The 56,902-nt window shown below is 63.7% G+C and carries 57 protein-coding genes, 1 tRNA gene and 2 pseudogenes (1 of these 60 running past the window's edge); 19 read left to right on the plus strand and 41 right to left on the minus strand.

The annotated features are described in order from the left end of the window. Together WP12_RS05715 and WP12_RS05720 are read left to right on the plus strand one after the other, a co-directional pair. Window positions 1-43, plus strand: the end of a protein-coding gene (locus WP12_RS05715) for a sulfotransferase domain-containing protein (protein ID WP_046192793.1). Its footprint begins 758 nt before the window's first position; only the last 43 of its 801 coding nucleotides appear in the window; its start codon lies off the left edge, out of view; its stop codon occupies window positions 41-43. A gap of 361 nt (window positions 44-404) precedes the next feature. Further along, the gene (locus tag WP12_RS05720) at window positions 405-1,703 is read left to right on the plus strand and encodes a calcium-binding protein (protein ID WP_046192794.1); all 1,299 of its coding nucleotides are present in this window, start codon (window positions 405-407) and stop codon (window positions 1,701-1,703) included. Between the two features lie 233 nt (window positions 1,704-1,936). Here WP12_RS05720 and WP12_RS05725 read toward each other — a convergent pair whose 3' ends face one another. The 16 genes from WP12_RS05725 to rpmH form a co-directional block, all read right to left on the minus strand. Next, a complete protein-coding gene (locus tag WP12_RS05725) occupies window positions 1,937-3,166 on the minus strand; it encodes a glycosyltransferase (protein ID WP_046192795.1) in 1,230 nt (409 codons plus the stop codon). Continuing rightward, a complete protein-coding gene (locus tag WP12_RS05730; RefSeq protein WP_084690985.1) occupies window positions 3,163-3,789 on the minus strand; it encodes a class I SAM-dependent methyltransferase in 627 nt (208 codons plus the stop codon). Before WP12_RS05730 ends, WP12_RS05725 begins: the two co-directional genes overlap by 4 nt. Window positions 3,790-3,850: 61 nt before the next feature. After that, window positions 3,851-4,840: a M23 family metallopeptidase gene (locus WP12_RS05735; protein WP_046192796.1), complete on the minus strand. Its 990-nt coding sequence runs from the start codon at window positions 4,838-4,840 to the stop codon at window positions 3,851-3,853. A 9-nt stretch (window positions 4,841-4,849) separates the two neighbouring features. After that, complete coding sequence (locus tag WP12_RS05740; RefSeq protein WP_046192797.1) at window positions 4,850-8,755, minus strand: glycosyltransferase; 3,906 nt, start codon at window positions 8,753-8,755, stop codon at window positions 4,850-4,852. Continuing rightward, complete coding sequence (locus tag WP12_RS05745; RefSeq protein WP_235398984.1) at window positions 8,752-9,942, minus strand: sulfotransferase family protein; 1,191 nt, start codon at window positions 9,940-9,942, stop codon at window positions 8,752-8,754. Before WP12_RS05745 ends, WP12_RS05740 begins: the two co-directional genes overlap by 4 nt. A 73-nt stretch (window positions 9,943-10,015) precedes the next feature. After that, window positions 10,016-11,083, minus strand: a complete 1,068-nt coding sequence (locus tag WP12_RS05750) for a GSCFA domain-containing protein (RefSeq protein WP_046192799.1) — start codon at window positions 11,081-11,083, stop codon at window positions 10,016-10,018. After that, window positions 11,083-11,823, minus strand: a complete 741-nt coding sequence (locus WP12_RS05755; RefSeq protein WP_046192800.1) for a hypothetical protein — start codon at window positions 11,821-11,823, stop codon at window positions 11,083-11,085. Before WP12_RS05755 ends, WP12_RS05750 begins: the two co-directional genes overlap by 1 nt. Continuing rightward, the gene (locus tag WP12_RS05760; protein ID WP_152663907.1) at window positions 11,820-13,991 is read right to left on the minus strand and encodes a hypothetical protein; all 2,172 of its coding nucleotides are present in this window, start codon (window positions 13,989-13,991) and stop codon (window positions 11,820-11,822) included. The genes WP12_RS05755 and WP12_RS05760 overlap by 4 nt, the downstream gene beginning before the upstream one ends. Window positions 13,992-14,290: 299 nt before the next feature. Next, window positions 14,291-14,375, minus strand: a tRNA-Leu gene (locus WP12_RS05765). Window positions 14,376-14,417: 42 nt separating this feature from the next. Next, complete coding sequence (gene dapE / locus WP12_RS05770) at window positions 14,418-15,551, minus strand: succinyl-diaminopimelate desuccinylase (protein ID WP_046192802.1); 1,134 nt, start codon at window positions 15,549-15,551, stop codon at window positions 14,418-14,420. A 136-nt stretch (window positions 15,552-15,687) separates the two neighbouring features. Further along, complete coding sequence (locus tag WP12_RS05775; RefSeq protein WP_046192803.1) at window positions 15,688-16,362, minus strand: glutathione S-transferase family protein; 675 nt, start codon at window positions 16,360-16,362, stop codon at window positions 15,688-15,690. Window positions 16,363-16,423: 61 nt separating this feature from the next. Beyond that, entirely contained in the window at window positions 16,424-17,062 is a 639-nt protein-coding gene (gene yihA, locus WP12_RS05780; RefSeq protein WP_235398988.1) for a ribosome biogenesis GTP-binding protein YihA/YsxC, read from the minus strand. Between the two features lie 53 nt (window positions 17,063-17,115). Further along, window positions 17,116-18,852, minus strand: a complete 1,737-nt coding sequence (gene yidC, locus WP12_RS05785) for a membrane protein insertase YidC (RefSeq protein ID WP_046192805.1) — start codon at window positions 18,850-18,852, stop codon at window positions 17,116-17,118. A gap of 86 nt (window positions 18,853-18,938) precedes the next feature. Further along, a complete protein-coding gene (yidD, locus tag WP12_RS05790; RefSeq protein ID WP_046192806.1) occupies window positions 18,939-19,151 on the minus strand; it encodes a membrane protein insertion efficiency factor YidD in 213 nt (70 codons plus the stop codon). Continuing rightward, the gene (gene rnpA, locus WP12_RS05795; protein ID WP_084690986.1) at window positions 19,148-19,468 is read right to left on the minus strand and encodes a ribonuclease P protein component; all 321 of its coding nucleotides are present in this window, start codon (window positions 19,466-19,468) and stop codon (window positions 19,148-19,150) included. Before rnpA ends, yidD begins: the two co-directional genes overlap by 4 nt. 17 nt (window positions 19,469-19,485) lie before the next feature. Continuing rightward, window positions 19,486-19,620, minus strand: coding sequence for a 50S ribosomal protein L34 (gene rpmH / locus WP12_RS05800; protein ID WP_046192808.1), 135 nt, complete (start codon window positions 19,618-19,620; stop codon window positions 19,486-19,488). A 253-nt stretch (window positions 19,621-19,873) separates the two neighbouring features. On the opposite strand from rpmH, the gene WP12_RS05805 reads away from it, so the two are divergent. From WP12_RS05805 to WP12_RS05830, 5 genes and pseudogenes are all read left to right on the plus strand, one after another. Beyond that, a complete protein-coding gene (locus tag WP12_RS05805; RefSeq protein WP_046192809.1) occupies window positions 19,874-20,374 on the plus strand; it encodes a DUF3251 domain-containing protein in 501 nt (166 codons plus the stop codon). 61 nt (window positions 20,375-20,435) lie between these two features. After that, window positions 20,436-21,161, plus strand: a pseudogene (locus tag WP12_RS05810) (magnesium chelatase domain-containing protein); the annotation flags it as partial. A 67-nt stretch (window positions 21,162-21,228) separates the two neighbouring features. Beyond that, window positions 21,229-21,663: a hypothetical protein gene (locus WP12_RS05815; RefSeq protein ID WP_046192810.1), complete on the plus strand. Its 435-nt coding sequence runs from the start codon at window positions 21,229-21,231 to the stop codon at window positions 21,661-21,663. A 131-nt stretch (window positions 21,664-21,794) separates the two neighbouring features. Beyond that, window positions 21,795-22,193, plus strand: a complete 399-nt coding sequence (locus tag WP12_RS23380) for an ImmA/IrrE family metallo-endopeptidase (protein WP_160299164.1) — start codon at window positions 21,795-21,797, stop codon at window positions 22,191-22,193. Further along, the gene (locus tag WP12_RS05830) at window positions 22,186-22,584 is read left to right on the plus strand and encodes a hypothetical protein (protein WP_046192811.1); all 399 of its coding nucleotides are present in this window, start codon (window positions 22,186-22,188) and stop codon (window positions 22,582-22,584) included. Before WP12_RS23380 ends, WP12_RS05830 begins: the two co-directional genes overlap by 8 nt. Here the strand turns inward: WP12_RS05830 and WP12_RS05835 are convergent, their stop codons facing one another. Continuing rightward, window positions 22,585-23,541: an IS1595 family transposase gene (locus WP12_RS05835; RefSeq protein ID WP_046192870.1), complete on the minus strand. Its 957-nt coding sequence runs from the start codon at window positions 23,539-23,541 to the stop codon at window positions 22,585-22,587. Window positions 23,542-23,644: 103 nt separating this feature from the next. Between WP12_RS05835 and WP12_RS26430 the strand changes: the two genes are divergently transcribed. Then, window positions 23,645-23,884, plus strand: coding sequence for a DUF6471 domain-containing protein (locus tag WP12_RS26430; RefSeq protein WP_084690987.1), 240 nt, complete (start codon window positions 23,645-23,647; stop codon window positions 23,882-23,884). A gap of 53 nt (window positions 23,885-23,937) precedes the next feature. On the opposite strand, the gene WP12_RS24740 is transcribed toward WP12_RS26430, so the two are convergent. Then, the gene (locus WP12_RS24740; RefSeq protein WP_152663908.1) at window positions 23,938-24,699 is read right to left on the minus strand and encodes a hypothetical protein; all 762 of its coding nucleotides are present in this window, start codon (window positions 24,697-24,699) and stop codon (window positions 23,938-23,940) included. 73 nt (window positions 24,700-24,772) lie between these two features. Here WP12_RS24740 and WP12_RS05850 point away from each other — a divergent pair. Then, window positions 24,773-25,564: pseudogene (locus WP12_RS05850) on the plus strand (YifB family Mg chelatase-like AAA ATPase); the annotation flags it as partial. 55 nt (window positions 25,565-25,619) lie between these two features. After that, on the plus strand, window positions 25,620-25,868 hold the full coding sequence (locus WP12_RS05855; protein WP_046192814.1) for a hypothetical protein: 249 nt from the start codon (window positions 25,620-25,622) through the stop codon (window positions 25,866-25,868). On the opposite strand, the gene WP12_RS05860 is transcribed toward WP12_RS05855, so the two are convergent. From WP12_RS05860 to WP12_RS05875, 4 genes are all read right to left on the minus strand, one after another. After that, window positions 25,857-27,245, minus strand: a complete 1,389-nt coding sequence (locus WP12_RS05860) for an alpha,alpha-trehalose-phosphate synthase (UDP-forming) (protein WP_200894464.1) — start codon at window positions 27,243-27,245, stop codon at window positions 25,857-25,859. The two genes, WP12_RS05855 and WP12_RS05860, sit on opposite strands and share 12 nt — an antisense overlap. Continuing rightward, on the minus strand, window positions 27,242-29,038 hold the full coding sequence (locus WP12_RS05865; protein WP_046192872.1) for a glycoside hydrolase family 15 protein: 1,797 nt from the start codon (window positions 29,036-29,038) through the stop codon (window positions 27,242-27,244). Before WP12_RS05865 ends, WP12_RS05860 begins: the two co-directional genes overlap by 4 nt. Then, the gene (gene otsB, locus WP12_RS05870) at window positions 29,035-29,790 is read right to left on the minus strand and encodes a trehalose-phosphatase (RefSeq protein WP_046192816.1); all 756 of its coding nucleotides are present in this window, start codon (window positions 29,788-29,790) and stop codon (window positions 29,035-29,037) included. Before otsB ends, WP12_RS05865 begins: the two co-directional genes overlap by 4 nt. A 352-nt stretch (window positions 29,791-30,142) precedes the next feature. Continuing rightward, a complete protein-coding gene (locus WP12_RS05875) occupies window positions 30,143-30,490 on the minus strand; it encodes a UrcA family protein (protein WP_046192817.1) in 348 nt (115 codons plus the stop codon). 317 nt (window positions 30,491-30,807) lie between these two features. Here WP12_RS05875 and WP12_RS05880 point away from each other — a divergent pair, with 317 nt between their 5' ends. The 6 genes from WP12_RS05880 to WP12_RS05905 all read left to right on the plus strand — a co-directional run bounded on the left by WP12_RS05880 (window position 30,808) and on the right by WP12_RS05905 (window position 36,968). Next, window positions 30,808-31,923, plus strand: a complete 1,116-nt coding sequence (locus tag WP12_RS05880; RefSeq protein WP_046192818.1) for a DUF47 family protein — start codon at window positions 30,808-30,810, stop codon at window positions 31,921-31,923. After that, on the plus strand, window positions 31,923-32,924 hold the full coding sequence (locus tag WP12_RS05885) for an inorganic phosphate transporter (protein WP_046192819.1): 1,002 nt from the start codon (window positions 31,923-31,925) through the stop codon (window positions 32,922-32,924). Before WP12_RS05880 ends, WP12_RS05885 begins: the two co-directional genes overlap by 1 nt. 160 nt (window positions 32,925-33,084) lie before the next feature. Further along, on the plus strand, window positions 33,085-34,209 hold the full coding sequence (locus WP12_RS05890; protein WP_046192820.1) for an acyl-CoA dehydrogenase family protein: 1,125 nt from the start codon (window positions 33,085-33,087) through the stop codon (window positions 34,207-34,209). Window positions 34,210-34,219: 10 nt separating this feature from the next. Beyond that, entirely contained in the window at window positions 34,220-35,404 is a 1,185-nt protein-coding gene (locus tag WP12_RS05895) for an acetyl-CoA C-acyltransferase (protein WP_046192821.1), read from the plus strand. A 14-nt stretch (window positions 35,405-35,418) separates the two neighbouring features. Then, the gene (locus WP12_RS05900) at window positions 35,419-36,180 is read left to right on the plus strand and encodes an SDR family NAD(P)-dependent oxidoreductase (protein WP_046192822.1); all 762 of its coding nucleotides are present in this window, start codon (window positions 35,419-35,421) and stop codon (window positions 36,178-36,180) included. Next, window positions 36,177-36,968 carry an enoyl-CoA hydratase/isomerase family protein gene (locus tag WP12_RS05905; protein WP_046192823.1) on the plus strand — a complete coding sequence of 264 codons (792 nt, stop codon included), beginning with the start codon at window positions 36,177-36,179 and terminating at the stop codon, window positions 36,966-36,968. The genes WP12_RS05900 and WP12_RS05905 overlap by 4 nt, the downstream gene beginning before the upstream one ends. A 52-nt stretch (window positions 36,969-37,020) precedes the next feature. On the opposite strand, the gene WP12_RS05910 is transcribed toward WP12_RS05905, so the two are convergent. From WP12_RS05910 to WP12_RS05950, 9 genes are all read right to left on the minus strand, one after another. Next, window positions 37,021-37,665, minus strand: coding sequence for a TetR/AcrR family transcriptional regulator (locus tag WP12_RS05910; protein WP_046192824.1), 645 nt, complete (start codon window positions 37,663-37,665; stop codon window positions 37,021-37,023). Between the two features lie 5 nt (window positions 37,666-37,670). After that, window positions 37,671-38,882, minus strand: coding sequence for a cytochrome P450 (locus tag WP12_RS05915; protein WP_046192825.1), 1,212 nt, complete (start codon window positions 38,880-38,882; stop codon window positions 37,671-37,673). A gap of 373 nt (window positions 38,883-39,255) precedes the next feature. Then, on the minus strand, window positions 39,256-39,711 hold the full coding sequence (locus tag WP12_RS05920; RefSeq protein ID WP_052730240.1) for a MarR family winged helix-turn-helix transcriptional regulator: 456 nt from the start codon (window positions 39,709-39,711) through the stop codon (window positions 39,256-39,258). Window positions 39,712-39,783: 72 nt separating this feature from the next. Further along, entirely contained in the window at window positions 39,784-40,533 is a 750-nt protein-coding gene (locus WP12_RS05925) for a 2-keto-4-pentenoate hydratase (protein WP_443027855.1), read from the minus strand. Between the two features lie 51 nt (window positions 40,534-40,584). Then, window positions 40,585-41,400, minus strand: a complete 816-nt coding sequence (locus WP12_RS05930; RefSeq protein WP_084690991.1) for a 2-keto-4-pentenoate hydratase — start codon at window positions 41,398-41,400, stop codon at window positions 40,585-40,587. After that, window positions 41,382-42,068, minus strand: a complete 687-nt coding sequence (locus WP12_RS05935; RefSeq protein WP_200894465.1) for a class II aldolase/adducin family protein — start codon at window positions 42,066-42,068, stop codon at window positions 41,382-41,384. The genes WP12_RS05930 and WP12_RS05935 overlap by 19 nt, the downstream gene beginning before the upstream one ends. Beyond that, window positions 42,058-42,957, minus strand: coding sequence for a VOC family protein (locus WP12_RS05940; RefSeq protein WP_046192828.1), 900 nt, complete (start codon window positions 42,955-42,957; stop codon window positions 42,058-42,060). The genes WP12_RS05935 and WP12_RS05940 overlap by 11 nt, the downstream gene beginning before the upstream one ends. A gap of 2 nt (window positions 42,958-42,959) precedes the next feature. After that, complete coding sequence (locus WP12_RS05945; RefSeq protein WP_046192829.1) at window positions 42,960-43,487, minus strand: VOC family protein; 528 nt, start codon at window positions 43,485-43,487, stop codon at window positions 42,960-42,962. A 17-nt stretch (window positions 43,488-43,504) separates the two neighbouring features. Then, the gene (locus WP12_RS05950; RefSeq protein ID WP_046192830.1) at window positions 43,505-45,013 is read right to left on the minus strand and encodes a 2-hydroxymuconic semialdehyde dehydrogenase; all 1,509 of its coding nucleotides are present in this window, start codon (window positions 45,011-45,013) and stop codon (window positions 43,505-43,507) included. 262 nt (window positions 45,014-45,275) lie between these two features. Between WP12_RS05950 and WP12_RS05955 the strand changes: the two genes are divergently transcribed. Then, window positions 45,276-45,806, plus strand: coding sequence for a VOC family protein (locus WP12_RS05955; RefSeq protein ID WP_046192831.1), 531 nt, complete (start codon window positions 45,276-45,278; stop codon window positions 45,804-45,806). Between the two features lie 140 nt (window positions 45,807-45,946). Here WP12_RS05955 and WP12_RS05960 read toward each other — a convergent pair whose 3' ends face one another. From WP12_RS05960 to WP12_RS06000, 10 genes are all read right to left on the minus strand, one after another. Then, window positions 45,947-46,693, minus strand: coding sequence for a GntR family transcriptional regulator (locus tag WP12_RS05960; RefSeq protein WP_046192832.1), 747 nt, complete (start codon window positions 46,691-46,693; stop codon window positions 45,947-45,949). A 163-nt stretch (window positions 46,694-46,856) separates the two neighbouring features. Beyond that, window positions 46,857-47,342 carry an HtaA domain-containing protein gene (locus tag WP12_RS05965; RefSeq protein ID WP_046192833.1) on the minus strand — a complete coding sequence of 162 codons (486 nt, stop codon included), beginning with the start codon at window positions 47,340-47,342 and terminating at the stop codon, window positions 46,857-46,859. Window positions 47,343-47,360: 18 nt separating this feature from the next. Then, window positions 47,361-48,266 (minus strand): intradiol ring-cleavage dioxygenase, encoded by a 906-nt coding sequence (locus WP12_RS05970; RefSeq protein ID WP_152663909.1) that lies wholly within the window; start codon window positions 48,264-48,266, stop codon window positions 47,361-47,363. Window positions 48,267-48,282: 16 nt separating this feature from the next. Continuing rightward, complete coding sequence (locus tag WP12_RS26205) at window positions 48,283-48,414, minus strand: hypothetical protein (protein WP_268794725.1); 132 nt, start codon at window positions 48,412-48,414, stop codon at window positions 48,283-48,285. 19 nt (window positions 48,415-48,433) lie between these two features. Next, window positions 48,434-49,456 carry an amidohydrolase family protein gene (locus WP12_RS05975; protein WP_046192835.1) on the minus strand — a complete coding sequence of 341 codons (1,023 nt, stop codon included), beginning with the start codon at window positions 49,454-49,456 and terminating at the stop codon, window positions 48,434-48,436. Between the two features lie 25 nt (window positions 49,457-49,481). Then, window positions 49,482-50,381 carry a fumarylacetoacetate hydrolase family protein gene (locus WP12_RS05980; protein ID WP_052730241.1) on the minus strand — a complete coding sequence of 300 codons (900 nt, stop codon included), beginning with the start codon at window positions 50,379-50,381 and terminating at the stop codon, window positions 49,482-49,484. Then, complete coding sequence (locus WP12_RS05985; RefSeq protein WP_046192836.1) at window positions 50,378-50,578, minus strand: 2-hydroxymuconate tautomerase; 201 nt, start codon at window positions 50,576-50,578, stop codon at window positions 50,378-50,380. The genes WP12_RS05980 and WP12_RS05985 overlap by 4 nt, the downstream gene beginning before the upstream one ends. A 104-nt stretch (window positions 50,579-50,682) precedes the next feature. Continuing rightward, the gene (locus tag WP12_RS05990) at window positions 50,683-51,360 is read right to left on the minus strand and encodes a glutathione S-transferase family protein (protein ID WP_046192837.1); all 678 of its coding nucleotides are present in this window, start codon (window positions 51,358-51,360) and stop codon (window positions 50,683-50,685) included. 131 nt (window positions 51,361-51,491) lie between these two features. Then, window positions 51,492-52,091 carry an NAD(P)H:quinone oxidoreductase gene (gene wrbA / locus WP12_RS05995; protein WP_046192876.1) on the minus strand — a complete coding sequence of 200 codons (600 nt, stop codon included), beginning with the start codon at window positions 52,089-52,091 and terminating at the stop codon, window positions 51,492-51,494. An 80-nt stretch (window positions 52,092-52,171) separates the two neighbouring features. Next, on the minus strand, window positions 52,172-53,116 hold the full coding sequence (locus WP12_RS06000; protein WP_046192838.1) for a LysR family transcriptional regulator: 945 nt from the start codon (window positions 53,114-53,116) through the stop codon (window positions 52,172-52,174). Window positions 53,117-53,267: 151 nt separating this feature from the next. Here WP12_RS06000 and WP12_RS06005 point away from each other — a divergent pair, with 151 nt between their 5' ends. After that, window positions 53,268-54,497: an acyl-CoA dehydrogenase family protein gene (locus WP12_RS06005; protein ID WP_046192839.1), complete on the plus strand. Its 1,230-nt coding sequence runs from the start codon at window positions 53,268-53,270 to the stop codon at window positions 54,495-54,497. 251 nt (window positions 54,498-54,748) lie between these two features. Continuing rightward, a complete protein-coding gene (locus tag WP12_RS06010; RefSeq protein WP_046192840.1) occupies window positions 54,749-56,884 on the plus strand; it encodes a TonB-dependent receptor in 2,136 nt (711 codons plus the stop codon). Window positions 56,885-56,902 lie beyond the last annotated feature (18 nt).

Below are 56,902 nucleotides of genomic sequence, written 5' to 3' on the forward strand. Positions count from 1 at the left end.
TCGTTGGAAGGCAGAAATGAACAGCATAAAGCCGGTTGATTGACGGTGCAATCTTCGAACGGCGGCAATTCATCGCATAAATCCGTAACTTGTGCGCACATTGCGATTTCTGGAAATGGGCCGTCACCGCATCGCAGCATCGACTTTCCTTGGATTTCGCGGTAAATTGGCGCGTCCGGGCGGCTCCTATAGTCGTTTCGGAGAGTGTAAGGCCGGAACACGATGCTGCGGCGCGCTTTTTGCCTGTTGCGCGGTTGAGAAAGCTTAGCTAAGCAGCGTTCTGGGCTTGCTCGTCGAACCATGCCACGGGGGATCGGTTCACGAGCGGCAAGTGGTGTCTCCTCCTCGTGAGGATGAGGAGGCGCGCTGCTTGCCCGGGTTAAAGGTTCAACTGGAGGTTACTAATGGCAAGTTTCATTTTTGAGAATGGCACTCAGGCTGACGCCAGCGCTTTCGAAGCTGGCAACACGCTCGTTTTCCGCGAAGCAACTCCGGCGGAGTTGACCGTTGTCTACACTCCGCAGGCTGGTCTGACTGCAGCTCTGGTCACAATCACCTATGCCGAGCAGGAACTCACCTTCGCGGCTTCCGAGCTGGCAGGTGGCACCCTCACGTTCGATGTTGGTGGCGAGCTGATCATCGGCAACGATGGCGTTGAGACTCTCGCAGCCGACGGTGCTGACGCCGATGCGGTATATGGTTTCGGTGGCATTGACACGATCAGTGTCGAAGGCGCGGGCGATCACCTCGTCTATGGTGGCGCGGCGGCCGACGTTATCACTGTGGTCGTTGACGATCCCCTCGTGGATACCGGCAATTACACCATCTCCGGCGAAGCCGGAGATGACACGCTCGTCGGTACGGCTGGCCTTGGCAGCCTGACGCTTAACGGCGGCGCTGGTAAGGACACCATCAATGGCGGCACGATCGCAGATCGCCTTTATGGCAATGCCGAAACTACGGTCGCTGGTGCTGTCGATGGCGACGACCTGATCAACGGTAACGGCGGAAACGATTACATCCAGGGCAATGCTGGCGAGGATACCCTCAACGGCGGCGCTGGTCGTGATCGGATCTTCGGCGGCGCTGACGACGACACGATCGATGGCGGTTCCGAGAACGACACCGTCAATGGTAACAAGGGCAACGACACCATCACCGAAACCGGTGCTGGCGATGACAGCCTGCGTGGCGGCCAGGGCAACGACACGATTGACGCTGGCGACGGCGAAGATTTCGTTGGCGGCGATCTGGGCGATGACGATCTGACCGGCGGCCTCGGCACCGACTATCTGTCGGGCGGCGAAGGCGCGGACACGTTCAACATCGCCGCAGGCGATGCGACTCTGTTCTCTGTTCCTGAGGAAGACGACGTCTATGAGACGATCAGCGACTTCGGCGCTGGTGACAAGATCGTGTTCGAAGATGGCCTGGCTCCGCTCGACGAAGACTCGACCGTTATTCTTCAGGAAGATGGCGTTGCCTTCACGCTCGCCGAGGCCGCGCTTACCTATGCGGTAGAGCGCTTCGCCGATGCTGATGAAGACAATGCAGTTGTTGCGCTTCAGGTCGGTGCGGATACCTATCTGTACTATGCTTCGGACTTCGATGAGGCTTCGTCGCTCGACTCGTACGTTCGTTTGATCGGCGTCACTGCCGCAGACCTGGAATTCAACGACGACGGCGATCTCGTCCTCGGCTGAACCACAGCATGAAGGGGCCGGTTCGCCGGCTCCGAAGAGGGGCCGGCGAAAGCCGGCCCTTTTTTGTTCTTTTTTGTTAGATGTCGATGCGACGCACGAAAATTGGGCGTGCATACCTTGCGCGCAGGCGATCTTCAGAACCAAGCGAACACGCCCACACACCGTCGACGCAAGCAGCTACAGTCAATTTACGAAATCATGCCGTGCGTTGGCTCAAGAGCTATGCGCCCCGATCAACCCCTTGCGGCGACCTCATCAATCAGCGCCAGCCATCCGGGCACCCCCACAGTGGCGCGATCGAAGCGGTCTAACGCGGTCTGACGCGCCTGCTTGCGCATCGGCTCGAAACGTTCGGGGAAGTGCACCGCATCGATCATCGCTTGCGACAGCGCGTGCACATCGAAGAAGTCGTTCAATATCCCGTCCTCCCCATCGGTGATCGCGTCGCGCACCGGCGGCGTATCCGATGCCAACAGCAGGCATTCGCAGGCCATCGCCTCCACCAGCGACCAGGAGAGGACGAACGGGTAGGTGTAGTAAATGTGGGCCGCACCGATCGAGAGAATATCGACCATCTGCTGATGATCGACCTGCCCCGCGAAGTGGAGCCGGCTTTGGTCCAGCCGATCGCCAAGCTCGTCGAGCATCGCGCGCCGCCAGCTCTTGCCATCTGAGCGCGTCTCGCCATAGCCCTCGCCATCGGCGCCGATCGCGATCACATGGGCTTCGGGCACGGCGTCGAGAAATTCCGGCAGCGCCCTCATGAAGATGTGAAAACCCCGCAGGCGTTCGAAATTCCGATTGATGAAGGTGATCACCGGCGTCGAGCGATCGAGCACGGTCCCGTCACGTAATGTAACGCGGACATCCGGGCGGCGCTTGGCCTTGGAGAGATCGATCCCTTCGTGCAGCACCCGAATAATCGGCTGAAATGCCGGCGGAAAAGTCCAGGCCTGAAAGCGCGTAGGGCTGACGATCATATCGGCCATGGTATAGGCCAGCGCCTGGGTCGCATTCTTGCCATTGGTCCGCATCGCGCTGGCTAGCGCGGGAGTTTCGAACTCTTTGTCGAAATTCACATCGGCGCCGCTGTCCCGATAATAAAACTCACCGAACAATATCAGTTTCGCCTGCGGGAAGACGTTCTTGAGGTGAATGGTCTCGCCCCAGCCAGGATGACCGATGATGACATCGGGCTCGAATCCGCTTCGCTTCAGTTCGACCGCGGCCGATGCCGCAGCCTCGGCACGGATAAGATCGGCCTCCGCTCGCGTCGCGGCAGGGAAAATGCCTTTCGTGCTGCCCCGGGGATACTTCCACCGGCTGAACCGAACACCGGGCTTCGCCTTCGCGGTCGTGTTCGCTATCGCAGCGACCTGATCACCCCTCGCCATCAGAGCGTCCGCTATATGCGCGAATTGCCCGAGGGCGTTCTGATGAACGATGAGGATGCGCTTGCTCATCGGCTATTTTCCGGTGCGCCGGCAGGCATATCCCTTGGCGGCAGATACTCGTTCATCAGTCGGCGAGCCACATCCGAATGAACGGCGGTCTTGGTAGCTATCGCCCAAAGGTCGAGACGATGTTTCCGGACACCGATTGTTGCAAAGCGCGCCGCATTCAATCCCTTCTTAAGCGTCGAGTCGGTGAATGCGGTGCGGTGCGCCATATATTCTTCGCCGTTTTCGATCGCCTTGCCATGTCCGTAGAGAATATCGAGAGCGCTAATTGGGCCTGCTGAAGAGGTATATAGCGGCTCGTCCAACTGTCCTTTTGCGATGAACTCCGCCACATATTGAATGTTCGGGCAGGTGACGACCAGGAAGCCATCGGACTTAAGCACGCGCCAGAATTCACTCAGCACCTTACCAATCTGGTGCGCGTAGACATGCTCTATGTTGTGCGAGGAATAGACGGCATCGACGCTTTCACTGGCGACACCCGTCATATCCACTGTCGTACCGACAATATCGGGATTCACGTTGGGATTGATGTCGAACCGTACTTCGCGCCAACCCTGTTGGAACCCGGCGGTCATCTTCTTGATGGTGGCCTTGCCGCAGCCAACGTGGAGAACTTCTTTCACTTCGCGCCCCTTTTTCGCCGGAAAACATCCATAGGCGGTGGGCGCGCGTGGGGGAAGGTTGCTAGTCCAACATGATGTGGAAACGCCGGTCGATCACCGCCTGATCCCCCCGCATCACCCTATAGCGCGCTGAATAACGGCCGGCCGGCCATCCCGCTGCCTGCCGCTTCTTGCCCGTGAATATGATTGTCTGCGCCTTATCTCGATCAAGGGCCGGCAGCTTGCCTTCCGCCAGCGTCGCGCCACCGGGGCCCGTGACGACGAGCCTCTGCACATCGCCGCGCTGCAGACCGATCGATTGGACGAAGGCGACGAGCGCGGGTGCGCTGCGTGATGGGCGCGGACGCTGGTTCTCGCCATATTCCTGCGCCGCCGCCATCGTCATCGGTCCGGTCGCGAAGCCGGCGTTAAGCACCTGCCCCGACTGATAGCCCCTGGTCAGCCCTGATGAGGCGGCCCAGATGTTGCGCCCGCCGTCGCATTGTCCCGGCTTCGCGCCCAGCGCGAAGGGGTCGGCGTCCCGGCCGTCCTTGCGCACACTGATGTGGAGATGCGGATATTCGGTATTGCCCGACAGGCCGACCTTGCCGATCGGCGCCCCCGCCGCGATCCGCTGGCCGGGCTTCACCGTGATGCTGCCCTTCGCCATATGGCAATATTGGGTTTCCAGCCCGCCGGCATGTCCGATCACGACACCGTTGCCGCACTCGATCTTGTCGACCGCCGCTTTGCCGGTCTCCTTAACCGAGATATCGGCAACCCCGTCTCTCGCGCGCAGCACAGTGCCCGCCGCCGCCGCGAGCACCGCGACGCCCTGCCGCTGCTGCGCCATGCTCTGCAGCCGGATGTCGGTCCCGCGATGCTTGTCATAGGTGCGCTGACCACAATGGAAGTCCTTCGCCCCCGGCGACGGATCGATATCGACATAGTTCTGGACCGCGCAATCTACGCCAAGTTTGCAAGCGATCGGCAGAACGAGCTCGGGCATATCACCCGCTGCACCGAGCAGCAGCGGCAGCGCCGCGACGAGGAGCAGGCCGCGCTTCGTCATCAATCTCTCCTAACCGCGAAGCGCCTCCAGGCGTTCGACCAGCATGGCTGCAATGCCGGAGACCGTACGTCGGTTCCAGACATGGGCCGCCGCCGCCTCCGCGCGACGAGCCGCATCCTGGCGATCGTCGAGCACGGCACGCAAAGCATCGAGCCAACCCTCGGCGCCAGCGAACAGCGCATGCCGCCCCAACTCCGCATCGGTGCGATAGGCCGGGCCATCGCTGAGCAGTGGCAGGATCGCAAGCGCCGCATAGTCGAGCGCCTTAATATCCGATTTGCACCGGTTGAACGCGTTGTCGGTGAGCGGAGCCAGTCCCAGGTCGAACGGCCCCTGCTCGCGCAACCAGCGCACGAAGCGCGGATAGCTGACCGCTTCGGCGGGTGGCGCGAGCCGATGCAGCCACGGGGCGGGCTCCAGATCTGGGTCGATCCCGATCACCGTCAGGTCGAACAGATCGCCGCGCTCGGTATATAGCGCGTCGAGCGCCGGGCGGATCATCGCCAGGTCCGGACCATGAGTGTGCGTGCCCATATACACCATCCGCACCTTGTCGCCGGCGAACGGTGCAGGCCGACCATGCCGCCAGTCGCGCCACAGCCGCGGCTCGATCGCATTGGGAATGATAGCGCTGCGCGGCCCGAGCGCCGCATAGGCTTCGGAGAGGTCGGCGGTCGAGAACCAGACTTCCGCCGCCGCCGCAACCACCCGGTCCAGCGCGGCATTGAGCGGGCGGTAGAGATCATATTCGGGATGATCGGCCCCGATCAGCGTGAAGGCGTCATCGACATCGGCCACCAGTGCCGCACCGATCTCGCCCAGTCGCCGCACCAGCGCATCGACCGCGTTGACCGAAGGCAAGGCGGTGCGCTGGACGATACAGATATCGCAATCCGGCACCGGATCATCGGGCGCGCCAAGCGTGAGCCGCACGCGGCTCGCGACGCTTTCGTCGGTCAGCGGCGCAACGAGCCGGATATAGGCCGAGCTTTGCGGGCCTATCGCGCTGTGCCGGGCGACGATGTGGACTGCGATGCGGTTGTCGAAATCAGGCTCGGGCGCGGCGAAGGGTGACGGCAAGCCGAGGACGGCGAAGGCGTCCGTTATAAATGTCTGCGCCCGCGCGTCGAAACTGTGTTCGGCATGGACATAATCGGCGGCGAGCTTCGCGACGGGTCCGCCGCGCGGTTTGGCGAGAATCGCCTCGACCGCCGCCGCAAGCTCCGCCGGACCCGACACCTGTGCCACAGCGTCGCCGAACACGGACGCCATCGATGGCACCCGATCGGAGATCGCCCTGCCCCCGCTGCCGACCACATCGAACAGCCGATTCGACAGCAGGCCGAAGGCGCGCATCGACGGCCAGTGATCGTTGAGCACCGCGCCAGCCCCGGCATAGAGTGCGCCGAGATCGCGATTATCGATATTGGCCGCCACGATCAGATCAGGCGGCACGCGGCCTTCCCAGCCATCGCCATAGATAACCGGCGGCCGTTCCGCATCGATCGCCCAGGTGACGATATCGCGATCGACTCCGCGCGAATTACCGACGAACAAGACATCGGGCCCGCTCGCGCCGTCCATGGGGTGAAAGCGCGTGGGATCGGTCGCCTGCAGCATCGCCGCGACCGGCGGCCGCACAATATGCTCCAGCATGGCGGCGTGCGAGGCGGACGCCGCATAGACCCGGCTGTACCGGTCATATTCGTCGAAGCCGACCTGATCGGGATGGCTGATGTTCCACAGGAAGCACATCTGTCCGGCCCGCGGCTCATAGGGGATCAGCCCACGCAGGACGATGACGAGATCCTCGCTGGCAATGGCATGGCCATGCCATTGGCCTCGGAAATCGATGCGCGCCGTATGGCCCAGTTTTTCGATCGCCGTGGCGAGGCTCTCTGCAAAATGGAAGTCGCCCCACGCCGCCTTCTCTTCCTCGGGCGCGGCGATCTTGATCGCGACGTTCAGCTTCAGCTTCGCTGCAAGCTCATGCGCATCGTGGCCGGTGGGCAGGCCCAGCATGTTCTTGGCGCGAACCAGCGCCTGAAAGGCGGCGGGCTCGCTGACCGTGATCCGCCCGGCGTCACTCTTTGCATCATGATATTCGCAGCCGACGAAGGGCGCATAGCCGACCGGTCGGCCCTTGGCGTAACGCAGGATCAGGTCCCAATCGACCATCCGCCGCAGATTGCGGTCGAACATGCCAAGCTGATCGATGAGCGTGCGGCGATGGCAGAAGGCGTTCAGGTCGACATAATTTTCGGCGAGACAGGCGTCCCAGTCAAAATCGTCGCCGCGATAGCCGGTCAACTGGTTGAGTTCGTCGCGCAGCGCGATCCCCGAATAGGCGGCGTCGATCCGCTGCGAGGTCATGAACAGCGCCATCACGTCCAGGAACCAGCTCTTCCAGCTATTGTCGCTGTCGAGATAGGCGACGATCTCCCCGGCCGCGGCCGCGAGGCCCAGGTTGCGCGCCGCGCTCACCCCGCCATGCGCGCCTCGGATCACCCGGACACGCGGGTCGCTGGTAAAGGCCGCGGCGATCTCGGCCGTGCCATCGGTCGATCCATCGTCGACGACCAGCAGCTCGAACTTCTTGTGGCTCTGCGCCAGCACCGATCGGATCGCGGCGGCGATACGGTCGCGCCGGTTCCAGGCGGGCATGACTACAGTGATCAGCGTGTCATCCGCCTCGCGATGCGCCGCCTCGGGAAGTTCGGCGAGGCCGCGCAGAAAGGCTTCCTCCCGGGCGATATCGAAATGCCGGTAGAAACGGCGCGGCCGCTCGTCCGATGTCTCGTAGCGTGGCCGGCTGATCGGGATCGCCACCCGCCCCTCCGCGGCGCCGACCTCCAGGAAGTGGCGCAGCGGATCGCCCGTCACATCGTCATGACTTTTGCGGTAATAGGCCCCGTCGAACAACGGCCCGGTCGAACGCCCTTCCACCGCGCCATGGTGGATATAATGGTGGAGCGGGTGCATCCCCGCCGCATGCACATCGGCATGGACGCTGTTGTACCAGCTGCTCGAAAAATAGAGATTGGGATCGAGCGCGTCGGCCTCACGGCCATGGCGGATATAGTCGATCAGCGGATTGTGGCTGGCGATCAGAGCAGCCAGTTCATCGTCGACCGGCCCAATGCCCAGCCCGGCCGCATCGACCAGCGTCTGGATCACCGGCTCGTGCGACGGGTTCCCGGGCGCCTGAACGATCTCGATCCCGCCATCCCCAACCAGTCCGATCTTGCCGCCCAGCGCCAGCGGCGCGAGCCCGAACAGCCGTTCGATCGCATGGCCGAGCGCGCCATCGCGTTCCTGGCTGATCGTTCCCGTTTCGCCGAAATCGGCGAGCGCGGCGACCTTTTCCAGCAGCGTGCGCCGCGCCCAGAAGAAGGTGCCCGTGAAGAAACCCCAGTCGGCAGGCGGATAAGCGGGTGCGACAAGACGCGGCGCGAGATCGGACAGCAGTTCGGCGTTGCGGAAGAGATGGCTCGCCACCGACTTGTAGAGCGGCGCGGGACCAAGCAGCGACAGGTCAGGATGCTCGTCGAAGGCGCCAACGATGTCGCCGACCAGCTTGTCGGACGCGATCATCCCTTGATAGGCGAGCTCGCGCCATTCGGGCGCATAACCCGATCCGCCTTTCTTCGTATGAAGCTTGCCGATCAGGTCATAGCCCCGCTCGGCGAGCAGCGGCAGCAGTTCGAACAGCGGCCCGATGTCCCAACCTCGATTGGCGACCCGGACGATTTCAGTCTGGCGCGGCAAGCGTTGCAGCGCATCGAGCACGTCCGCGTCGAGCACGACACTGTGCGTCACGAATATGTCCACTGGCGCGCCGATGGCCGCGATCCGGTCGATCAGCTCGACCGCGACTTCGGGGTAGAAAAGATGAAGAACCAGCGCGGCCTTCACTGCCCGCCGCCTCCCGCTGCGATCCGCCGCGCCATCTGCCGCGCGTAGAAGCCGGTGTCGAACAATGGATGGGGATTATAGCCCCGCGCCGCGCCGATCGTCAGATAATGTTCGACAGGATCGAGCCCACTGCCCGCCACATCCGCATAGGCGCCGAGATACCAGGCCTCGTCGAATAGCCCGCTGTCGCGGATCATCGTCACCGCCTCGGCATAAGGCGGGGTGGGTGCGGGCATCGACTGATGCGGCCGTGGGGATGCCGCTTCGCCCTCGGCAGCCACGTCCTGAGCCTCGACGGCGATGCCCATGCGGCGATGGCGCAATTCATCATGGATGATGTCGTCGGCAAGCCAGGGCACGGCATCGAGCCGGGCATAGGCTGTGTCGAGCGCGGCGCGCGCGGCTGCATCGTCATGGACGACCAGCACTTCAAGGCCCTGCCGCACGGCCTCGACGATCCCGGCGAGCGGTTGTTCGAGGCCTGCCGACGCAGCGTCCGCATGATGGCGCAATGCGGGATCGAGGAAGCCGCCGATCGCCGTTGCGGCGTCCCCATCGGGCATTGTTCCGCCAGTTAGCGGCAGGAGGCGGCGCGCGGCATCGCGCCAGTCGGCCAACATCGCGTCGAAACCTATTACGGCGCGGATCAGCCCACGGGTCGCACGTTCGGCGTCGATCATGTGGCGCAGCCAGAGGAGATGGGCGAAGGCGGACGTCGTGCCGTCGCGGCTGGCGACCGAGCGCGCGACCGCCTGCGGACTGCGCAGCATCAGCACCGCGCGGGCCGCAACACCATGTTCGGCGAGCGTCTCGACGATGGTCGGCACGAAGCGGCATTGGCGCGGATCCTTGATCGTCATCAGCGGCGCATCGCCAAATGCCGCCGTGACCGCTTCCCAGATCCGGTCCTTGCGCGATCGCAGCGCCGAAGCATCCAGGCGCGACAGATCGAGCGGGCGCGGATCGAACCAGCTCGACCGCGCGACGCGCAGCAGCTGGTCGTCGGCCTTCACGATCGCTGCAGATTCCCAATAGCCACGCGCATTATCGGCATGCGCATCGATCGCATCGACAGGCAGCGCCGCACCGAGATAACCGATCAGCCGGGCAAGCGCCGAAGTTCCGCTCCGGTGCATACCGAGCACCAGAATCGCGGTGCGCGCTTGGCTATTGTCGGGCCGCCCCAAAATTCACTCCGCTTCGCTTCGCGGCTGACGGTTAGCGGCTCGTAGACGAAAAGGACAGCCTTGGCGAAAGGCCTCAATCCTCGGCGTCGAGCATCGCCTCATCGCACATCACCTCGACCCATGCCTTCGTCGCTGCGATCGTGGCGTCGGGGTCCTGCGTGGCCATAGCTGGCGTCGCGTCCGCCTCGATCCCCGCCGCGTGGCGCAGGAAGACCGACATCACATGGCCGACGCCTTCCTCGGTCACGTTGCGCATGTCCTCGGCGAAATAGCGCGCGCCGGCGGGGGCGCCCATGATCATCTCATAGGAGGGAAAATAATAGGTGCCGTCATGCGTCTCGACCACCTCCTGCGCCGCGGCGCGCAGCACCGACTTGGAGTAGGTGGTAGCGGCGAGCACATGATTGCCGCTCATCGTCGCGGCGAGCGGTACCGGCGAGACGGTGAAGATGATCCGTGCGCCGGGATTGACCCCGCGTAGCCGCGCGATGAAGGCGTTTAGATCGGCGATGACCTCGCTCACCCGGAAATTGTGGAAAGCATGCGCGGCGGCGTCGAACACCCCGCCCGATACGCCCGGACATAGCGGAAAAACCGCGCCATCGACGGTCGACTCCCAGCCTTCGGTCAGGCCCAACGTGAAGACGAAGATGTCGAGCGTCTCGAACATCTCGCGCACTCGGGCGAGGTGATGGGCGCGGGCCGCGCACAGTTCGGCCTCGCTCGCGAAGCCATCGGGCTCGATGGTTGGGCGGAAGGGGTCGACGACCCGCGATCCTTCGGGCGCGATCCACATATCCTCGGCCGGGCTGAACACCCCATAAGCGCGGTCGAACAGCTGAAGCAGCTGCCGCGCGGTGTAGATATTGCCGTACCGCGCGCTGTACTGCCCATAGCCGTGACGCTCGGCCGCGGCGGCGGGTATGATCGGGTGCGCGCTTTCGGTGACGAGGAAGTTGAACCCGCTCTTCTTCAGGTGCCTCGCGATATTCTGCGCGAAGCAGCTCCCCGCGGTCGCGACCTTGTCGTCTCGGCCAAGCATCAGGAATCCGCCAGCGAGCGGATCGATCACCGGCCCCTGGCCGACGACCGATCGCCGCCAATAGGCACTATCAGGCAGATCGCGATAAGGATGCGGCATCAGAGCGCCTCCAGCTGGCGGATTACGGCTTCGCCATAATCCCGATTGCCATGGGTCGCATCCCCGCCAAATTGCGGCAGAAGGAAGCCCTTCTCATCCTGCGTTTCGCGCGGGACAGGAAGGAAGCGCATGCCAAGTTCCGCGCAATAGCCCGCGACGATGCGCGAATGCAGCCGCCAGATCTTGTAGCGCAGCCCCGGCGAGGCGACGCCGAGATTGCCGATCCCGCGATCCTTGAAATAGGCTTCCGCCTGGGCGGCGATAGCCTCGCTGTCGGCAAGCGGGGGTGGTGATTCGAGCTGGTTGACCTCGCCGGCCACTCGCCGGATCTCGCGCAGCCGGATGCGGTCCCGCGCCAGACCTTCCTCGAGGACCGCGCGCACCAGCATCTCGGAGATCGGCTCGGCCTCCGGATCGAGCGGCGGACCATCCTCTTCGGACAGCAGGAAATCATAGGGGCGCGGATGGCGGATCAGCGCGAAGCCATTGTGGACATTGCCCCCGCTCGCCGACGCAACGAGCGGCGCATGGCGATCGATCTGGTCGCGGATCGTCTCGGCCAATGCGCCTGTGAAGACAGCGTCGTTGCCCTCCCCTACCAGTTCGGGCGCATATTGCGATTCGAGCGTGTGGATAACCCGGGTGCGCAGCCGATCGGGATCGGCCTCACGCCGCGCCTTTGCCGCCGATCGGATCGCGGCGATATGGCTTTGGCCGATGACAAGGATCGAGCGGCTCATGGTTTCACTACCGGCGTGGCGATCACATCGCCGCTGTCGAACGGCGCTATCACCAAACTGAGTTCCGCGGCACCGCCGGCCGCCGCGCGGAGCCGATCGCGCGGGACCGCCAGCGAGAAGCCATGCCGCCCGTCGCCCATGCCGTGCGCAACCAGATCGGGCCGGTTCGCATCGGCAACGGCAATGCCCAGCGAGACATCCCCTAGCCGCGCTTCGATCGCCACCTGCGCTGCCGGAAAGGCACGGGCATGCGCCCAACCGTCGAAGATGAAGACGTCTCCCTCCACGCGCACGGCATCGAGATGGCCTTCGATCACGACTGGCGGATGATCGGCGCAGGCCGCGACCGGACGCGCGACAGGCGATAGCCCGCCCACGCCACCGATCTTCACCGGCCGGATCAATCCGCTTTCCTGGAACATCGCCACCACCAGGCCGAGCATGCTGATCCCGTCGAAATAGTCCAGCCGCCGGTTGCGCAGCCGATCGAGCAGCACGCCGCGATCGATCGACCGCCACAATGTCAGCTCAGGCCGCGCCTCGATCTCGGCGACAAGCGCCGCGCGGATCGATGGATTGTGGTTGAGCGAGAATTGCCAGTTACCGAACACCGGGGGCGCGTCCGCGCCAGGCATGACGGGGTCGGTCTGCGGCGCTCCATCAAGCCGCGCATCCCAGCGCTGCATCGCAAAGGGCGGCGCCAGCAATTCGGGCGCGCAGCGTTCGATGATCTTATAATGAAGCAACTCCGCCTTGCGCTCTTGGGGGGTGAGGCGAAAGGCCAGCCGCAGGAGTGCCGGAGCGCCCAGCGGGACGACCGGCTGCCGCTCGAACGACTTGATCGCGCGAATCGCGCCCAGCCAGTTGGGGATGCGATTGCGATAATAGAAGATATCGGGGAGATCCGCCTCACAAGCCCCCTCGCCCCGCGCCTGCTCCATCTGTTCATGCAGTTGCCCGCGCAGCCGGTCATGGGCCTCGGGCAGCAGCAACCCCATCGGATCGAACGGCGCCTGAAGCCGGACCATCGCCACCGGATCAAGCCCATCCTGTGGCATCGGCTTTTTCGAATAGGCTTTGAGCACCTCGCCCATATGGCCAGTGATCAAGGTTTCCGTTGCGATCCGCTCCCCGAGAATGAGGTCCCAGCCGCCGACCATCCCGTCGCTCTGATAGACCTGCGCCATCAACTTCTCGAAGAAGCGCGCCCGCGTCCAATGAGCGGGTTCGTCGCTGCCATGCGGCGGCTCGCGCCGGTGCGGCAGGCCAAGTGCGGAAGCGATGCCTGCCCCGGCGATCACATCGGGATGCCCGGCATAGCCGCGCGTGAACAGGTTCAGCCGGTCGCCCAGGCCCGCCGCCAGGCACAGGGCGAGAATCACGCGGCTGTCCTTGCCGCCGGTGATCGGCAGATCGATCGGCCCCCGGACGCCGACGCCCAGGCGTATGGCCGCCTGTGCCTGCGCAATTCCTTCATCGAGCAACGGATCGAGCGCCGGCGAATAGCCACGTTCGCCCGCGAAGGCGATCATTGGCGACGGCAGCGGCCGGATCGCGTGCCCTTCCCGGCCGATCGTCAGGACATGCTCCTGGGCAAGCTGCGTGACCGCGCGATAGGAAGTGGCTGTTCCAACCCGATAGCCGATCGCGGGCAACCAGCTCAGCCCCGCCGGATCGGGTGCCCGGTCATCAAGCACGGTCGCGACGAGCCCCGCGCGATTGGCGACGACCGAGGCCCCCGAGGGGCCATGGAATATCTGGTGGAGGCCTGCGCGATCAGAAAAGGCGACGATCGTGCCATCGGCATGAAGGCGCGCAACGGCATATTCGCCGGCAATGTCGTCGGGCAGTCTCGCGCCCGGCCGATCGAGCAGCGCGGCGACGTCGCGGGCATCTAGAAGCTGCGGCCCGCTCGCCTCGATCCGCCAGATCAGCCCGTGAATGATACATGCGCCCTCTTCGGGGCTCTGCCAGACCTGCCGATCGGCGGTGTAGAAATGCGTTGCGGTTGCGCAGGCGTGGAAATGCCACCTTCCGGCAGGCGTATCGAAGCTCCCGCGACTCACCCTTTCGGGAACGAGATGGGATTCGTCGAGCAGGGGCGCATCGAGTCGCTCGACCGTGCGCGACCCCACCCCCATTTCCCCCCAGAAGACAAATAAGGCCATCGCCAATGCCTTAGCATCGCGATTCCGGGGTGGCGAGCGGTGGAAGGGAGATCAGTAGTCCCCAGAATCGAATAACCCGGCCTTTTGGGCCGGGTTATTCTCTGGAGGATTCTTAACTAATGACCTTTTCGGTTTAGCCGTTTGCCCCGACAAAGCAAGCCGAAAGCGCACTTACCGACAAACTTTCGTCTAATCCGGCGCCGCCGACGCGGCCCGTAGCGGAAAGGCCGGCCGCGGTAAAAAATACCAAAATCTAGACAGGGCCAGCGCCGGTGCGCGGCGGGCGATCATGCGGAAGTTGGTGCGGGCGGTCGGAATCGAACCGACACTCCTTGCGGAACCGGATTTTGAGTCCGGCGCGTCTACCAGTTTCACCACGCCCGCACGGCGCGCAGCTATAACGCCTTGCACGGCCCGTGCAACCGCTCAGCAGCCGAGCGCCTTACGGGTGATCTCTTCATAGATATCGGCAAGCTGGTAGAGGTCGGCAATCGCCACCGCCTCGTCAAGCTTGTGCATCGTCGCGTTGCACAGGCCGAACTCGACAACCGGGCATATGCGCGACAGGAACCGGGCGTCGGAGGTGCCGCCCGTCGTCGACAACTGGGGCTCGAGCCCGGTCACTTTCCCGATCGCCGCTGCGATCATGCCGGAAAATTCACCGGGCGGGGTGATGAAGCTCTCACCGGAGATAACCGAGCGCAGTGTGGCGACGGGTGCATGGGCGGCTACGGTCGCGCGCACCAGTTCGACCAGGTCCGCGCCCTTATGTTCGTCGTTGAAACGGATATTGATCCGCGCGCGCGCCGTCGCCGGGATGACGTTGGTGGCGGCGTTCCCGACATCGATGCTGGTGATCTCAAGGTTGGACGGCTGGAACCAGTCATTTCCCTCGTCGAGATGGAGCGCCGCCAGCGCATCGAGCGCCTTGACCAGCGCCGGGATCGGATTGTCGGCGAGATGCGGATAGGCGACATGGCCCTGCGCGCCTTCATTGTCGATCCAGATATTGACCGAGCCACGCCGGCCGATCTTGATCATATCGCCGAGGCGGTGGGTCGAGGTCGGCTCACCAACCAGGCAGAGGTCGGGCCGGATGCCACGCTGGTTCATCCAGTCGATCAGCGCCACGGTCCCGTAGGTGGCGGGCCCCTCCTCATCGCCGGTGATGATCAGACTCAGTGTGCCCTTCTGAACGGTGATCCGCGCCGCCGCCGCGATGAAGGCGCCGATCGCCCCCTTCATGTCGACGGCGCCCCGGCCATAGAGCAGATCGCCGCGCACCGCAGGGATGAAGGGGTCGCCCTGCCAGCCTTCGCCCGGCGGCACCACGTCGCTATGCCCGGCAAAGGCGAAATGCGGCCCGCCCTCCCCGCGCGTCGCGAACAGATTCTCGACCGGCCCGTCGGGGGCTTCTCCCGCCACGAAGCGGTGGACGGTAAAACCGATCTCCTCCAACACCTCGGCGATAACAGCCATTGCCCCGGCGTCGGCCGGGGTCACGCTGGGACAGGCGATCAGGCGCTTGGTCAGCGCGACGGGGTCGATTGCATCGGTCACTCTGCCCGCCTAGCCTCCCCTGCACTTCCTGCAAAGGGCCGTAACGCCCCATGCCGAAGATCGGGATCTCACTTTCCTTCAGGGGTGGAGAGATACAGTGAGACTGCGCCTCTCGCTGGAATGACGAGAGATGTTTTCAGGCCTGCTCCGCCGCGCGTTCGAACTTGTCGATCACCCAGCTTTCGCCCGCCGCGCCCGCGCTCCATTCGACCATGAAGGGATGATTCCACACCGCCTGGCAATAGTCGGACGCCAGCGAGGGCAACGGGATCGAATAGGTGCGGAAGCGGGTGACCACCGGCGCGAACATGATGTCGACCGCGCCGAAACGTCCGAACAAATAGTCACCGCCTGTTCCGAACTCGCGCTTGGCCTGATCCCATAGCGAGGTGATACGCTGCACATCGGCGGAAACCTCCGGGGTCAGCGGCTCGGGCGCATAGACATGGCGAATGTTCATGGTGTGCTGCGAGCGCAGCGCGGTGTAGCCGGCGTGCATCTCGGACGCCATCGAGCGGGCCAGCGCGCGCGCCTTGTCATCCGCCGGCCAGAAACGGTCGCGCCCGACCTTGTCGGCGAGATAGTCGATGATCGCGAGGCTTTCCCATATCGCGGCATCGCCATCCCACAATATCGGCACCTTGCCGTTCGATGGGACGAGTTCGGGGTCCTGGCGGCGGCTTTCCCATGTATCGTCATAGAGCGACACGACCTCTTCCCCGAACGGCAGCCCCGACTGTTTGACCGCCAGCCAGCCGCGCAGCGACCAGCTCGAATAGACCTTGTTGCCGATATAGAGCTTGAGGGTCATCTGCGCCTCCCAGGTTGGATCGGAGGCGTTTAGCGAAGGTTCGCGCTACCTTCCACACCCATCAGTTGGACTGGATCGCTTCCAGCACCGCCGCGCGCAGCTCGGCGATGCCGAAATCCTTCTCGCTCGATGTCACCAGCAGCTTAGGATGAGCGGCGACATGCTTGCGTCCCTCGGCCTCGGTTGCGGCGCTGACTGCGGCGAGTTCGCTCGCCTTGATCTTGTCGGCCTTGGTGATGACGAGGTGATAGGTGACGGCCGCCTTGTCGAGCATGGTCATCACCTCACGGTCGACATCCTTGACGCCGTGACGCGCATCGATCAGCACCAGCGCGCGCTTGAGCACCACGCGGCCGCGCAGGTAATCGTTCACCAGATGCCGCCATTTGCGAACGACATCCTTCGGGGCCTTGGCAAAGCCATAGCCCGGCATGTCGACCAGCCGCATCACCGGCAACGCACCTTCCTCCGGCGCGCCGACATCGAAGAAGTTCAGTTCCTGCGTGCGTCCCGGAGTATTCGAGGTGCGCGCCAGCGCATTGCGGTTGGTCAGCCGGTTGAGCAGCGACGACTTGCCGACATTCGATCGGCCGGCAAAGGCGACCTCGGGCACGTCCGGATCGGGCAGGAATTTCAGATCGGGGGCGGACTTCAGGAACGTGACCGGGCCCGCGAACAGCTTGCGCGCCGGCTCGGTCAGGTCGGCTTCGGGCCGATCGCCATCAGGCTGTCCGCCTTCATGTTCGTTCCCGCTCACTTCTTCTTTGTCACGGTCACGGTTGCCGCCGAGGCGGGAATCTCCATCACCGGATATTGGCGATAGAGCCAGGCCTGCTGCGCGATGGTCAGGAAGTTGGACGTGATCCAGTAGATCAGCAGGCCGGCCGCGAAGGGGGCCATGATGAACATCATGATCCACGGCATCAGCGCCATCACCTGCTGCTGGGCGGGCTCCATCGGCGTCGGATTTAACCGGAACTGCAGCCACATCGACACGCCGAGCAGCAGCGCGAGGATGCCAAGACCCAGAAATGCGGGTGGGGTGAAGTCGAGCAAGCCGAACAGGTTGAGGAAATGCAGCGGATCGGGGGCCGACAGATCGCGGATCCACAGGATGAACGGCTGGTGGCGCATCTCGATCGTCACCATCAGCACCTTGTACAGCGCGTAGAAGACCGGGATCTGGACGAGGATCGGCAGACAGCCCGCGAGCGGATTGACCTTCTCTTCCTGATAGAGCTTGAGCAGCTCCTGCTGGAGCTTGGCCTTGTCGCCCTTGTGGCGCTCCTGCAGCTCCTTCATCTTCGGCTGGACGCGGCGCATGCCCGCCATCGAGCGGAACTGCTTTTGCGCGATCGGGAACATCAGCCCGCGCACCAGGAAGGTGAGGATGATGATCGCCACGCCGAAATTGCCCACCAGCTTAAACACCTGATCGAGCACCCAGAAGATCGGCTTCTCGATGACCCGGAACCAGCCCCAGTCGATCGCGCGGCTGAACATCGGCACGCCGAGCTCGGTCTCATAACGATCGAGCAGCGCGACTTCCTTGGCGCCCGCGAAGAAGCGCTGCGTAACCGCGCTGCTCTTGCCAGGACCGATCAGCACCGGCTTGCCGGTCTGCACCGCCTGATAGACCTTGGGAGCGGTTGACAGGAACCCGGCATCGACCGCCGACTTGCTATCGGGAACGAGCGCGGTCAGCCAATATTTGTCGCCGAAGCCCAGCCAGCCGCCGGTGCTGGCGAAACGGGTCCCGGCCTGGCCGGCCTCGTCGAGCTTTTCGAAGCTGAGATCGTAATTGGCGGTATCGTTGAACACGCCGATCGGGCCGGTGTGCAGCGTCCAGCTCGACGGATCCTTCGACACGCCGTCGCGCGCCACGAGGCCGTAGGGCCGCGCCGCGACCGCACCGACGCCGCTGTTCGCCAGCTTCTGCGTGACGGTGAACATATAGTCGGCGTCGACGGCGATCACCGTGTCGAACCGCTGTCCGCGCTGGTTGGTCCAGCTGAGCGTGACAGGCGTGCTCGGGGTCAGTTTCGTCCCCATAGCGGTCCAAATCGTGTTCGGGCCGGGCGCATCGACGCCGTCGCCGGTCCAGCCGAAGCCGGCATAATAGGCTTCGGGCGAGCCGCTGGGCGACAGCAGGCGGATCGGCGGCGAGTCCTTCGCCAGCGTTTCCTTGTAGGTCTTGAGCACCAGATCGTCGATCCGCGCTCCCTGCAGGTTGATCGAACCCGCCAGCTTCGGCGTATCGATCGCGATGCGCGGGGTCTCACCCAGCACCACGCCCCGCGCACGAATCGCGACCGGGCTGTCGGCGGCGGGATCTGCGCCGGGCTGGGGCAGGACCTGCTCCTTGCCGCCCTCGATCTTCGTGACGGGGGGCTTGGCGACCGGGAAGAATCGGTCGCTGAGCGCCTGCCATCCGAACAGGACGATCGCCGACAGGACGATCGCGAGGATCATGTTGCGCTGGTTATCCACCAAAAACTCCCGGAAATCCTAAGAGCGATTTCGAGCCGGAGGTAAATATCCGGCGACTCGGAAATCGCGCCAACCAATAACGCATGTCAGGGCACCGGATCGTAGCCGGAGCCACCCCAGGGGTGACAACGGCAAATCCGGCGGAGCCCGAGCCACCCGCCTTTGAGGGCGCCATAGCGCGAGACGGCCTCGATCGTATAGGCCGAACAGCTCGGCATGTATCGGCAGGTCGGTGGCAGGATCAGCGAAGGGCCCTTCTGCCACGCTTTCGCCAGCAGGATAATCGCCCGGCCGATCATTTGACGACCTTGCCCAGCGCCTTCACAAGATGCCCGCGAAGCTCGGCAAAATCCTGCTCGATTCCGCCCGCCCTGCCGATCAGGACATGATCTGCGCCAGCCACGCCCGCGACAGGCAGCAGCTCGCGCGCGAGCGCCCGGAAGCGTCGCTTCATTCGGTTGCGGACGACCGCATTACCGATCTTCTTGGTAACGGTGATGCCGAGGCGCATGACGGGATCGTCATCGCCACGAGGCCGGACGAGCAGGACGAAGCCGGGCATCGGCGCACGCCTACCGTTATTGGCCGCCAGAAAATCTGCGCGGCGCTCAAGCACCGCGTAGGGGCTCTGGATCAGGCTGACAGCTTTATGCGGCCACGGGCGCGGCGGGCGGCCAGAATCTTGCGGCCACCGGGGGTCGCGCTGCGCGAACGGAAGCCATGGCGCCGCTTGCGGACCAGGTTGCTCGGCTGGAAAGTGCGCTTCATCGTCTCTGCCTCAAATTCAAAACAAAAGGGCCGCCGAACCTGCGGCAGCCGCTAACGAGGGTGCGCTTAGGCAAAAGGCCAGCATGAGTCAATCAATCTACGCGGCAAAAAGGCCGTTCGCAGGCTGCCGGCTTCACTACCCCATAACGTCAGCGCAGCGAAGGAGCGTCCGATCGCCAAGGCTCCGGGTCATGGCTCTTTTTCGTTTCACATGCGTTCGGAACGGAAATGAGAACTCTTCAGGGAGGACGATATGCGCCGATCCGCCATTGCCTTGCTTCTGCTGCTGCCTACACTCAGCGCCTGTAACTCCAAGACCGATCAGCGGTTAAAAGCCATCGAGGACCGGCTGGCCAAGGCCGAGACCTCGCTGGGCGAGCACAAGGCGATCACCCTGCGGCCTGGCGACACCGGCTATGGCCTGATCGATACCGATGTGGGCCGCATCCCGGTGGCGATTGCCGAAGTGCAACCGCAGGCGGGCGGATCGCGCGTCGTCCTCGACTTCGGCAATCCCAGCACCGCACGGCTGACCGGCATGACCGCGAAGATCGAATGGGGCGGCAATGACAGTAAGGGGCTGCCGCTTCCCGCCAATGGCGCGCACATGATCAACTTCGCCGCACCACAGCCGCTGCTGCCCGGCAGCTGGCGGCAATATCCGGTCGATCTCGCCGGCTTCGCGCCGGCCCGATTGGGCTGGGTGCGGATATCCGCCTTCGATAGCGGGACGGTCGATCTGCTCAGCCAATAATCCGCTCGACATCCAAATCATCCCCCGCCTAGAACAGGCCGAGAACATCGGGGGCTGATCAATGGTTTCGCATGTCGCGACGGTCGCGTTTCTGGGACTGGAGGCGCGCGCCGTCGAGGTGCAGGTGCAGATCGCGCCGGGGATGCCGAAATTCCTCGTGGTCGGATTGCCCGACAAGGCGGTCGGCGAAAGCCGTGAGCGGGTCCATGCCGCGCTGTCGGCAATCGGGCTCGCACTGCCGCCCAAGCGGATCACGGTCAATCTCTCGCCTGCCGACCTGCCCAAGGAAGGATCGCATTACGACCTGCCGATCGCACTCGGCCTGCTCGGCGCGATGGGCGTGATCGATGCCGAGACGCTGGCGTCTTACGTCGTTGTCGGCGAACTCGGACTCGACGGCCGGGTCGCCCCCGCGCCGGGCGTGCTGCTCGCCGCGCTCCATGCCTCCGAGCGCGATCTCGGCCTGATTTGCCCGGCGGCGCAGGGCCCGGAGGCTGCCTGGGCGGGCAATATCGAGGTGCTGGCCGCGCCCGACCTGCTATCGCTGATCGGCCATTTCAAGGGCGGCGCACCGCTGGCCCCGCCGCAACCAGGCATTGCCGACGCCCCTGTCATCCTGGCCGACCTCAAGCAGGTGAAGGGCCAGGAAACCGCCAAGCGCGCGCTGGAGATTGCGGCGGCTGGCGGGCATAACCTGCTGATGAGCGGCCCGCCCGGCGCGGGCAAATCCCTGATGGCGGCGTGCCTGCCGGGCATATTGCCCGATCTTACTCCGGCGGAAGCGCTCGGCATTATGTAGCAATTGCACCAACGCCCGCATCCCCATTTCTGGGGATATGCCTTAATTTGCACCCATGACAGATTACATGGTGACGGGCCTCGTCAAGAAACGGGCAGAGCTGGCCGGGGAACTGGCGAACATCCACAACCGGGTCGCGCAACTGGTGCGGGATATCGAGCATCTGGACGCGACGTTGCAGATCGTAGCGCCGCATGTCGTACCCGAAGCCATCCCGCCGCGCCTGTTTCAGCCGCCCGAAGATTGGAGCAAGCGCGGGCAGATGAGCCGCCTTGTGCTGGGTATCCTCCGCAACGCGCGTGAACCGCTGGCATCCCGCGACATAGCCTCTCAGCTTATCCTAGAGCGCGGCATGGCTATGGATATGAAGCTGCTCCGGCTGATGACGAAGCGCGTCGGGTCGGCGCTCCGGGACAAGCGCGAGAAGGGGCTTGTGCGCACCGTGGAGGGTGCGGGATTGTATCAGTTGTGGGAGATTGTCAAGCTCTAGGGCTTTACGCGGCGTGGGAGATTCCCTACATATGTTCCATGGTTGCGCTTCTAGAACGAGCTAGGTGGAAAGAGGCCGCTTCAAAGGCTAGCGACCTTACACGCCCCTACTCGGCACCCCCGATTCCCGTCTTGGAAATAGCCGAAACGCAGGGCGTTGACGTCGTGTTCGCCGATTTTGGTGAAGCCGGCGAGCGTGTGGCTGGGTTCTGTGATTTCGAGAGCGGGAAGCTCTATGTCAATGCAAACGACCCGGTCGCGCGACAAACGTTCACGATAGCTCATGAGCTGGGCCATTGGGTGCTCCATCGGAGGTTTTTTGAGGAAAACCCCGACGAGTATAGTATTCTGCCGCGCTTCCAGAAGCCGTCTGCTAAGAACCCTTTTGAACAGGAAGCTAATCACTTCGCTGCAAATCTACTTGTGCCGAAGCGGTTGCTTGCCCCGGTGAAGGATGCAGGGGCAACGGTTCTGGCAAAGGTGTTTGGCGTTTCTCGGGAAATGATGGAAAATCGACTCAAGAATGTCTGATGCTGATGGCGAGAAGCTTCCATCAGTTGGAGAACTGAAGGCTAAAATAGCCGCTCAGACGGGCAGTCTAATTGCAGATCAAGCAATCCGGGCAGAGGTTGAGTTCGCTAGGCGCTTTGATCGACAAGCCATAGTAGGCCAAGAGGAATATGAGCATCTAAGAGGACTGCGCGGCCACTATAAGCACAAAGGCCTGTGGTCTTATTTCATAGCTGCATTGATGGCAGCTATGATTGGTTTTCAATGCTATTTATTGAAGCAAGTCGGGCTTGGTCTGTGGGATTTCTCGCAATATACTTGGCTGCTACCAGCCCTGCTAGTTCAAAACTTAGCTCGAGTTATTGCCTTGGCCGTGGTCGTGGTGAAATCCTTATTTAAAGACATGAAATGATTAAGCTGCCCGCTGCCAGTATCCCGCAAACTTGCGCGACTGGCTCGACGCGAGGGCCAGCGAGCCCACCATAGCCGCCTGCGCACCGTTCGAAGCGCGCCGGTTATCTTCGCGAAAGGAAGCCTCGTTCGCATAGCTGGCGAGGTACGGGCCCGCGATGTGATGGTGCGTGCCCACTTCCATGCGGCGCAGGCGCGAGAAGTAGCTTTCGGCCTGATTGGTGCAGACACCCTTGTCCATGTAGCGGAACGAGTGATTGACGCGGCCCGTATCGTAGGAAGCGTGGAGAGCATCCCATGCGGTGCCTTCGTCCGCGTGGACAGTCGCGCCAGTCTCGATGACCGAACGGATGAAGGGGACGCCCTGCGCTTCGGTGCGACCGATGAAAGTCAGGGTACGACCCCCGCGCGAACGGGCAACCACGACAACCTGACGCTTACCGGTCTGGTTTTCCAGAAGGCGGCGATCCTTGCGGTCTGACTTCTCATTGGCGGGCTTGCTGTAGCCGCCGAAATACGCGCCATCGACCTCGACAACGCCGCCGATCGTCGCGCCCATGTTCTCGCGCGCCATCGCCTCGCGCAGCTTGTGCGAGAGGACGAAGGCCGTCTTGTACTGGCAATCCAGATCGCGGCTCATTTGGATGGCCGAAATGCCCTTGGCGCCGTTCACGAAGATGACGATCGCGGCGAGCAGATCTGTGAAGCTCATCTTGCGCGAGGCGAAGATGGTGCCCGACGTAACCGAGAACTGGTGATGGCAGGCAACGCACTTGAAGCGACGGCGGGTGCTGATCTCGTAGGTCTCGACACAGCCGCAACGCGGGCACACTGCCTCGCCGTCGGTCTCAGCCCAGCGCAAACGCTTGAACGTCTCGTAAGCCTTGTCTTCGCCCATCTGGAAAACGCCCTTGAGGCTGAGGGTGCGGGCGGCGGCGGAGAGGAGAAAGTGTTGCATGTCATCATATCCGGTGATGTTATGCACTGGATATGATGGTTGATATAACCGAAGTCAAGGGTGTATATCATCATAAGCGATGATATTTTAGGATTGATCCATTATGGTGGCAAAGTCAGATCCCGTGAACGTCGAGTATGAGACTCGCGCGAAAAACCTGCTTAAGGGTGAGTTGAAGCGACGGGGGGTCACTTATGCTCAGCTTGCGGAAAAGCTGGCGTCGATTGGCGTCACAGAGAACGAGCGCAATCTCAATAACAAGATCAGCCGGGGCGGCTTTACGGCTGCGTTCCTGCTTCAATGCTTAGAGGCCATAGACGCCTCATCGCTACAATTGCGGTAGCGATTTCTGGTGCGGCTGTTGTTGGCGTCGTAAACTGGCCTGCGAGGCCTTTTCTACAAACCTATCAGTACGATGATCCCACCGCCGACAAGTACAATGCCGGCGGTAGCTCCTGCCAGGCAGAGGCCATAGCCGCGATCACCGATCGGCAGAAGGCTGCGCGCAAGCAGGACGCCTGCGCCGAGGCCGCCGATAGCCATAAGCACAACACCCAAGATCTTATTCAACAGACTAGGGCGGCTAGTGCAGCCGAGGCCCAGGCCGATATTGCAGCCCAAGCGCTTTGGATGACGTTTGTTCAAACCATTGGCGGGTGGCTTACAATGATCGCCGCCATCGCCGCAGCCTTCTACGCGCGGGATGCGGCCATCGCTGGACGCGAAACGCATCGAGCTACCATTGTTTTTGAGGATGGCTTTTTCGTTTTGGAAGCTGAGAACTGCGGCAAGGTCAACACTCAAAGCGCTGGCTATACGGGTATAATTTTCAGTTTCGATCTCTACGCGATCAACATCGGAAGATCGCCGCTTCTCCTGCGACGGTTGACGATCGATGGAACTGAGATCGAGCGCGATACGCTGATCGCCGTTGGTGCGCGTGGCCTTATAGGGGACAGGATGGAGATTAAAGCTCCAGCTTACGGCGATTTCCCGTGCACTGCCATTTATTCGACGTCCATATGGGAAGTTGTAGAATATAGCTTCGTGATAAAGATCACTGCCGAAGGCGGGTTCGGAACTGGCATTCGTGCGACCTCGGGAACCCTCAAGCACATCACTAAGCGAGAATAGTGCCGCCAAAACCGCACTAATCACCGAAACCTCCGGCAGTTGTCACCGCATACGATGATGTTCGTATCGGCCTTGGTGCAATTGCTACATAATGCCGGAAGCGCTCGAAGTATCGATGGTCGCCTCGGTTGCGGGGGAGTTGCAGGACGGGCGGCTGAGCCGCGCCCGCCCTTTCCGTAGCCCGCATCATTCGGCGTCGATGGCGGCGCTGGTCGGCGGCGGCCTGCGCGTCCGCCCCGGAGAGGTCAGCCTCGCCCATCTCGGCGTGCTGTTTCTCGACGAGTTGCCCGAGTTCCAGCGGACCGTGCTCGATTCGCTGCGCCAGCCGCTGGAGACCGGCAAGGTTTCGGTCGCGCGGGCCAATGCCCACGTAACCTTCCCGGCGCGGGTCCAGCTTATCGCGGCGATGAACCCGTGCCGCTGCGGCCATCTCGGCGACGCCGCCCTCGCCTGCTCGCGCGCGCCGAAATGCGCGGTCGATTACCAGACCAAGCTGTCGGGACCGCTGCTCGACCGGATCGACCTCCATGTCGACGTCGCGGCGGTCAGCGCCGCCGACCTCGTCCTGCCTCCGCCCGCCGAGGGCTCGGCAGAAGTCGCCGCGCGCGTCGCGGCGGCCCGCGCCATTCAGACGGCCCGTTATGCGGACCATGGCGTGCGCACCAATGCCGAGGCCGACGGCGAGGTGCTCGACAAGGCCGCGACGCCGGACGACGCCGGGCGCAAATTACTGGCGCAGGCTGCGGAGGCGATGCGCCTGTCCGCGCGCGGCTATCACCGGGTGCTGAAAGTCGCGCGGACGGTAGCCGATCTGGCGGAAGCAGAGACAGTCCAACGGATGCATATCGCCGAAGCGCTCAGCTATCGGCGGCGCATGCCAGTGAATTGAGCGAACAGATACCCGCACGCATCGTTTGCCCGGATGGCTCCTATCTTAGCGGATCATGCAGCATATCCGCTCCAAGGCGGGCGAGATCGTCACCGCCAATCCCCGCTGGGATCGGCGCTTCTGGAACCTGCAGGTCACAGATGTCCGCGAGGAGGTGATCGAACTGCGCGTCCTCGTCACCGCGCGCGACGCGGCGATCGTCTTTGACCTGCGCTGCGACGTGCGTGAGGCGCTGCTCGCCTTCATCGCGCAGGAGATGCCAGAGGCGCTGCCGCGCTGCCGCCAGCTTCAGCTACGCGACTGACTGTTGCACGCCCTCCAGCGCCTCGGTGAACCGCTTGCGCCACCACAGCACATCCTCGGCGACGATATTGTCCATGCAGGCCCGCCAGCGCGCTTTGCGTTCATCGAGCGGCATCTGGAGCCCCTGCTTGATCGCGTCGGCAATCTCCTCGGGGCTGTACGGATTGATCAGCAGCGCGTCGGTCAGTTGCTCCGCGGCCCCCGCGAAGCGCGAAAGGATCAGCACGCCGGGATCCTCCGGGTCCTGCGCGGCGACATATTCCTTGGCAACGAGGTTCATCCCGTCGCGCAACGGCGTAACCAGCCCGATCTTCGCGGCGCGATAAATGCCTGCCAATCTGTCGCGCGGATAGCCACGATTGACGTAGCGTATCGGCACCCATTCGACATCGGCATAGGCGCCGTTGATCCGGCCCGACAGTGAATCGAGCGACGAGCGGATTTCACGGTAGCTCTGCACGTCACCGCGCGACGGCGGCGCGATCTGAAGCAGGAAGACCTCGCCATGCAGCGCTTCGTCGGTCTGGAGTAGCCGCTCATAGCCGAGAAAGCGTTCCTCCAGGCCCTTGGAATAATCGAGCCGGTCGACCCCGATGATCATGTCGCGGCCATTGCTGCTCTGACGCATCCGGTAGCAGGCATAGCGCGCGGCCGATGATTCGGTCGCTTCGAGGAAATTGGCCGTGTCGATCCCGATCGGACAGGCGATCGCGACCATCGATCGATCGCCGACCGTCACGCGCCCATCCTCGCCGATCGTCCCGCCCATTTCCTGGCGGACATAATCGTGGAAGCTGCCCAGCGAATCCTGCGTCTGAAAACCGACCACGTCATAGGCGAACAGCGTCTCGACCAGTTGGCGGTGATTGGGCAGCGACAGCAACAGTCGGTACGGCGGCCAGGGGATGTGCAGGAAATAGCCCATCCGGTTGCCGATGCCGCGATCGCGCAGATACTGGCCGAGCGGGAACATATGATAGTCATGGACCCAGACGAGGTCATCAGCCTCGATCAGCGGCTCCAGCGTCTCGGCGAAGCGCTGGTTGACCCGCTCATAGCCCTCGGCGAACCCGCTCTCGAACTCGGCCAGGTCCATTCGGTAATGGAACAGCGGCCAGAGCGTCCGGTTGGCATAGCCATTATAATATTCGTCGACGTCCTGCTCCTCAAGGTCGATCGTCGCGGTGGTGACGCCATAGTTGCGCTGCAAATTGATATGGCCGGTGAACTGATCGGTGGTCTCACCCGACCAGCCAAACCAGATGCCGCTCGATTCGCGCAGCGCCGCCGACAGCGCGACCGCAAGCCCCCCCTGATTGCCGCCACCCTCGCCGCTCGGCGGCTGGACGCGGTTGGAAACGATGATCAGCCGGCTCATCGGACGGAATTCCACGGCTTGCTGAGCAGGGCGGCGCAATTGATCACGCCGACCAGCGAATAGGTCTGCGGATAATTACCCCATAGTTCGCCGGTCGCCGGGTCGATATCCTCCGACAGCAGTCCGGCGCGGGTTCTCCGCGACAGCATTTCCTCGAACAATTCCCGCGCATCCTCTGTTCTGCCCGTCAGCCACAATGCTTCGATCAGCCAGAAGGTGCAGACGTTGAAAGCGGTATGCGGCAGGCCGAAATCATCTTCGGTCGCATAGCGCAGCATGTGCGAGCCGCGCCGCAACCCTTCCTCGACCGCGCGCAACGTTCCCTGGAAGCGTTCGTCGCCGGGCTTCACGAAGCGAAGGTCGAGCAGCTGGATCAGGCTCGCGTCGAGATCGTCGCCGCCGAAGGTCGCGGAGATACGCTGTGTATCCTCGCGCCAGGCGGCGTCCTCGATCCGGGCCCTGATCCGGTCGGCGCGATCACGCCAGAAGACCTCGCGCTCGGGCATCTCCAGCGCCGCCGCGGCATTGGCGAGCCGGTCGCACGCCGCCCAGCACATCGCCACCGAATAGGTGTGGACATGGCTCTTGGTGCGCAGCTCCCACAACCCCGCATCGGGCTTGTCATGAACATCCCAGGCATGCTCCCCGACCTTTTCGAGCGCGCGGAAATCCTCGGCCCCCGCCATCCGATAGAGCCGCCGATCGAAGAATGCCTGCGCGTTCGACAGGATGATCTGGCCATAGGCGTCGTGCTGGATCTGCTCATAAGCCTGGTTGCCGACCCGCACCGGACCCATGCCGCGATAACCGTTCAGCGAGGTCTCGATCCGCTCGGTCAGCGTCGCTTCGCCGCCGACGCCATAGAGCGGCTGGATATGTCCACCCTTGGCGTTGTCGACGATGTTGCGCAGATATTCGAGATAGCCTTCGAGCACATCAAGCGCGCCCAGCCGGTTGAGCGCCTGCACCGTGTAATAAGCGTCGCGGATCCAGCAGTAGCGATAATCCCAGTTGCGCTCGGACCCGGCATGTTCGGGGATCGATGTGGTCAGCGCGGCGACGATCGCGCCGGTCTCCTCATGTTGGCACAGCTTCAGGCTGATCGCCGAGCGGATCACCGCCTCCTGCCATTCGACCGGCGTGGCGAGCGCGCGCACCCATTTGCGCCACTCCTGCGCGGTATGTTCGAGCATCGTGTCGAGCGTATCGCCGATGTCGCCGACGAAGCTCTCGTCGGGGCCGAGGAAGAAGTGCAGCGGCCGTTCTACACGGAACAGCCGCTCGCTCTCGATCCAGCCGATCGGCGCGGAAGTGCTGAGTCGCAGCGTCGTATCGTCCAGCATGTAGCGGATGTGGTTGGATCCGTGCGTCCGCACCGGATCGGCCGAACCCCAGCCTCGCGCGGGCCGCAGCCGCACGCGGATACGCGGGCTGCCCGCCACCGGTCGGACGATCCGGACGAAGGCGACCGGACGGTACATCCGGCCATGGCGGAAGTGGCGCGGGCAGAAATCGGTTACTTCGATCGCGTTGCCGGCGCTGTCGGTCTGGCGGGTGACCAGGATCGGCGTGTTGCGCAGATAATGCTGCTCGGTCTCGACGCAGTCCTCAATGTCGATTTCCCAGAAGCCGCGCGCGCCCTCGGCGGAGGGCGGATTGTCGTCGAGCAGCGAGCAGAACGCGGGATCGCCGTCGACCCGGGGCACGCAGGCCCAGACGAAGCGGCCGGCGCGGTCGATCAGTGCGGAGACCTGGCAGTTACCGATCGGCCAGAGGTCGAGCGTCGCGGTCATGCCGCCTGCTCCCATAGCCAGCGGCGGACCGCACCGACATCCGCGAGCGCGTGGCGCGCCGCCGTCTCGCGCCCGCCGCCGACGATGATGCCGAAGCCGCCCATCCCGCCCGCGAGCTGCATTGCGGGCTCGTCGGTCAGGTCGTCGCCGATCACGATCGGCAAGGTGCCCGCCATTGGCGGTTCCGCCATCAATGCGGCGACCGCCTCCCCCTTGTCCCAGCCGGGACCACGAATTTCGACCATCATCTTGCCGGGCTGGACCTCCAGCCCGTAGCGTTCGGCGATCGCATAGGCGCGGCGATTGACCGGCTCCTCCAGGATCGGCGCGACGCGATAGTGCATCGCCACGCCATGGCTCTTCTCCTCGATGATCATTTCGGGATGGCCCGCGCCATAGCCCCTTACGTCTGTGATCGCAGCGTCGAGCCCGTCGGGTCGCGGCGGTTGGACCAGATGTCCGTCGCGGCGCACCTCGGCGCCATGGCTCCCTGCCATCGCGATATCATGGGCGATCGGCCCGATCATGTGATCCAGCTGTTGGAGCGACCGGCCGCTGACCAATGCAAGACGCCTCGGAAAACGGGTCCCGAGTGCGGTTAGAAGTTCGAGGAGCTCGGTATCGGCGCGCACAAGGTCGGGGCGATCGACGAGCGGCACCAACGTGCCGTCGAAATCGACGAACAGGCTGTGCCGCGACGTTTCGATCGCGGGCGGCGGCGATAGCACCGGCTGGTTGGTGCGGGACAGCATTTCATTCCTTCGCTGCAATTACAGGAGCCAAATCAAGCGCTTCGTTGCCCACCCGGGCATTTGCCGAGATGGGCTGAAGAGAGGACGCCCGGAAGCGGGCTCAGGTTCCGTTGCAGGTGCGAAGCAAAAAAGTTGCGGGATTTCAGCCGAAATGGAAAGCACCCCCGGGCAAGGGAGCCCGGAGGTGCGTCCCACGCGGAGGAAATTGCCAGTCCGGCCGCGTGTACCTTGGCTATGAAAACTGGGCGCCTCCCGGGGGCGGATAGGCGTGGGGGCCCGGGAGGCTGGGGGATTTCGAAGCGGATGCCGGCTCGAAGATCGCGGTCAACGGAAGGTCGGGCTGGTAAGCTGTTTACTTTGCCGCGAGCGAAACCCGGCTGTTCTCGGCAAGCTGCGTGCCGGCATTGGCGAGCGCCAGCTCGACCTGCGGCATAGCGCGAGCCACGGCGATCTTGGCGCAGGTCCTGGATTCCATCGCCTGGTCGAGCGACCTGTCGCCGTTGACGTCGCAGACCCGCTTCGCAGCGCGCTCGACCCGAACGGTCAGCGCCTTTGCGCCGTCGGCGCTGGCGAGATTCAGGTCGTCATAGCGTACTTCGGTGCTCTTGGTCGGCTCCGCGGCATAGGCCGGGAAGGAGAGCGTTGCGGTGCTCGCGGCGGCAGCGGCGAGAAGGGCGAGGAAAGTGGTCGAGCGGGTCATGTCAAAATCTCCTATTGTGGTCCGGACTGGGGTGGCGACCTTCGTCCGGTAAATCTGTCTGACGGCTGCCCGGTATTTTCGCTGCCGGGCCGTCGTTGAGAAACCAACTATGCCAATGGCCGTTTTCCCGCATGCAGGCTTCGACCGACCGCGCCATTGCCTCCACGAAGCGGCAGACGGAGCGACGAACGCATGTCGGGAGTCGACGAACGACAAGACACAGCGAAAGCGGTCCGATACGGACGACTCGGTGACTGTTCGATTGCAACAAAAGCATCACATTATTAGGTGGGGCCCACGAACCGGGGATTCGCAACATTCGCCAGATAGCCGTCCTGCCCTACCGCACCACCGATGCGGGCCTGATCGAGGTCATGCTGATCACCTCACGGGATACGCGGCGCTGGGTGCTGCCCAAGGGCAATCGCATCAAGGGGCTGAAAAGCCACGAGGCCGCCAGCCACGAAGCCTATGAGGAAGCCGGGCTGGTCGGGATCGCCTGCCCCTTCGCGATCGGCACCTATCATTATCGCAAGAATCGCAAGGACGGCACGTCGCGGCCGGCGATCGTCGACATCTTTCCTTTTTCGGTGACGAGCCAACTCGACTCATGGCCCGAACAGGGCGAACGCGATCTGCGCTGGTTCACCCCAGCCGACGCCGCCGACGCGGTCGACGAGCCCGAGCTCAAGGACATTCTCTCTACCTTCCAGCCCCCGGTCTGGAATCCGGGCTTCACCGAACGCCTCGTCACGGCCGCCCGCCGCCATACAGCAGAAAGGTTCACCATCGTGCGCTGGTTCCAGGCATTGCTGCCCAAGCAGGGCAATTTCTTCGCGCAGTTCGAGGCGCATGCCGCGCTGAGCGTCGCCGCCGCCGACGCGCTCGGCAAGCTGTTGCAGGGCGGATCGGACATGCCGCTGCACTGTCAGGAGATATTCGATCGCGAAAATGACGCCGACGACATCATCCGCGACGTGCTCGTCGATGTCCGCAAGACGCTGATCACCCCGTTCGACCGTACCGCGATCACCAGCCTGATCGGCTCGATGGACGACGCGATCGATCAGATGAACCAGACCGCCAAGGCGATCACTCTCTACGAGCTCAAGGAGTTCGAACCGCAGATGCGCGACATGGCCGGAATCATCGTCGAGGCCGCGCGCATCACCGCCGATGCGATGCCGCTGCTGCGCGACCTGGGCCGCAACGCGACGCGGCTGCACAGCCTTACCGAACGGATCGTCAAGCTGGAGGGCCATGCCGACGAAATTCACGACGCAGGCCTCAAGCTGCTGTTCAAAGCGAAGGGCGAAAAATCGCCGATGGCGTTCATCATCGGCCGTGAAATCTACAGCCATCTCGAGAAGATCACCGACCGGTTCGAGGATGTCGCCAACGAGATTCAGGGCCTCGTGCTCGATCACGCCTGATGGACGCCACTTTAGCCTTTCCGTTGCTGGTCGCGCTCGTCGTCGTCGCGCTGGCCTTCGACTTCCTCAACGGCCTGCACGACGCCGCCAATTCGATCGCGACCGTGGTGTCGACCCGGGTGCTCAAGCCGCATCACGCGGTGATGATGGCGGCCTTCTTCAATTTCTTCGCCTTCTTCATATTCGGCGTCCATGTCGCGGAGACAATCGGCAAGGGCATCATCAACCCGGACCTCATCACGCCACAGGTCATTTTCGGCGCGCTGATGGGCGCGATAAGCTGGAATGTGATCACCTGGATGGTCGGCATCCCTTCCTCGTCGAGTCACGCGCTGATCGGCGGATTGCTCGGCGCGGGTATCGCCAAGGCGGGTTTCGACGCCGTGGTGTTGCACGGCGTGCTCAAGACCAGCTTCGCGATCGTACTATCGCCGACGATCGGCATGGTCCTGGCCCTGCTGCTCGTCCTGATCACCAGCTGGGTTTTCGTGCGAACCTCGCCCACCACGGCCGACAAGCGCTATCGGCGGCTGCAGCTGGTGTCCTCGGCACTCTACTCGCTCGGCCACGGCGGTAACGACGCGCAAAAGACGATGGGGATCATCGCCGTGTTGCTCTATTCGCAGGGCATGCTGGGGGCGGACTTCTACGTCCCTTTCTGGGTGGTCATCTCCTGTTACGTCACCCTGGCAATGGGCACGCTGATGGGCGGATGGAAAATCGTCCACACCATGGGGTCCAAAATCACCCGTCTGACCCCGGCGCAGGGCTTCTGCGCGGAGACCGGCGGCGCGATCACCCTGTTCGGAGCAACCCTGCTCGGCATTCCCGTCTCGACCACGCACACGATCACCGGCGCAATCGTCGGGGTCGGTTCGTCGCGGCGGCTTTCGGCGGTGCGCTGGAACGTTGCGAGCAGCATCGTCGTCGCCTGGGTGCTCACCCTTCCTGCCGCCGCCGCAATCGGCGCGACCTTCTATCTGCTGGCAGGGCTCTTTTAGAGATCGACCTTCCCGCGACGTCCAGGTTGCGTGCTCTTCTCAAGCCGGCTGACAATGATCTGGCGGCTGCCGCCGCACGTTGTGCTATCATGCGCCCGATTGACTTCCGACCAGTCAGAACATATTTTACTCGGTAGTAAGTAAAGCGCGAGGCGATATCATCCTGTCCGAAACCCAGACCGCCATTCACGAAGCGGTTCGCGCCTTCGCGCAGGAACAGATACGCCCGCGAAGCGTCGAGTTCGAGGCGGCCAGGGGCTATCCCGAGGGGCTGTTCGAGCAACTGGCGGGGCTCGGCCTGATGGGCATGGTCGCGCCCGAATCTGTCGGCGGCGCGGCTGCGGATTATGTCTCCTACGCGCTGTCTCTTATCGAAATCGCCGCGGCGGACGGTCCGCTTTCGACGATCATTTCGATCCAAAACAGCCTGCTGGTCGGCGGCTTGCTCAAGGAAGGCAGCGAGGCACAGCAGGCACGCTTCCTTCCCGACCTGATCAGCGGCCGGATGATCGGGGCGTTCGCGCTGACCGAGACCGACGCCGGGTCCGACGCCGCCGCGCTGCGCACCCGCGCGACGAAGGTGGAGGGCGGCTGGAAACTCGACGGGGCCAAGCAGTTCATCACCTCGGGCAAGATCGCTGGCGTCGCGATGGTCTTTGCCGTCACCGACCCGCAAGCCGGCAAGAAAGGCATCTCGGCCTTCCTCGTCCCCACCGACAAACCGGGCTATTCGGTCGACAAGGTCGAGCATAAGCTCGGTCAGGCCGCGTCAGACACCTGCGCGATCCGCTTCGAAGACCTATTTGTCGAAGATGATCTGCTGTTCGGCGATGAAGGGCGCGGCCTCAACATCGCGCTGGCCAATCTGGAGCAGGGACGGATCGGCATCGCCGCGCAATGCGTCGGCATGGCGCAGGCCGCGCTCGAAATCGCGACCGCCTATGCACGCGACCGCAAAAGCTTCGGCAAGCCGATCATCGAGCATCAGGCGGTGGGCTTCCGTCTCGCCGATCTTGCCACCCGGCTCGAGGCGGCGCGCCATCTCGTGCTGCACGCCGCGAGCTGCAAGGATGCCGGCCTGCCGTGCCTTAAGGAGGCCTCGATGGCCAAGCTGTTCGCGTCGGAGGTCGCCGAGGCGATCGTCTCCGGGGCAATTCAGACGCTCGGCGGCTATGGCTATCTCGAAGAATTCGGGCTCGCGAAAATCTATCGCGATGTCCGCGTCTGCCAGATTTATGAGGGCACATCCGATATCCAGCGGATGGTGATCGCCCGCGCACTGTAAGGAATCGACCATGAGCAACGATCCCGTCGTCATCGCCTCCTACGCCCGTACGCCGATGGGCGGCTTCCAGGGCGCTCTGTCGGGCGCTTCGGCCACCCAGCTTGGCGCAGCCGCGGTCAAGGCCGCTGTCGAGCGCGCCAAGGTCGATCCCGACAAGGTCGAGCAGATCTTCATGGGCTGCGTCCTTCCCGCCGGCCTCGGTCAGGCACCAGCGCGTCAGGCGGCTCTCGGCGCCGGCCTGCCCAAGTCGGTCGCGGCGACCACCGTCAACAAGATGTGCGGTTCGGGCATGCAGGCCGCGATCATGGCGCATGACGCGCTTGCCGCCGGCAGCGCCGACATCATCGTCGCAGGCGGCATGGAGAGCATGACCAATGCGCCCTACCTGCTCGCCAAGCATCGCGGCGGCGCGCGCATCGGCCATGACGTCATCAAGGACTCGATGTATCTCGACGGACTTGAGGATGCCTATGATCCTGGCAAGCTGATGGGCTCCTTCGCCGAGGATTCCGCCCGCGGTTATCAGTTCACCCGCGAAGCGCAGGACGAATATGCGATCCGCTCGCTGAGCCGCGCCAATGCGGCGATCGACAGCGGCGCGTTCGACCGCGAAGTCGTGCCTGTCTCCCTGGAGACGCGCGGCGGCACCGTCGTCGTCGACAAGGACGAGCAGCCCGGCAAGGCGCGCCCCGACAAGATCCCGTCGCTCAAGCCCGCCTTCGCCAAGGACGGCACGATCACCGCCGCCAACGCCTCTTCGATCTCTGACGGCGCCGCCGCGCTGGTGATGACGCGCGAGAGCGTGGCAAAGGAACTTGGCCTGCCGGTCGTGGCGAAAGTCGTATCGCATGCGGCGCACGCGCATGAGCCCGGCCTGTTTACAACCGCGCCGGTGCCTGCAATACGCAAGGCGCTGGCCAAGGCGGGCTGGTCGGTGGACGATGTCGACTTGTTCGAGGTCAACGAGGCATTTGCGGTGGTCGCGATGATCGCCGCCAGGGATTTGAACATTCCGGCCGAAAAGCTCAACGTCAATGGCGGCGCCTGTGCGCTCGGTCATCCGATCGGAGCAAGCGGCGCGCGGGTGATCGCCACGCTGCTTGGGGCGTTGGAAACTCGTGGGCTTAAGCGCGGTGTCGCGAGCCTGTGCATCGGCGGCGGCGAAGCCACCGCGTTTGCAGTCGAACTGGTCTGAAGAGGGAAGATATAATGGATGTGCAAGGCGTAGCGGCGGTCGTCACCGGTGGAGCATCGGGGCTGGGTGGTGAGACCGCCCGCATGCTTGCGGCCAATGGGGCGAAGGTCACGATTTTCGACCTCAATGCCGAAGAGGGCGCGAAGACCGCGGCCGAAATCGGCGGTCAGTTCGTGTCGGTCAACGTCGCCGATGATGCGAGTGTCGCTGCCGGGCTGGAGGAAGCCGAGAAGCAGCACGGCGTCGCCCGTATCCTGGTCAATTGTGCGGGCATCGCCCCGCCCTCCCGCATCGTCAGCAAGGACGGCAGCCCACATGCGCTCGATCTTTACCGCAAGGTGATCGAGATCAATCTGATCGGCACCTTCAATACTCTGTCGAAATTCGCCGCCCGCTTGATCGCCGCCGATCCGGTCGGCGAGGAGCGCGGCGTCATCGTCAACACCGCTTCGGTCGCCGCCTATGACGGCCAGGTCGGACAGGCCGCCTATGCCTCGTCCAAGGCCGGCGTCGTCGGCCTGACCCTATGCGCGGCGCGCGACCTTGCCCAGCACAAGATTCGGGTAATGACGATCGCGCCGGGCATCTTCATGACTCCGATGTCGAAGGGCCTTCCACAGGCGGCGCAGGATTCGCTGGGCCAGCAGGTGCCGCATCCCAGCCGCCTCGGCGACCCAGGGGAATATGCCCAGCTGGTCGAAGCGATCGTCCGCAACCCGATGCTCAATGGCGAGGTCATTCGCCTCGACGGTGCGATCCGGATGGCGCCGCGATGAGCGCCGCCACCCTCCTGTTCGAACGCGACGGCGCAATCGCACGGATCACGTTCAATCGCCCGGAGGCCGCGAACACCATCAATCTCGCGCTCAGCAAGGCCCTGGTCGAAGCGGCGATCGAATGCGACACCAATACCGATATCCGCTGCGTCGTCCTGACCGGCGTGGGCAAGATGTTCTGCGCTGGCGGCGACATCGGGGTGATGGCGGCGGCGGGTGAAAAGGTCGGCCCGCGCGTCGGCGAGCTCGCCAGCATCCTGCACATGGCGGTCTCGCGTTTCGCGCGGATGAACAAGCCTCTGCTCACTCTCGTCAACGGCCCCGCGGCCGGCGCGGGCTATGGTCTCGCGATCGGTGGCGATATCGTGCTCGCCGCGCGCTCGGCCACCTTTACCGCGGCCTATGGCGCGCTGGGCGTCAGCCCTGATGGCGGGCTGACCTGGCTGCTGCCGCGCCTCGTCGGTCTGCGCCGCGCGCAGGAGATCATCATTTCCAACCGCCGGGTGGACGCCGAGGAAGCCGAGCGTATCGGAATCATCACCCGCGCGGTCGATGACGACGCGCTGGCGGAGGAAGGCGCAAAGGTCGCGAACCGGCTCGCCCAGTCGGCGATGGGAGCGATCGGCACGTCGCGCGCCCTGCTGCTCGGCGCCTTCGCCAACGGCATTGAAAGCCAGCTCGAACTCGAAGCGCGTGGAATCGCCGCCAACATCGGCAGTGCCGAAGGGCGCGAAGGCGTCGCCGCTTTCATGGCCAAGCGAAAGCCCGATTTCAGCGGCGCCGGATGACCTTCGCCCTGGCTTCGCGGCAAATCCGGGAAAGGGCGGTCTGAACCGCCCGTTACAGGCCGAGGACCATCCGCACCGCCAGGTCGACCTGTGCCCTGAAGGCGGCATCGGTTCCGGCCTTGTCTTCCTTCCCGGCTTTTTCGAGCAGCAACCGCTGATGGCGGTCGCCCATCACCAGATGCATGAACGCCTCGGCGCGTAGCCGGGCGTCGTCCCCGCCCATCACGCGCGACAGGATATTCTCGATCACTGCGATCGACCGCGCCGGCCCGACATCGTAGAAATCGGCGCCGAGCTGCGGGAAGCGCTGCATCTCGCCCAACAGCATGCGATAGAGATCGAGGACATGCTGCTCGCGCACCGCGTCGGCGAACACCCAGCCGAACTCGGTCAGGGCGACGCGCGCTTCCTCGATGCTCGCTGCGGGCGGATGCTCGTTCACCGCATAGATTTGCGCGCAATGTCGATTGATCGCGGCGAGAAAGAGCGCCTCCTTGTCGGCGAACTTGCGGTAGATCGTCATCTTAGAGATGCCCGCGCAGGCCGCGATCCGGTCCATCGACGCGGCCGCGAAGCCCTCGGCCTGGAAGACCTTGAGCGCCGCGTCGAGGACCTTGGCGCGCGTTGCGATCCCACGATCGCGCCGGGCATCGCCAGTGCCGTTCGGCGCGGTCATATCGTCCTGCCGATAGGCCATCCGTCTCAATCTAGCCGGGGCCGCGGCGTGAAAGCCACCTGCACCTCGGGAATATAGCAATAATCGCCCCCGCCGAACTGATAGACCGGCTTCCCCGACACGACATGCATGTCGGGCAGGGCATCCAGCAATTCCTCGAGCAGCACCTTCATCTCCATCCGCGCGAGCGGTGCGCCGGGGCAGACATGGATGCCGAAGCCGAAGCTGAGATGGCGGCTGTTCTCGCGGTCCATGTCGAACTCGGCCGGGCGGTCGAATACAGCGGGATCGCGATTGGCGGCGGCCCAGCCCATATAGACGTCCTCGCCCGCCGGTATCTCGGCTCCGTCGATCTCGACCGCTTTCGTAGTGCGGCGGAAGAAGCCGTAAAAAGGCGGCCGCAGGCGCAGCACCTCCTCGATCGCGCGCGGGATCAGGGCGGGTTCGGCGCGCAGCCGGTCGCGAAGCTCGGGACGCGAGAAGACCTCATAGATCATGCTCGCCATTGCCGAGGTGGTGCTGTGATGGCCCGCGCCGAGGAAGGCCGCGAGCAGGACGACATAGTCATCGTCGTCGAGCGGCTGTCCCTCGATCTCCATGCCCGCGAGCGCGGTCATATAATCGTCGCGCGGCGCGCGCTTGCGCGCATGGACCTCGGCGACGGTCACTTCGCCGAACTCGGCCTGGCGCTGCCCAAACAGCGCGGGATCGCCCTGCGCGGCGAACATCGCGATCGCGCGCTTGCGGATCTCGGGGACATTCTCCTCGTCGATGCCGACCATATGGCAGATCGCCTCAGCGGGCACCGGCTCGGCAATCTCGCGGACGATGTCGCAGCGGCCACGTTCGATGAACTCGTTGATGTGGTGTCGTATATCGGCGCGGAGAAACGGCTCCATCGACTCGGGCGTCCGGCTGGTGATCGCGCCGTTGAAAATCGCCCGCCAGTGGCCATGGCGCGGCGGATCCATCTCCAGCGCGGGGATCGGCTTACGCGGCAGCATCGGGCGCAGCACCTGCGGTTCCGACGAGAAGGTGCGATAGTCGGACATCGCCTTGCGGACGTCCTTATAGCTTAGCAGCATGTGAAAACCCTGATGCTCCTCGCTTCGCGCAAACGGTCGGACATCGCGCACCGCATCGAACAGCTCCAGGCTCTCCGCCGGCGGCGTTGTGTAGCAGCTCCAGTCGCGGGTGCTGCCCGCGTCGGCCCGATCGGAGACATCGTTGAGGCTCATTCGCGCTCTCCTTCTTATCAACCAAAAGTGAGTCCAGTATCGCTGATAGCCGCCGTGTTAATTACGATTTTGCGAATCGCGACTGCAGTACTGCATACACTTAAAAAGATATGTGACGATAGGGTATCAATTCTTTGATACGGTTTTTCTGTGTGTTGCGGATGGCGCCGCGCAACGAGGGGACGATGCGATTCCCAGAATGACAGAGGGACGGCGAAACCCTTGGAGCGGTTCCAGCGCATGACGGGCTTGGTTCGGCCAATATTATCGGACGCTCGATGACGCGGTTCGCCCAGCTTTGCGGGGGCAAATCTCAAGGCGAGCGCCACCCCCGCCGCGCCCAACGGAATGTTGCTCAGGAAAATCCAGTGCCCTAAAGCGCGTCGAGGCCGATCAACTGGCGCAGGCATCGCATGAAGACGATGCGGTCCTCCTTCGACAGCGGCTCCAATATCTCCCGCTGCGCTGCGCGGAGCTTGTCGGCCCGATCGATAAGCAGCGCCTCGCCGAGCGCGGTGATCCGCATCGTCCAGGCGCGGCTGTCCTGCTTGTCGCGCTCGCGGTCGACCCAGCCGCGGGCGATCATCCGGCTGAGCATTTCCTTCAGCGTGCTCTTGTCGATGCCCGTCGCCTCGACCAGTTCGCGCTGCGAAGCCCCCGGGCATTGGTTGAGGGCAAGCAGCAAGGCGATCTGCTGACGCGTGACATCATCGCCGACATGGCGGGTGAAGATGTCAAAGGACCTCTGGTGGTTACGCCGCAGCAAATGGCCGGGCGCGGCGAGCAGATCGAACTGCTTCAGCTTTTTCAGCGCTTCCGAATCCGCCACCCCAATCGCTCCACCCTCGGGCCGGATGCGGCCATGCCGCGCCCGCGCCCCGTTTTCAACAGACCCGCTATCTTATTTCACGTTGAACTCGACCCGGCCGAGATTCTGGACGACGAGCCGGACGTGCTGACCCGGCGCAAGCGCCTCGGCGGCAGTCGCGCCCCCCGCCATTACCACGCTGCCCGCCTGGAGCGGCTCGCCCGCCGCCTCGGCCAGCCGCGCGGCGGCGACCAGCGAACGCAGCGGATGGCCCAGGATCGCGGCGCTGGAACCAATCTGCCGCGCGACGCCGTCGATCTCCAGGATCATCCCCAGGTTTGAAATATCCTGCGCGGGATCGCTCCACGCGCCGACCACGAAACTCGACGAGGAACTATTGTCGGCGACCACGTCCGTCAGCGAGAATTTGAAGTCCTTGTAGCGCGAGTCGATGATCTCAAGCGCGGGCGCGACGCCGCCGACCGCGGCGAGCGCCGCAGCGGGCGTGACGCTGCCCATCAGCGGGGCCTTGAGGATGAAGGCGATCTCGGGCTCGACGCGCGGGTGCACATAGGTGCTGAAATCGATGTCGCCGCCATCTTCGACCAGCATGCGGTCGGTCAGCCGGCCCCAGATCATGCCCTCGACGCCCATCTGGACCATCTTGGCCCGGCTGGTGAAACCCATCTTCAGACCGATCCGCTTCTCGCCGCGCTGATAGCGGCGATTGAGCAACGCGGCCTGCACCTCATAGGCCTCGGCGAGCGTCAGCGGCTGTTCGAGCTGCGGGGTCGCCGTCGCGGTAGTCACCGCCGTATCGAGCCGTTCAGCAATTCCCAAGATATCGGCCACCGGCCACCTCCCTATCAAATCCGTTTCGGGCGATCGGCCCGCTTATTCCTTGCCGAAGCCGACGCGAACGGTGCCGAGACCCTCGATCCGCACTTCGATCGCATCGCCAGGGGCGACCGGGACCATCGGCCCAAGCGCGCCCGACAGGACGATGTCGCCGGCCTTAAGCGGGCGGCCGACCTCATCCATCTTCGCGGCGAGCCAGCCGAGCGCATGCAGCGGATTGCCGAGGCACGCAGCACCCGCGCCGAACGAGGTCGGATCGCCATTCTTCTCCAGCACCATGCCGCACAGGCGAAGATCGAGCGCATCGAGCTTCACCGGACGGGTGCCCAGCACGAACAGTCCGGACGATGCATTGTCTGCGACGGTGTCGACGATGCGAATATTCCAGTCGGCGATCCGGCTGTCGACGATCTCGATGGCGGGCAGCGCATAATCGATGCAGCCGATCAGTTCGGCGGTCGTCAGCGCCTTGGGATTTGGCGTCCGCGACAGCACGAAGGCGATCTCGGCCTCGACCTTGGGCTGGAGCAGCAGCCCCGGCGGAACGATGTCACCATCGGGCACGGCCATGTCGGCAAACAGCGTGCCGAAATCGGGCTGATCGACACCGAGCTGCTTCTGCACCGCCTTCGCGGTCAGGCCGATCTTCGCGCCAACGATCGTCCGCCCCTGATCGAGCCAGTGGCGGGTGTTGGCTTCCTGGATCGCATAAGCGTCCTCGATCGTCGCGGCGGGCACGGCTTCGCGTACCGGACTCATCGGCGCGAGGCTGTCATAGGAATCGCGGATGAGCGCGGCCTGACGCTCGACATCATCGGCGCTGATCGACGGGTTCAGCTTACGGGTTGCCATTCGGGATCTCCGAAACAAAGATATTGCCACATGCGCTCAAAAAGGCCCCCAGCCTTGACGGCGCGCTTTTCTACTTCTTCGGGCGTATATTCGCGGGGCGACTTACCCACCGCGCGAGCGGGGAGCAATGCCAGTTCGATACGCGCCGCGTCTTCCAGGAAGAAGGCGAGCCCGGCGGCTTCCTCCAGCGTATCGCCGGCGGTGACGGCGCCATTGCCCGACAGCACGATCGCCCGCGCATCGCCCATCATCGCGGCGACGCGCACCGCCTGCTCATCGTCCCGGACGAGCGCGACGCCCGGCCACAGCGGCGGCTGCGGCGCGAAATAGGCGCCGAGACCGTGAAGCGCACGGGGCGTTTCTCCCAACGCCGACAGCGCCATCGTCGCCGGTGGCTGAACGCGGCAGATGCCCCCCACCGACGGTCGGGCACGGTAGATTTCGCGGTGGATGCGCACCTCGGGCAGCGCTACCGGCGGCAGATCGCCGTCGAGCGTAACGACCACGCCGGGTTCATCCGTCGAGACCAGCCCGAGCGGCGACGCCGGTGTCACCAGGAAATGGCGATCATCCAGCCGCGTGCTAACATGGCCATAGGCATGCGCCAGCCCGTGGCGCGCCATGGCGCGCGCCGCCAGCCGCAATGTTCGCCCGGGATCAGGCTGCACGGGCGATCGTCGAATCCGCCGGGCCGACCCGGAATTCGGGGATGTCCGGCACCGAGCCCCACATGCAGAAGCTGCTCTCCGCCTTCGGGAACTGGCGGGGAATATAGGTCTTCTCGTCCTCGGCAGTGATCAGCCGGACGCCTGACGAATATTCATAGACGATATCGTCGGGGCCTTGGAAATAAAGGAATCGCGCCCCCGATGTCGGGTGCCGCCCCGGCCCGAAGACGATGCGGACGTTGTTGTTCTTGAGGTGGTAATAGGACCGCATGATGTCGTCGACCGACTCCACCTGAAAGTTCACATGCTGCAGCCCCGGAAAAGCCGAGGGGAACAGCGCGATCTTGTGATGCACCTCGTCGATGCGCAACAACGGCGCGTCGCCGATCCAGTCGCTGACCTTGGCGCCCAGCATCGTCGTCCAGAAAGCCTCGTCGGCATTCGCATCGGCGGTCCGCAATCCTACATGGCTGAATGCGGTGATCCCCGCGTCGCGCGTGCCATAATAGCGGCGTCCGCAATGATCGGGCCGGGCGACCAGATCGATCAGGTTTCCGGTCGGATCGCGAAAGGTGATCAGGCCGCGTGCGCGACGCTGCTCGCGCTCGTCGGCGGTGCCGTAATGGACATTGACCCCGGCCTTTTCGAACATCGCCCCGGCGGCATCGAGCGACGCCATGTCGGGCATCTCGAAGCCCAGTACATGCCCGCTGTCGCGGCCCTTAGTATAGACGATGTTATGATCGCGATCGTCGCCGCGCAGATAGGCGGAACTCGCGTCGCGATGCATCAGTTCGAGACCGAGAATCTGGGTCGCGAAGCGGACGCTTTCGTCGATATCGTCCGATCCGATCCGCACATAGCGAATGTCGTGGAGGTGGGCGCCCATCCTTATTTGCCTTTGGTCAGGGTCGATTCCGGGCGCTGGAACTTGGTGCTGAGATGGCCGGCGCCGGTCTGATCGCCACGCTCAAAGCCCCAGGCATAGCCACGCGGCGGATTGCTGAGGATTTCCCAGGCATTGTCGTCCTGATCCCAAAAATAGAAGCAGTAGGTGCCGTGCTGGACGACCGGCTTGCTGATCTTGTGCAGGCCCCACTTCTCGGCATCGCGCTTTACGACTTCATAGGCCGCGTCGACATCAGCCTCGGTGCCGACATCGAGACCATTGTGGTTCAGGAACGGCATCGTCTCGACGGTCTTGCTGGGGCTCTTCACCACGACGATGATCTGATCGCCACCCAGCCTCGCCCAGAAGGCTACCGGCGCCATCTGGACCGTTTCGAAGCCGAGAAACTCCTCGAAAAACTGGCGCGTCTTGGCGACGTCGCGGCATTCGAGCGTCGCGTGCGAATAGAATTTAGTCTTGAGAGCCGGTTCGACCCTGGTGGTGCCAGCGCTGTCAGCAGCGGTTGCCATGATGATCTCTCCTGTCCTTACAGCTTGATGCAGATGTTGCTGGGTTCCGAATAGAAATTGATCGAATGCTCGCCGCCTTCGCGGCCGACGCCCGACATTTTCGCGCCACCGAACGGCGTGCGCAGGTCGCGCAGGAACCAGCAATTGACCCAGGAAATGCCGACCTCCATCGCCCGCCCAACTCGGTGAGCGCGCGAGAGATTGGTGGTCCAGACCGACGAGGCGAGACCATATTCGGTATCGTTCGCCATGCGGATAGCATCCTCTTCGCTGTCGAAGGGGATGATCGCGCAGGCCGGGCCGAATATCTCCTCACGGCAGACGCGGGCGTCATGGGCGAGCCCGGTCCATATCGTCGGCTCGACGAAATAGCCGTTGGCCGCCGCGCCATCGAGCTTCGGCACGCCGCCGCCGGTAACGACCGTCGCGCCTTCGTCGACGGCAAGCTTGTAATAGCCAAGCACCTTCTCGCGATGCTCGTCGGAAATGAGCGGCCCCAGCGTCGTGCCATGATCATTGGGCAGGCCCGCCCTCAACGCCTCGGCCTTGCCCTTCATGCCAGCGACGAAACGGTCGAACACCGGCCGCTCGACATAGATGCGCTCGGGGGCGAGGCAGACTTGACCCGTGTTGAGGAAGGCCGCGCGGGACAGGCCCGCGATTGCCGCGTCAAGATCGGCGTCGGCGAAGACGACCGCCGGGTTCTTGCCGCCAAGCTCGAAGGACAGCGCCTTCACCGTAGGCGCGGCGGCCTTCATGATCGCGGAGCCGGTGCGGGTCTCGCCGGTGAAGGTGATCGCGCGGACGCCGGGATGCTGGACGAGGAATTCGCCCGCCGAGTCGGGGCCGAAGCCGTGGATGACGTTGAACGCGCCATCGGGAATACCGACCTCGGCCATCACCTCGCCCAGCAGGGTCGTGGTCGATGGGGTTTCCTCGGATGGCTTGACGATCACCGCATTGCCGCACGCCATCGCCGGCGCGACCTTCCAGGTCATCAGCAACAGCGGCAGATTCCAGGGGCTGATGACCCCGACCACGCCAAGCGGCTTGCGCACCGCATAGTTGAGGGCCTTGCCGCCGTCGGGCGTGTCCATCTCGAACGTCTCGGTCGAGAGATTGGCGATCGCATCGGCGAACACGCGAAAGTTCGCAGCCCCGCGCGGGATGTCGAGATGGTGCGCCAGTTCGTGCGGCTTGCCGGTATCGGCGATCTCGGCTTCGAGGAACTCGTCGAACCGCTCCTCGATCCGTTCGGCGACGCGGATCAGCAGCGCACGGCGCCTGGCAAGCGTCATCCGCCCCCATTCGCCCTCGACCGCCTTGCGTGCAGCCCGCACCGCCTGATCGACGATCGCCTTGTCGGCCTCATAGGCAGTCGCATGCACCAGCCCCGTCGCGGGATCATAGATGTCGAACGGCTTGCCGCCCTCGACGAAACGCCCACCGATGAAATTGCGAAGAGCGCGCCGCTCCTGCTGGGAAGCGCGTTCGGCAACCACCGTTGCGCCAGCCTGGCCTGTCATGAAATCCGTCTCCAGTACCGAGTCTCTATATGGTGTATACGTCCTAATAATGTTGGATGCAACCTTCGGATGCAATTGACGGACGCGCGCGGGTCGGTGCGTCGCTGAAACATCCCCTGCCCGACTCGTCCTCCTGATCAGTATTGAGTTTTCACTAGGAAAACCACCGCCGCCACGCTGGTTGACAACCCAAGTGCCATCCCTAAACTGGATGCACTATTGCTGAATAGCAAGCAAAATTGCCTGATCGGGGAGTAATGTCATGACCGCACCGACCGCACGGGGAATCGATCATATCGGGCTTACCGTGGTCGATATCGAGGCGGCGGAGCGCTTCCTGATCGACGGCCTCGGCGCCGAGTTCATCTTCGAGACGATCAACCCTACCCATCCTCCCTTCAAGGGGCCCGAGGTCGAAAAGGCGATCGGCGTCCCCCCGGGCACCGAGATCGACACGATCCGCATGTACAAGATGGGCACTGGTCCCGGAATCGAACTGTTCCATTACAAGACCGACGGCCAGCGCCCGGCCGCGCGAATGTGCGATGTCGGCTGGCAGCATCTCGCGCTCTACGTCGACGACATGGAGGCCGCGATCGAACGCGCGGTGGCGGCGGGGGCCGAGCAACTCGGTCCGCCCTGGGATCTGATCAACGCGGAGAGCGGTCCCGGCAACCGCTTCTGCTTCCTCCGCGCGCCCTTTGGCCCGATGATCGAATTGGTCAGCCATCCCTCGCCATCGCAATATGAGAGCGAGACGCCGCTGCGCCGGTGGAAGCCGCCGGTGGCCTGAGCCGATTTCGTCGGTGGAGTCTTGGCCGTCCCCCCGGCGGCCAGGGCCGGCACGGTTCCTTGCCGCAAAGCCTGGGCGTTATCGCGTTGACGGTGATCCCGAAGCGGCCAACCTCCGCAGCGAGCGTCCGGATCAGCCGATTACAGTGCTGCGGCCCCGGCGATAGCGAAGTTCAGCGAGTTGCGCAGACGCGCGGTGTCATATTCGGGGGCCAGCGCCGCCAGCAGTTCGAGCGCGGTGCGCGCCAGGTGTCGCGCGGCCAGCTCGGCGGCATGCGGCGCATTGCCCGCGACGATCGCGGCAAACAGTTCGCGATGTTCGGCCTCGCCACGCTGCCACCAGCCAAGCAGATGCGCGCCCTTATAGGCCGACTGATAACGTTCGCTCCGCAGTTCCAGCTGCTCGAGCTCATTGGCCAGCGTGTCGCCCGTACCGGACACGATCAGGCGATGCAGCCGGCGATGCAGCTGCTGCCATTGTTCGAAATTGTCATGCGCCTCGTCGCTCTCGAGCGCAGTGACTACCTCGCGGAGCTCCTCCATCAGCATCGGGCTCATCCGGCGGGTGGTGATAGCCACGCCCATCGCCTCCAGCGCGAGGCGCTTCATGTACAACGCCTCGATGTCGCACGGATCGAAGCCGACCACGCGGCTGCGGTAATTGGGCTCGCCGACCAGCAGCCCGCCTTCCTGCAGCATGCGCATCGCCTCACGCACCGGGGTACGGCTGACGTTCAGCGCCTTGGCGAGTTCGACCTGCGATAAAATGGTGCCGGGCTTCAGCAGCCCGCTCAGGATCGAGTTCTGAAGAGATTCATAGACCTCGACGGCCGTGCGGCGACCATCCCCTCTGTCGATCGGTTTCAGAACATCAGCAAGCGTCACCATGCGATTCCGATAACAGCGGATGCAATTTGGTCAATAGCAAGACGGCTTTCGAAACATGCGCGCAGGTGATGCCGGTATTTCACCGCCCAATATGGCGGCTTTTCGCGCGCGCGATCCGGCGAGACGCCGGAAAGCCCTGAATAGTGTGTACAGATTTTCCCAATTACTGGGCCAGACGCAGGATGAAGGGGTCCAGTTCGGCGCCTTCCGCATAAGCCCCGCCGAACAGAGCGGCGCCCCGCGCGGTCAGGGCCAGTGCTTCGCCCTGCCCTTCCATATGCGCCGCATCGGACCAGACGATCCGGAACGCCGCAAGGTCGAACCGGTCCTGCCCCTCCGCGCCAGACCGGCCGGCTATCGAGAGCATGCCCGCGCCGGATTCGATCAGAAGCCATGGTTCAGCGATATCGAGGCGCAACATCCCGAAATGGCCGGTAAAGCCGATCCGCCCGCCGAACTTCAGGACACCCGAACCGCTGGCGGCGTCGAAGCCCCCCATATCGGCCAGCCTGAAGACGAGACCGCAAAGCCGTGACGCGACGATCGCTCCATCGAGCGCGGCACGGCCATCGGGAAGGCTTCCGACATAGCGGGCGAAGCTTCCCCTGATCGGCCAGCCTAGCCCGGGAAAACCCTCTTCCTCAGACACGCGCGCGCTTCCCGCTTTTCATGACGCCGCGTCCAGTTCGTTATCGCGGGCCAGTATGAAATCCCATTCGACCGTCCAGAACGGCCCTTCAAAGCCCAGCTCGGCCGCGCGCGCCGGGTCGTCGACCTTCTGGAAGTCGGCGATCAGCGAATGCTTGACCCCGAACACCGCGTCTTCGGGCAGATAGGGGCAGTCGGGCGTGAAGATATGCGTCACGACCCGGTCATAGCCTGGCGCCGAGACGATGAAGTGAAGGTGCGCGGCGCGATTGGGATGTCGGCCGAGCGCCGTCAGCATCTTGCCGACCGGGCCATCATCGGGGATCGGGTACCAACGCGGCTTGCACGAACGGAACCAATATTCGCCCTGCGCATCGCTTTCGAAGATGCCGCGCAGGTTGAAGTCGGGCTGGATGCCCTTCTGCTGGACGTCGTAGAAGCCGTCCTCGTTCGCTTGCCACACGTCGAGCGTCGCGCCCTCGACCGCGCGGCCCGCGGTGTCGACGACCCGGCCGCGCACCACCAGCGGTTCTCCCTTGCCATCGAGACAGATATTGTCGCCATGCGCATAGCGCGGCGCATCGGAGACGTGAAACGGGCCGAGCACGGTGTTCTCGGTCGATCCCTCCGGCCGCTGATGATTCAGCGCATCGACCAGCATCGACACACCCAGCACATCGGACAACAGGATGAACTCCTGCCGCCATTCGGTGCACATATGCCCGGTGGCGGTGAGGAACTGTATCGCCGTCATCCATTCGTCCGACGTTATATTGGCTTCGCGCACCGCCGCATGGAGATGTCGCACCACCACGCCCATGATCTCGCGCAGCCGGGGATCGGCGCCGGGTCCGATCCGCCCGAGCACGACGTCGGCGGACCGGTCCTGCTCGAAATAGGCTGCTTCCTTGCCCCGCTCGGCCATCATGCTTCTCCTGTCGCTATGCCGCGGGTGGATCGCCGGCCCAGGCGCGCGCTATCAAGGTGCGCAGGGCATCGGCTTCAGGCGGACGCGGCCCTTCGCCGAAAATCACGCGGCCGGGGTTGGCGGTGTAGACGAAGGGTTCGGCCATCAGCGCGACCCCGGCGCCGTCATCGGGCGAAGGGTGGGTTGGTCGCGACCGGGGCCGAACTGTCCAGCCCCAGGCCGAACAGCTGGTTCGCGTTGTTTCGCCCGATCTTCACCCGGTCGGCTTCGCTGATCGTGGCGTTGTCGAACCAGTTGGCGGCATGATCGACATTCTCGAACGGCCAGTCAGCCGAGAAGAGGATGCGGTCGGATCCGATCTCCAACATCGTGTCGATCAGCGACTGGGTCCGGAAATTGCCCGACGTCGTGACATAGAAATTATTGTGGAAATAGTGCGAGATCGGCCTCTTCGCCGGATGCTTCTTGGGCAGCGTGACCCAGGCGTTGCGATTGTCGACGCGCCACATCGAGATCGGCAGCCCCTCGCCCATATGGCCGATGATGATCTTCAGGGCGGGATGTTCGTCGAACAGCCCCGACCCCATCAACCGCAATGCATGGACCGCGGTCTCCTGTCCGAAGGCCCAGGTCGGGCCGAGCAGCCATTCATGCCCGGCATAGATCTGCGCATGCTGCGGCAGCGGATTGCGCGGGTGGAGGTAGAAAGGAACGCCCAGCCGCTCGACCTCCGCCCAGAAGGGGCGGAACATCGGCATGTCGTAATAGAGCATCTCGCTGCCGTCCCCGGCCTGCGAGAAGCCGTTGACCAGCGCGCCCTTGAAACCCAGCTCGGTGATGCAGCGGGTCATCTCGCGGGTCGCGGCATCGGGGTCCTGTAGCGGCAGGGCGGCGAAGCCCTGGAACCGGTCGGGCCGCTTGGCGACCTCCTCGGCCAGATAGTCGTTGGCGCGGCGGGCGATCTCGATCGCTTTGGCCTTGTCGGGAATCGACTGCACCGCCGGGGCGTTGAGCGACAGGATCATCATCTCGATGCCGTGCGCGTCCATCTCGCGCAGCCGGCGATCCTGGATGTCCAGGATCCGCGCGGACAATTCGGTCCAGAAGTCGCCGGGCACGAAGCCCGCCGAATCCTGCAATGTCTCGGGGATGGCGAAATGCTCCTCGAGCGCGATCTTGCCTTTCATCCTCCTGCTCCGCCTTCCCGCCAGGTCAACCGATCGGGGTTATGAGTTCGCCGCACAGGCCGATTTCCATCCGGACCTCGTCGCCCGCCTTGAGATATTCGCCCTTGCCGTGGCCGACGCCAGCCGGCGTGCCGGTGCCGATGAGGTCACCCGGATAGAGCGTCATGATCGAGGTCAGATGCTCGATGATCGGGGCCACGCCGAACACCATCTGCGCGGTGTTGGAGTCCTGCTTCACCACGCCGTTGACGCTCAGCTTGACCGGAAGATCCTGTGGATCGGAAACGAAGCGCGCGGGCACCAGATAAGGGCCGAAGGGGGCGAAGCCGTCGAACGCCTTGTGCTGCACCCAGTCGACCCCGACCGGCGGCCGCGAAGCGAGCCAGTCGCGCGCCGACAGATCGTTGAAGTTCACATAGCCTGCGACCACCGAAAGCGCGTCGCCCTCTGTCACGTCGGTACATTTGCGGCCGATGATGACGCCGAGTTCGGCCTCCCAATCCATCATCTTCGCCTTCTTCGGTACCGGCACCGATTCACCGGGACCGCGCACCGTGTTGTTGACGGGCTTCATGAAGGCATAGGGATAGCTGGGGGTCATGGGGATCGCCATTTCGGCGATGTGATCATGATAGTTGGAACCGATGCAGGCGATCTTCCCCGGCGCCGCGAGCGGAGCGAGAAAATCGGCCTCGGCGGCCGACGTCCCGGAGCCAAACGCGACTATATTTGTATCCACATATTGGGCAATGCGGTTGTCGACATCGGCCCAGTCGTCGAGCAACGGCTGAAGGTCGGCTGGCGGCGTGGCGAACTTTCCGGGCAGCACGACGTTGATCGGCAACAGCTTGCCACCCTGTTCGACGACGACCTGACTGCCGCCGGCCCCTGCCCTGACAACCGCCAGACGATAGATATTGCTCATGCCCCGCTCCTCTCGATCTCGGCCTTGGTTTTCGTACCGATTCCCCAATGTTCTGCGTCGATTTCGGTCAGGATGACCCGCACGGACGCCTCGGGCGCTCCCAGCGTCCGAACCGCGGCCTCGGCCAGTTCCTTCATGAGCGCGCGCTTCATCTCGGGGCTGCGCCCGCGGATGAGTTGAACGGAAATTATCGGCATGAGCCCTCGCCTCCTGTGCCGCCCTCATGGTGGCGACGTCGCTTCATTTCTTAGTGGCTTCGCACCGACTTGCAAGATAGTGGATGCAGTTATTATTCGATCGTTTACTTGGCCGGCTCCAGATGCCGGAACATCGCGCGCCGCGCCTCGTCGTCGAATTCGGCCTTGAAGCTGTGCTTCTCGCGCAGGCCCACGGCGGCCTGGGCCGCAGGATGAGCCTCGATTTCCTGAACCAGCCGCACCACATTCGGAAGGTCGGCGCGCGCTTCGGGGCCCAGCACGTGATCCATGTTGCGGATCCAGCCCCACACCGCCATGTCGACGATGCTGTAGGCGTCGCCAACCATCCATTGCCGCTGCGCCAGATGCGCTTCGAGGACGTCGTAATGACGGCGCGCTTCGAATGAGTAGCGCTGCTGGGCATAGTCCTTTGGCGCGGGCGCATAATGGCGGAAGTGCACCGCCTGCCCGGAGTAGGGACCTAGGCCGGTGGCGGCGAACATCAACCATGACAGAAGCTGCCCGCGATGCTCCGCTGCCGGCAGGAAGAGCTGATATTTCTCGGCCAGGTAGAGGAGGATCGCATTGCTGTCGAAGACGGTGACGCCATCGTCGACGATGATCGGCAGCTTACTGTTGGGATTGAGCCGAACGATCTCCGGCGAGAATTGCTCGCCGCGAAGCATGTCCACCGGGACGAGCCGGTAGGGAAGCCCTGATTCCTCCAGGAACAGCGCGACCTTCATCGGGTTGGGCCCGGCATTATAATAGAAGTCGATCATCTGCCTCTCCTTCCAGCGTCCGTGTATCGGACGTCCTTGCGATAATGCCGCCGCATTGCGCCGCTATCGGCGACGCGGGCTACCCGGCGGCGGGGACGGTCATCGTCCACGCCATCGAACCGGCTCGGCGATCAGGCGGTCAGCTTGCCCGCCAACCCAGCCACATGCTGCCCAAGATAGCGCGCGCCATCGAGATCGGTCTTGCTCGGCTGACGCGAACCGTCGCCATCGGAAATGGTGCTCGCGCCATAGGGCGTTCCGCCCTTCACCTCCTCAAGGCCCATCTGCCCCTGAAAGGCATAGGGCAATCCCGTCACAACCATGCCGTGATGGATAAGGTTGGTGAGAATCGAGAAGAGCGTGGTCTCCTGTCCGCCATGCTGGGTCGCGGTGGAGGTGAAGGCCGCGCCGACCTTGCCGGTCAGAGCGCCGGTCAACCACAGGCCGCCGGTCTGATCCCAGAACTGCGCCATCTGCGCCGGCATGCGGCCGAAACGGGTCGGTGCGCCGACGATGATCGCGTCATAGCCGGGAAGCTCCTCGACCGTCGCGAAGGGCGCGTCCTGATCGAGCTTGAAATGCGCCGCCTGAGCGACTTCGGCCGGCACCAGTTCGGGAACGCGGCGGATGTCCGCCTGCCCGCCGCCGGCGGCGACGCCCTCCGCGACCGCGGCGGCCATCGCCTCGATATGACCATAGGTCGAATAATAGAGCACCAGCACCTTGGTCATATCATGGTCATCCTGCATCCCGGGAGTGGATACAGATTTCCCACGGGCCTGGGACAGAGTCAAGATAGGACTTGTGCGTCTTATCTTTTCAGCGGCATCCGCGTGACATTGGCGCCCAGATGCTCGGCGCATATGTCAAGGACGATGCCGCGCAGCCATTCATGCGCGGGATCATGGTCGTGCCGCATGTGCCACAGCATCTTGATCGCGATGCGGGCCGTGTCGCGTGGCAGTTCGATCTCCCGCACGCCGCCTAAGCTGCAGATCTGCGGCGCGAGCCGTGCCGGCGCCAAGCCGATCGAATCGGTGCCTGCCACCATCGGTGCGATCGACAGGAAGCTCGGCACGCGGACGCGTGGCGGATGCCGGTCGGACAAGCCGCTGATAGCGATGTCCTCCACTGCATATTTGCTACCGAGAAAATGCGTCGCGACATGCGGATAAACGAGCAGATCGTCCGAGCTGGCCTTACCCCGCAGCGGATGCGCCAGATCGACGATGCCGACGAAGCGATCCTCCATCAACGTTCTGGTCCGCACCGCGCGCGCTGCCTCTCCCACAGCGTGGGTGATGATGTCGCCGGTCAGGCATAGTTCGATCAGCCCACCATAGACGCTGTCGACCGGCTTATCGATCGCCACCATCTCGAAGGTGACATGCGGCGCCACGGCGGCAATCTGCGCGATGATCCGGGGCAGCAGCAGGAACAGCCCGAATTCGGATGCCATGATCCGGAAATGGCGGCGCAGCGCGGCGGCATCGAAATCGGACTCGACGGTGGTGAGCTTCTCCAGCGCCAGGAGCATCTGCCGCACCTCGGGCAGCAGCGCGACGCCGCGCGCCGTCAATTCCATCGAACGGCCAACCCGCGTCAGCAGCGGATCGTCCAGTTGTTCGCGCAGCCGGCCGAGCATGCCGCTCATCGTCGGCTGACTGACGCCGATCTGACGGGCTGCGGCGGTGACGTTGCGGTGGCTGAGCAGCGCGTCGAGCGCCGGCAGCAGATTAAGATCGAGACTGGACACGCACCCTCTCCTCAGCCGAGCCCTGGCAAAGTGTACACAACTATCAGGCGGGCCGATACCACCATCGCCGGCAGAGATTTTCCCGCGGTCCTGCGCGGGTTTACCCATGATCGCATAACGACCCGTACGGGCATCGAGGAGAGAAGCGCCGGTGAGCCAGTTTGTACATGCCGATCCGAACCCGTCGGGCAACGACGCCGCCCTGGCCGACGAGGTGGTGGCCCGCGCCGCCGCGCTGCGGCCGGTGCTGGCGGAACGGGCGCGACAGACGGAGGCGGACGGCCGGGTGTCCGATGACACCACCCGGCTGTTGCGCGAAGCCGGCATCTTCCGGCTTGGCCAGCCCCTTGCTTTTGGCGGCTCGGCGCAGCCGCCGTCGACGATGCTGCGGGTCGGTTTCGAAATCGGCCGCGCCTGTGGCAGCACCGGCTGGTGTGCCATGATCGGTGCGGTCAATGCCTGGCTGGCCTCCTACTGGCCGATCGAGGCACAGCGCGAGATCTGGGGAGATGCGCCCGACAATCTCGTGATCGGCACCTTCGTCCCTACCGGCCAGTGCGAACCGGTCGACGGCGGCTATCAGGTTCACGGCCGCTGGCCCTTCGCAAGCAATTGCGACAATGCCGACTGGATTTTCGTCTCGGCCAGCTTGCCGGCCTCGGGCGACCGGCCCGCCGATGTGGGCTGGTTCATGGTCCCCCGCACCGAGCTTTCGATCGATCATGACAGCTGGCGGGTCAGCGGCATGCAGGGAACGGGCAGCAAGACGCTGTTCTCCGATAAGCCCCTGTTCGTCCCCCTTCACCGCGTCGTGCGCTTTTCCGATGTCGTCCGGGTATCGACGCCGGGACGCGCCGTGGAGGGAAACGTCATGGCGAGTTTCGGCTTCACCACATTTGGCGCGACCACGCTCGTCGCGCCCCTGCTCGGCATGGCGCAGGGCGGACTCGACTGGTATATCGAAACCATGGCGAAGAAGGCGCGCACCAGCCTGAAGCCGGGCGGCGCGGGCCTCGTCGCGCACAGCCCCTTCGTGCAGGCGCGCGTCGGCGCGGCATCAGCGGCGATCGATGCGGCGATGGCGCTGCTGCTGACCAGCTTGCGACCCGCCGAGGCGAAGATCATGGGCGGCGGAACGCTCGACAATGCCGAGCGCATCCGAATCCGGCGTGACATCGGCTTTGCCGCGCAACAGGCGGCGCACAGCATCAACCTGCTGTTCGAGGGCGCCGGCGCATCGGCGACGAGCCTGGATACACCTATCCAGCGCTATTGGCGTGACATCAATGCCGCCGCACGGCACGCGTCGCTCGACGTCCAGGCGATAAACGCATTGTTTGGCGAAGAGCGATTCGGATTACCCCCTACGGGGCAGTTCTGATGGCCGGTGTGAAACGGCCATAATCTTGATGATTGATATATAGCCCAGTGCTGCCGGAGGCGAGATATCGCGGAATTGCGGGGGTAAGAGGCCACAAAAATATAAGAAGTATAAGTCTTATCTTGACGGCAGAGAGCTGACATGAAAGAGGATACACTTTGAAGCCATATATCGACGATGGCTTCGGGCGAAGATCCACAAGCGAAGGCATCAAGCCGACGCGATGAGAACAGTCAGAGGAGGGTGAAATCATGAAATCCGGACGGAAAATCCAGCTGATCGGCGCTAGCGCTATCGCGCTTATGCTAGCCGGCGCCGCGCAGGCGCAGGACACAACGCCCCAATCCGAAGCAGCCACGGGCGGCCTCGAAGAAATCGTCGTCACCGCGCAGAAGCGCAGCGAGAATATCCAGAAGACCCCGGCAGCCGTCACTGCCTTCACGGGCAACGCGCTCGTCCAGAGCGGCACCACCGATCTCCGCGCCGTGCAGAACATCGTTCCCGGCGCCCGTTTCCAGCAGGAAGGCGCCACCACTCAGGTCATCCTGCGCGGCGTCGGCTCCAACCTCGACTTCGGCGCCATCGAGCCGACCGTAGCGTTCAACGTCAACGGCATCTTCACCCCGCGCGAGGGCACCAGCCAGCCGCTGTTCGACCTCGACCGGATCGAAGTCCTCCCCGGACCGCAGGGCACCCTGTACGGGCGCAACGCGCTCGGCGGCACGATCAACATCTCGTTCAAGCGCCCGACGCATGATCTGGAGACCAGCGCGGTTCTCGAAGGCGGCAACTACGACCTGATGCACGCCACAGTGGTGCAGAATGTGCCGCTGGGCGAAGGCGTTGCCGCACGCGCCGCGATCGATTTCACCAAGCGCGACGGCTATATGGAAAGCGGCGCCTATTCGAAGGACGATATCGCCGCCCGCCTCGGCCTGCTGTTCGACCGTACTGAAGGCTTCACCGCCTATCTATGGGGCCAGTATACCAAGCGCGATGGCTCGCCGTCGAACCTCGTCAACAAGGGCTTCGATCCGGTGACGGGCCAGTTCAGCAAGGACGCATTCCTGCGCGATCGTCCGTGGGACGATCTTCGCGTCGGCGCATTTGCCGATCCGAGCGCGCTGCCTTTTGGTCAGCCGATCGCGGAAAAGCAGAAGTATAATCTCTACAACTTCGGCGCGCAGTTCGACCTGGAGGTCGCAGACGGCGTCACGCTCACCTATGTTCCGGGCTATTTCCACCTGGACTCGAACTCGAGCTACTGGCTGGGCGTCATTCCCGATTACAAGGAAGACAATTACCGCCTGATCACGCAGGAACTTCGCCTGTCGGGCAATTCGGATCGGCTCAACTGGCTGGCCGGCCTCTATGCCTATACCCAGAAGACTTACGGCTATTCCTTCGTCGGAAAGGCCTCGGGTCCGTTCGGCTTCATTGCCAGCGGCGTGCTCCATCACCGCGTTAAGGGCATCGCCGCCTTCGGTCAGGCGACCTACGACCTCAACGACGCATGGCGCCTGACCGCCGGTGGCCGCCTCAGCTACGATAAGCGCAAGGGTAGCGGCATCTCGCCGGACGTGGGCAACCCGCTCTTCACCTTCGAAAAGTCGTTCAAGCGGTTCGACTACAAGATCGGCACCGAGTTCGACGTGTCGCCGACCGCGATGGTCTACCTGACCTATCAGACGGCCTATCAGCCCGGCACGTTCAACGAAGCACCGTCGACCCCGACCTTCTCGAACCTGATCAACTCTCCGAAGCTGTCGTCGATCACCGGCGGTTTCAAGAGCCGGTTCCTGGACAACACCCTGCAGATCAACGTCGAGGGCTTCTACTACAAGTATAACGACCTTCTGCTGCAGGCTTACGACGCCAGCAAGCCATACAACCAGGTCTTCAACGCCAAGGCAGAGACTTACGGCGTGCAGATCGATACGGTCTTCCAGCCTACGCCGGACGATCGCCTGTCCGCCTCGCTTGGCTATCTCCATGCGCGGAACAAGGAATTCGCAGTTCCGGGCCTAGCCGCTTTCGAGGGCCTCAGCCTGCCTTATGCGGCCGACTGGACGATCAACGTCGCCTATCATCACGACTTCCACCTCTCGAACGGCTACATCCGTCCGGCGGTCGATGCTCGCTATGAAAGCACCTACTTCGCCGACTTCGTTCACACGCCGGGCACCAATCAGAAGCCGACATGGCGTGAGAATGCCTCGATCACCTACTTCGCCGACACCAACAAGTGGAGCGCGGGTCTGTGGATCAAGAACATCACCAACAAGGCGGTGATCGCCGCGACCGCCGCCGCCGGCATTCCCGGCCCGGCGACCGCCTATCTTGAGGAGCCGCGCACCTACGGCGCGCGCGTCACCTTCAACTTCTGAACCTTGGAGACTTTGATT

The organism is Sphingomonas sp. SRS2, assembly GCF_000971055.1.
In the GTDB taxonomy this organism is placed as follows: domain Bacteria; phylum Pseudomonadota; class Alphaproteobacteria; order Sphingomonadales; family Sphingomonadaceae; genus Rhizorhabdus.

What these genes read in the sequence shown, in the direction of transcription:
- WP12_RS05720 (WP_046192794.1), top strand. Translation starts at nt 405, where the DNA reads ATGGCAAGTTTCATTTTTGAGAATGGCACTCAGGCTGACGCCAGCGCT.
- WP12_RS05725 (WP_046192795.1), bottom strand. Translation starts at nt 3,166, where the DNA reads ATGAGCAAGCGCATCCTCATCGTTCATCAGAACGCCCTCGGGCAATTC.
- WP12_RS05735 (WP_046192796.1), bottom strand. Translation starts at nt 4,840, where the DNA reads ATGACGAAGCGCGGCCTGCTCCTCGTCGCGGCGCTGCCGCTGCTGCTC.
- WP12_RS05750 (WP_046192799.1), bottom strand. Translation starts at nt 11,083, where the DNA reads ATGCCGCATCCTTATCGCGATCTGCCTGATAGTGCCTATTGGCGGCGA.
- WP12_RS05755 (WP_046192800.1), bottom strand. Translation starts at nt 11,823, where the DNA reads ATGAGCCGCTCGATCCTTGTCATCGGCCAAAGCCATATCGCCGCGATC.
- WP12_RS05760 (WP_152663907.1), bottom strand. Translation starts at nt 13,991, where the DNA reads ATGGCCTTATTTGTCTTCTGGGGGGAAATGGGGGTGGGGTCGCGCACG.
- WP12_RS05775 (WP_046192803.1), bottom strand. Translation starts at nt 16,362, where the DNA reads ATGACCCTCAAGCTCTATATCGGCAACAAGGTCTATTCGAGCTGGTCG.
- yidD (WP_046192806.1), bottom strand. Translation starts at nt 19,151, where the DNA reads ATGATCGGCCGGGCGATTATCCTGCTGGCGAAAGCGTGGCAGAAGGGC.
- rpmH (WP_046192808.1), bottom strand. Translation starts at nt 19,620, where the DNA reads ATGAAGCGCACTTTCCAGCCGAGCAACCTGGTCCGCAAGCGGCGCCAT.
- WP12_RS05805 (WP_046192809.1), top strand. Translation starts at nt 19,874, where the DNA reads ATGCGCCGATCCGCCATTGCCTTGCTTCTGCTGCTGCCTACACTCAGC.
- WP12_RS05815 (WP_046192810.1), top strand. Translation starts at nt 21,229, where the DNA reads ATGACAGATTACATGGTGACGGGCCTCGTCAAGAAACGGGCAGAGCTG.
- WP12_RS05830 (WP_046192811.1), top strand. Translation starts at nt 22,186, where the DNA reads ATGTCTGATGCTGATGGCGAGAAGCTTCCATCAGTTGGAGAACTGAAG.
- WP12_RS05835 (WP_046192870.1), bottom strand. Translation starts at nt 23,541, where the DNA reads ATGCAACACTTTCTCCTCTCCGCCGCCGCCCGCACCCTCAGCCTCAAG.
- WP12_RS26430 (WP_084690987.1), top strand. Translation starts at nt 23,645, where the DNA reads ATGGTGGCAAAGTCAGATCCCGTGAACGTCGAGTATGAGACTCGCGCG.
- WP12_RS05855 (WP_046192814.1), top strand. Translation starts at nt 25,620, where the DNA reads ATGCAGCATATCCGCTCCAAGGCGGGCGAGATCGTCACCGCCAATCCC.
- WP12_RS05860 (WP_200894464.1), bottom strand. Translation starts at nt 27,245, where the DNA reads ATGAGCCGGCTGATCATCGTTTCCAACCGCGTCCAGCCGCCGAGCGGC.
- WP12_RS05865 (WP_046192872.1), bottom strand. Translation starts at nt 29,038, where the DNA reads ATGACCGCGACGCTCGACCTCTGGCCGATCGGTAACTGCCAGGTCTCC.
- otsB (WP_046192816.1), bottom strand. Translation starts at nt 29,790, where the DNA reads ATGCTGTCCCGCACCAACCAGCCGGTGCTATCGCCGCCGCCCGCGATC.
- WP12_RS05875 (WP_046192817.1), bottom strand. Translation starts at nt 30,490, where the DNA reads ATGACCCGCTCGACCACTTTCCTCGCCCTTCTCGCCGCTGCCGCCGCG.
- WP12_RS05885 (WP_046192819.1), top strand. Translation starts at nt 31,923, where the DNA reads ATGGACGCCACTTTAGCCTTTCCGTTGCTGGTCGCGCTCGTCGTCGTC.
- WP12_RS05895 (WP_046192821.1), top strand. Translation starts at nt 34,220, where the DNA reads ATGAGCAACGATCCCGTCGTCATCGCCTCCTACGCCCGTACGCCGATG.
- WP12_RS05900 (WP_046192822.1), top strand. Translation starts at nt 35,419, where the DNA reads ATGGATGTGCAAGGCGTAGCGGCGGTCGTCACCGGTGGAGCATCGGGG.
- WP12_RS05905 (WP_046192823.1), top strand. Translation starts at nt 36,177, where the DNA reads ATGAGCGCCGCCACCCTCCTGTTCGAACGCGACGGCGCAATCGCACGG.
- WP12_RS05910 (WP_046192824.1), bottom strand. Translation starts at nt 37,665, where the DNA reads ATGGCCTATCGGCAGGACGATATGACCGCGCCGAACGGCACTGGCGAT.
- WP12_RS05915 (WP_046192825.1), bottom strand. Translation starts at nt 38,882, where the DNA reads ATGAGCCTCAACGATGTCTCCGATCGGGCCGACGCGGGCAGCACCCGC.
- WP12_RS05930 (WP_084690991.1), bottom strand. Translation starts at nt 41,400, where the DNA reads ATGGCAACCCGTAAGCTGAACCCGTCGATCAGCGCCGATGATGTCGAG.
- WP12_RS05940 (WP_046192828.1), bottom strand. Translation starts at nt 42,957, where the DNA reads ATGGGCGCCCACCTCCACGACATTCGCTATGTGCGGATCGGATCGGAC.
- WP12_RS05945 (WP_046192829.1), bottom strand. Translation starts at nt 43,487, where the DNA reads ATGGCAACCGCTGCTGACAGCGCTGGCACCACCAGGGTCGAACCGGCT.
- WP12_RS05950 (WP_046192830.1), bottom strand. Translation starts at nt 45,013, where the DNA reads ATGACAGGCCAGGCTGGCGCAACGGTGGTTGCCGAACGCGCTTCCCAG.
- WP12_RS05955 (WP_046192831.1), top strand. Translation starts at nt 45,276, where the DNA reads ATGACCGCACCGACCGCACGGGGAATCGATCATATCGGGCTTACCGTG.
- WP12_RS05960 (WP_046192832.1), bottom strand. Translation starts at nt 46,693, where the DNA reads ATGGTGACGCTTGCTGATGTTCTGAAACCGATCGACAGAGGGGATGGT.
- WP12_RS05970 (WP_152663909.1), bottom strand. Translation starts at nt 48,266, where the DNA reads ATGGCCGAGCGGGGCAAGGAAGCAGCCTATTTCGAGCAGGACCGGTCC.
- WP12_RS26205 (WP_268794725.1), bottom strand. Translation starts at nt 48,414, where the DNA reads ATGGCCGAACCCTTCGTCTACACCGCCAACCCCGGCCGCGTGATTTTC.
- WP12_RS05975 (WP_046192835.1), bottom strand. Translation starts at nt 49,456, where the DNA reads ATGAAAGGCAAGATCGCGCTCGAGGAGCATTTCGCCATCCCCGAGACA.
- WP12_RS05980 (WP_052730241.1), bottom strand. Translation starts at nt 50,381, where the DNA reads ATGAGCAATATCTATCGTCTGGCGGTTGTCAGGGCAGGGGCCGGCGGC.
- WP12_RS05985 (WP_046192836.1), bottom strand. Translation starts at nt 50,578, where the DNA reads ATGCCGATAATTTCCGTTCAACTCATCCGCGGGCGCAGCCCCGAGATG.
- WP12_RS05990 (WP_046192837.1), bottom strand. Translation starts at nt 51,360, where the DNA reads ATGATCGACTTCTATTATAATGCCGGGCCCAACCCGATGAAGGTCGCG.
- wrbA (WP_046192876.1), bottom strand. Translation starts at nt 52,091, where the DNA reads ATGACCAAGGTGCTGGTGCTCTATTATTCGACCTATGGTCATATCGAG.
- WP12_RS06010 (WP_046192840.1), top strand. Translation starts at nt 54,749, where the DNA reads ATGAAATCCGGACGGAAAATCCAGCTGATCGGCGCTAGCGCTATCGCG.